We start from the raw sequence: 57,671 nt of genomic DNA, 5'->3' as shown, positions 1-57,671 counted from the left end.
TGTAAAGATTGATGTCATTCCATACTTTAAGGAAACGATCTTTAATATGATGAAGCTCCCAAACGTCAACGGCACGCGGTCCGAATGCTTCTTCGTGCTTTACACCCATCGTATCCATGGCACAGCCATCAGAGTCAACACAAACTAAAAAGTCCTTCGTCTTTTGGAAATCTTTAATATTATCTTTCATAAATGAAAACCCCACTATCATTGGTTTTGTTTTGCCATTTTGAAAATAAAGGTTGCTGATCCAATTAACTTGGACCAACAACCTTCATATCATCTATATATGGTTTAGATTAAACTCCAGAGTAAGAAGAGAATCCGCCATCGATTGGAATAACGACACCAGTTACGAAGCTTGCTGCTTCTTCACTAGCTAGGTATAACAATCCGCCAACTAACTCTTCAGGCTCACCGAAGCGTTCCATCGGAGTGCTGTTAAGAATTTTTCCTGCTCTAGCAGATGGAGTGCCATCTTCATTGAACAATAATTTTTCGTTTTGTTTTGTAACAAGGAATCCTGGTGCAATCGCATTAACACGAATGCCAGCTTTCGCAAAGTAAGTTGCACACCATTGTGTGAAGTTACTGATTGCTGCTTTCGCTCCGCTGTATGCAGGAATTTTTGTTAAAGGTGTGTAAGCATTCATTGAAGAAATGTTAATGATGTTTGCACCTTTTTTCCCGATCATATCTTGTGCGAAGACTTGAGAAGGAAGAAGAGTACCTAAGAAGTTAAGGTCGAATACGAAGCTAACTCCTTTAGGGTCTAAATCAAAGAATGTTTTCATGTCTGGATTGTTCTTTACAGCTTCTGCATTGTAGAACTCGTCATCTGTTGTGCCTTTTGGATTGTTTCCGCCAGCATTGTTGACAAGAATATCAACTGTACCAAGTTCTTTAATAACGATTTCTCTTGCAGCTTCAAGAGCTTCCTTATCTAATACGTTAGCAGCAACACCGATTGCTGTGCCGCCAGCCGCATTAATTTCAGCAGCAACCTTATCTGCTGCTTCTTGCATAAGGTCCATAACCGCTACTTTCGCTCCGCATTCTGCTAAAGCTTTTGCGAAATAAGAACCTAATACACCGCCGCCGCCAGTTACAGCTGCGACTTTACCTGTTAAATCCATTTTGAATGGAACTGCCATGTTCGTTAACCTCCTAAGAGTTTAATTATTTTCTGTTTTTTTGTTCTGCTTCCCACAGACCGTGTAAGTAAGTAGCACCTAGTGCGCGGTCGTATAAGCCATAGCCTGGTTTTCCAGTTTCGCCCCAGATCATTCTTCCGTGGTCAGGACGAATCGCACCAGTGTAGTTGAAGTCTGCCATTGCTTTGATTACTTCGTACATATCAACAGAACCGTACTCAGATGGGTGAGCACTTTCTTCGAATGACATGCCGCCTGTTAGCTTAACGTTACGAGCATGAACAAAGTTTACGCGGTCTTTTTTACCGAAGTAACGAAGCATTTCAGGGAAATCGTTCTCAGGGTGTGAACCAAGGGAACCGCTGCACATAGTCAAGCCGTTATAAGGGCTGTCATATAGGTTAACGAATCTTTCTAAGTTCTCTTTGTTTGTGATGATACGTGGTAATCCAAAGATATCGAATGGAGGATCATCCGGGTGGATGGCCATCTTCACGCCAGCTTCTTCAGCAACTGGGATGATTTCTTTGATGAAGTACTCAAGGTTTTCCCAAAGTTTTTCATGGTCCACGTTTTTGTAGTGATCGAATAATTCTTGAAGGTCTTCTTTCTTATAGCTAGAATCCCAGCCTGGTAAAGAAAGTTCACCTGTTAATGGATCCATTTTCTTCGCTACTTCTTCTTCGAAGATAAGCGCTGTAGAACCATCTGGAAGACGGTACTCTAAGTCAGTACGTGTCCAGTCAAAGATTGGCATGAAGTTGTAGCATACAACTGGAATGCCAGCTTTACCTAGGTTACGTAAAGTTGTTTTGTAGTTCTCGATGTATTTGTCACGAGTTGGAAGACCGATTTTGATGTCTTCGTGAACTGGTACACTCTCGATAACAGAGATGTGCATACCCGCATCTTCTACAGTCTTTTTCAATTCTTCGATTTTTTCCATCGGCCAAGCTTCCCCAACCGGGATATCATAAATAGCTGTTACAATTCCTTTCATGCCTGGAATTTGACGGATGTATTCCAAAGGAATTGAATCCGTTTTTCCATACCAGCGAAAACTCATTTCCATAATTAAATTGCCTCCCTATTATCAATCAACATCAACAGCGAAGTAATTTTTCGCGTTGTTGTAACAAATATTTTCAACTAATCTTTGCAGCAATGCAGGGTCATTTGGAATTTCACCAGCTTCCACCCATGTACCAATTAAGTTACATAAAATGCGGCGGAAATATTCATGTCTGCTATAAGAGATGAAGCTGCGTGAATCCGTAAGCATCCCAACAAAGTGACTTAAGATTCCTTGATCAGCTAAAGCTGTCAATTGGCGAATCATGCCTGGTTTTGTATCATTGAACCACCATCCAGAACCAAACTGGATTCGGCCAGCGATTCCTTCTTCATTAGTTTGGAAGTTTTGAATCGTTGTACCAATTAGCTCATTGGAAACTGGGTTCAAATTGTAAATAATTGTTCTAGGCAGGGAATCCCTGATTTCTAGAGCATCTAGCAATGCATTTAATGGCGCTGCTACTTCACCTTGATCGCTAATGGAATCAAAGCCTGCATCAGGACCGAGTCTTTTGAACATTTTTGTGTTGTTGTTGCGGATTGCGCCAAAGTGGATTTGCATTGCCCAGTCTCTTTCTGTGTAGGCCTTTGCAAGTGCAATCAAAATGGCTGTCTTGAATTTATTTTCATCCTCTAGGCTGACAGCTTGTCCTTTGCGTCCAGCTTGGTAAATTCCATCCAATTCATTTTCGTCGAATTCAGCAAATGGAACTTCAGATAGACCATGGTCAGAAATTCTGCAGCCTTTTTCGTGGAAATATTGAACTCTATCTAATAGAGCTGCAATATATTCCTCATACGTTGCTAATGATTTATTCGCTACCTTTTCAAGCGTCTCTACGAATGGAATGAATGTAGCTTTATTGATTTCCAATCCTTTATCAGGACGGAATGAAGGAAGAACTTTCACTGGGAAGTCCGGTAATTCAGCGATTTGCGCATGATACTGAAGATCATCTGTCGGCTCATCTGTTGTACCAATGACTTTTACATTTGAACGCTTGATGATTTCACGAACTGCATAATCATCTTGCTGCAACAATTCATTACAGCGATTCCAAATGTCTTCCCAAGTATCTTCGTTTAATAACTCTTCAATACCGAAGTAGTTTTTTAGCTCAATATGAGTCCAGTGATACAAAGCATTTCCTAGTGTATAAGGAACTGTTTTAGCCCACGCCTCAAATTTAGCCTTAGGATCTGCATCACCAGTGATATACTTCTCAGAAATACCATGAGCTCTCATCGCTCTCCATTTGTAATGGTCGCCTTCTAGCCATAGTTCAGTGATGTTATTGAATTTACGATTTTCTGCAATATCTTTCGGTGATAAATGGCAGTGATAATCATAAATCGGCATATTTTTTGCATATGAATGATACAACTGAACAGCTGTTTCATTGTTTAACATAAAGTTTTCGTGAATAAATGCAGTCATATAGCACCCTCCTTATCCTTTTAATATCAAAGGATTATTGCGTACTGTTTCTAAGACCAAAACCAAATACAGGCTTAATCTTTGGAGATTATTCTCCTTTTACAGAGGCTAATTTCTCAGCGAATTGGCGAGCTACCTCTTGTACAGAACTGTAATCACCATTTTTAACACCTTTAGTTAAGGCACTTCCAACACCAACAGCAAATGCGCCATTATTTACCCATTTATCTAGGTTATCAAGGCTAACACCACCAGAAGGCATTAACTCAACATGTGGAATAGGGCCTTTAACATCTTTAAGGAATCCTGGTCCCATTAAGCTTCCAGGGAATAGTTTAACAACATCAACCCCAGATTCTAATGCTTGCATGATTTCAGTTACTGAACCGCAGCCTGGTAAATAAGGGATCGCATAACGATTACATACAGTTGCGATTTCACTGTTGAAGTGAGGGCTTACAATATAACGAGCACCTTTCATGATCGCGATTCTTGCTGTTTCGGCATCAAGAACCGTTCCCGCACCTACGATCATATTTGGATCGCCTGTCTGTACTAGCTCAGCGATTGCTTCTTCAGCTCCAGGTGTAGAGAATGTAACCTCTAGTGAGCGAATTCCGCCTTTGAATGCTTGCTTTGAAATCTCTACTGCTTCCTCTTTATTTTTTCCACGAATTACAGCTACTAGATAACCGCTATGTATTTCGCTTAGAATTTCATGTTTTTGCAACATTACAATCACCTCTTCCGTTATTTTAGTGAAATAATCATCCTTCACCATAAGTGCATGGAATTGCAAACTGGTTGTATTCTTAAATACAGACTTAGTATTTGTTTTACCGATAAAAAAATGCTATTTGGCACTAAATATTTTCATGTGAAAGAGTATTCCAACTTGTATACTTGTATACTAGCATTCAGTTACTAGTATTTCAAGTGGCTTCATTGTATATTTTCTGTAAACATACTCAAACATAAAAAAGACAGATTCGAAAAGGAATCTGTCCTAAAGCCTCATTATCCAATATACAATGGTGTATCTTCAACATATTCAAAATAATTACTATAAGGGCTATCTTTTTTGTAAAGATCTTCCCATAATTTCGTAGCATCAATTATATGTAGTTTCGCGAAAGCTTCAACTTGATCACAATCTTTTGTTTCAAGAATATTAACAATATTTTGGTGCTGGTCAATCGCTTCATCAAAATTATGCCGGATTTCAGATAATAGGCGCATCCGGTTATAGTGAGTGCTTATTCTATTGATTGCTTCCCAAATATGTTCCTTCTGGTTAGCCTTGAATATAATATGGTGAAATTGTTTATCCAGCAAGTGGAAGTCACGTTCCTTCCCACTTTGCCCAACTAAATCCTCTTGCAGAGCCAGATTTTTCTTTAAATCGTATAAAGCACTTTTAGGAAATGACTCACAAGCCAATTTTAAGACCTCTTTTTCTAGGTGAAAGCGCATAAAGGAGGCTTCCTTTATAAGCTGAGGATTAATCTTAGAAATATATGTACCGACTTGTGGTATAACTTCAATCAAATGCTCTTCCCGCAATTTCGCTAATACCTCACGAACCGGAGTACGCGATAAGCTCAATGCTTCCGCAAGTTCAATCTCACTAATTGCCTGTCCAGGTTCTAATTCTAAAGACATTATCGAGTTCTTGATCACTTTATAGGCATAATCTTTATTATTTTCTCCAGGAAGCTTTGGCGATACTGTAATAATCATGTCATACTCCCTCTTCCAAGGACACTTTTCACCATCATATCATGGTATTCAGCCCATATTCAATATATATAAGCAAGAAGATAGCTAATGCCTATTAACTATCTTCTCTCTTATGCCTAGTGATTCTAATTATTGCTTTCTCTTTTCAGCAAGGTCTATTGCCAGCTGTGCCGTTCGTTTTTTGTTTAATGGATAAAGGAACACAATAACAAGGAACACCGCTCCAAGCAGGATTGCCGGCACTAAAGTGCCAAGCATATGGATACCGCTCAGTGTATCTGCTGTTTGTGCTTTTAGTTCTGCATTGTATCCTACAGCTGCAATTGCTGCTCCACCTATACCACCTGCAACGGCTTGACCGATTTTACGTGCCATGGAATAGATGGAGTAAACCGTCCCATCCTCACGCAAGCCTGTCAAGTACTCATGATAATCGATGACATCAGTCACAAAGGCCCAAATAACAAGGTTAAAGGCACCGAAACCAAGATTTGCGATAGCAATAATCACAATAAACATCATCATGCTTAGATTAGGAAGCAAGTATGAAACAAGGTAGGCGACAGCAGCCAATAACAACCCAGCCGAAGCCACTTCTTTTTTGCCGTATTTCTTAACCAGCTTAAGTATGAAAGGCGCAAGCAAGATTACAGCTCCAGATTGCACGAACCCAATGATACTCAAGCCTGCCGTATTTCGGAAATAATCCTTAAACAAGTATACATTCACAGAACTGATAAACATGACGGTAACCATGAATGTTAAGGAAGCCACAAGGAACCAAAGTAACGGCCTATTTTTGAATAGACCTCTCAATGTATCTTTTGTATTTACTTTAGATTCATCAGCTTTATCCGTCAAAGTAACACGCTCAATCGTAAGTTTATAACAAGCGATATAACAAGCAATTGCTAAAATGCCGAAGATGATTGCTACCAATAAAAAGCGGTTTGCCGAAGCTTCATTATCAACGAATAAAATAACCGGTCCTAAAACATTGATAATTAATCCCGCTAATTGAGACCCTACTGTTCTCCAAGAAGAAAGAGCCGTACGTTCTACAGGGTCAGCTGTCATTACGGATGCCATGGAACCATAGGGAATGTTTACAGTACTGTACAATGTTCCCCAAAGAATATAACTTACATAAGCATAAGCCAGATAAAAGCCGTGTGACATTCCTGGGATATGAACGAACATTAATACACCCGAAATGACTAAGGGAAATGACATTCTAAGAAGCCAAGGTCTGAATTTACCCTGTTTACCAGGCTTCCTTGTATCGATGAACCGCCCCCATGCAATATCAGCAAATGCATCCCATAAACGAGCAATGGCAAATAACCCACCGACCGCTAATGGATTCAAATGATAAATGTCCGTATAGTATACCATCAAATAACTGGCAACAAACAGGAAGAAGAAATCGTTTCCGAAATCACCGAACAAATACCCCCATTTGTCTTTAGCACCAAATTTACGCATGATGTTTTCACTCCTAAAGGTTTAGATATATTTTGATACGCTATGTTCCAAGTGCTTTTCTCCAACTTATTTCAAAGAGGTACAATTAGTATGACATCCATTAGGAAATATCATTCATCTATTCATTGTTAAACATTTCACATAGGTTGTATTTTTAATCTCGCTAACCTATTTACCAGAATAAAAAAAGCGGAGACAATACATCTCCGCACGACCTCTCCCGATAAAGATCATTACATCTATCACGACATGTTATTTTATTAAAATAATGTTTTCTACTTTCCTTGAATATAAGAAATAATATCAATATAAATTTTAGTCATCTCTGATGGGGTTTTATCTAAATCATTTTGAACCCATTGTTCAATTAGCCCTAAAAAGGCAGAAGTGATAAAGGATAAAAAATACTCTAACGGGACATTTAATTTGTCTCCAAATCCTTCAATCTTCTCTAAATTAACACGTACTTTTTCTGAAAAGGCGTCTCTGAATCGAATATGAAAGCCCGCTCTCCCATGATCACTTAAAAAGATTTTTAATATAGGCGAATGCATGCCAATAAAGGAGAATAATGTCGACGCTAACTGCTCTTGCTGCTTTTCAAATGTATGGTGCGGTGAATAGCTGGACTGTAATTTATCCAGATGGGCACCAAGATCTGAAATTAATTGCTGCTCCATTTGTTCAAGCAAATCGTATTTATCCTCAAAGTGCAAATAAAAGGTGCCGCGATTGATTTTAGCTGTCTTGGTAATCTCCCCAATTGTGATTGACTCAAATGGTTTCTTTTCTAAAATTTTTATAAACGATTGCTGTATAAGCTTTTTTGTTTTTCTGTTCTTTTCGGTGTAAATGCTCATATCTTATGACCTCTTATCACTAAAATTTAACATACCGGCCGTTTTTGTTTATTGCTTTTATTTCCCTAGAAATTATAAGATATCCTCATGCTACTAAACAACATGTTGAAACCCAGAAAGGAAGACATCAATTGAGATTATTTAAAGAAAAGACAGCTTGGCTAGCTCCTCTTGCCGTCATATTAATCATTTCATTATTCTCCGTAAACTTATTCGCTCAAGGAGATCCGAAGGTAAGGAATCTGCCGGTTGCCATAAGTGTAAACGACGAAGGTGCTCATGTAGACGCAGTCCTATCAGCGGTTGAACAAATGAGTAAAGGTACTGCTGATGAGGAGCCTATGCTAGCTTTTACAAAAGTAAAAGAAACAGATATAGATGATTTATTTCATGATAAGAAATATTATGCAGCGCTAGTTATTCCTGAAGGATATAATGATGCCCTGCAAAATGCCCTCGCAAACAACAAACCTGCAGCCTTAAAGGTTTATATTAATCAGGGCTTTAACGCGACAGGTGCAAACTATGCAAAAACTGCTTTAAGTGCTTTGATCACCCAATTGAGCAACCAATATTCTGCTAACTTTGCCAAGCAAATGGATGGCCAAAAAATCGATGCTGATAAAGCAGCTGTACTCGTCAATCCGATCGTTTCTAAAGAAAAAGTATTCAATCCCATTACCGCTTCTACAGCAAATGGCAATGCACCGACTTTGATGGCAGTGCCAGCCTGGGTAGGTGCGTTAATCGGAGGGTTCATTCTATTCCTAACAACGTCAAACATCTTGAAGAAGGAATTGCTCACACGCAAGCAAGCATTGCGCTTAATGGGCGGACAAGTTCTATTTGGAGTCCTTATTGCTCTATTCTCAGGCTTTACTGTTGCGACATTAGGTACAATTGCTGGTATAAACATGCCTAGCTATTTCTTAGTTGGCTCTTTTGTATCCTTTGCAGCATTCTGCTTCTTCCTATTAGTATCTGCTGTGACAGCATGGATCGGCAAACCAGCCATTACACTCTTTATGGTTGTTATGCTACTGGGTATGGGAGTTCTAATGATGCCAATGGAAATGCTTCCAGACTTCTTTGTAAACTTCATTCGCCCATGGGTTCCTATTCGCTTTGCTGCTGAAGGATTACGCGATATTTTCTATTTCGGCAGCGGCTTCTACACAGGAGCTTCCTTTAACACAATTGCCGGAATTGGGATTGCTGGTTTAGTGCTGTACGTGCTGGCTATTTTCAAACCATTACGTGTACAAAAACACCCAAATAAATAATCCCTGGGACAATTAGTATGCCGAAAGCGGCAAACTAATTGTGCCAATAGACCAAAAGAGCATTGAGGGCTGATTTTAGCTCCCAATGCTCTTTTATTTATACTATTTAAAGAGACTAACGATCAGGTGAAATAATCTCCGCCCTATTGATGCCATTTGATTCAATAACTTGCTTGTACCAATAGAAGCTGTCCTTTTTGATACGGCGCAGGTCATGTGTTCCTTCCTCGTGCTGATTGACATAGACAAACCCATAGCGCTTTTGGAATCCATTCAGCCAGCTTAGCAAATCCGTGAATGACCAAACACAGTAGCCAAGCATTTCGACACCATCTGAAATAGCCTCTTGAATGGCTTCAATATGGGCATGCAAGTACTCGATTCTGTACTCATCATGGATTTTGTCCTCATCCTCCACCTGATCGAATTCACCGAGCCCATTCTCGCTAATCAAAATCGGCAAATCATATCGATTGGTTATTCGGCGAAGCGCTACCCTTAGTCCTTGCGGGTCAATATTCCAATCCCAATTAGTTCGTTCCAGGTGGGGATTTGCCGCTGTTTTAAACAACCCTGGGATACCCGAATCCTCTGCTGTCCCTTTGATGCCGGTCGTATTCATTTCACCAGCACTCACCCCGTCTTCTAATGGGTTCATTTCAATTGTAGTCGTCTGGTAATAATTTAAGCCCATAAAGTCTGGCTTACCCTCTCTTAATAAGGCAAAGTCCCCTTCTTCTACTTCAGGAGCAAGGCCCTCTTCCTTTAAATAGTTCCATGCTGCCTTCGGATATTTCCCCCAAGTATATACATCCATCCACCAATGGTTGTTCAGCTCCTCTGCATTCTCAGCGGCCAATATATCCTCCGGCCTTGAGGAGGCTGGGTAGGCTGGTGAATAGGCAAAGCTTGGACCAATCTGACCATCTGGCACATATTGGCGAAACGCCTTGATTACGCTGGCATTGGCCAGGTTCGCATGATGATTCACCTGATAAAATAGTTTAGTATCTTTTACTCCTGGCGGGTGGGAGCCTTCATCATATCCATGGCTTGTGAAAATATTTTGCTCATTTAGGCTGACCCAATATTTCACACGGTCTCCAAAACGCTTAAAGCATTCCACACTATAATCCGTAAAGTCCCTAATGATCCTTCTCGATTCCCAGCCTCCATACTCATCCTGAAGCGCCTGAGGCAAATCCCAGTGATACAATGTCAAGATAGGTTCGATTCTATATTTAACTAACTCGTTGATTAGGTCATCATAAAAGGCGATACCTTTTTCGTTAATCTCGCCTCTTCCATTCGGGAAAATACGTGCCCATGATACAGAAAAACGGTATGCCTTCAATCCCATTTCTGCCATCAATCGGATATCTTCCTTATAGCGGTGATAATGGTCGACAGCTACATCTCCAGTCGTGCCTTTAAACGTCTTGCCCGGTATTCGTACAAATTGATCCCAATTTGTTTTCCCTTTCCCGTCTACATTCCATGCTCCTTCGACTTGATAGGCTGCAGAAGCAGCTCCCCATAAAAAATCGGCCGGAAACGGTTTTAATGCTTTATGTATCATCGTTTTGGGCTCCCTTCCCCTTCATACTTTCGCGTTTGCTCACAATTTCTCCAGTCAACCAGCAATTAAGTTCTTCTGCCGCTGCAAGTAATGATACAAAGCTCCGATCAAGTTAGAATCATTGCCAAACTGACATCTTTCAACTTTAACGGTTATGCCTTCTTGGTCGTATTTCATTCTTCCTAATAATTCATTAATCTGCTCAATGAAGCCCTCTCTGTGACTGATTGCACCGCCAATCAGAATTTTCTCCGGGTCAAAGATAAATTGCAGATTATAGATGCCTACAGCAAGTCGCATGAAAAATTTGTTAATCTCATCCTGTATTTCTGCATCTCCCTTTTCAGCAAGCTCAAAAATGACTTTTCCGCTAAGAACAGCCGGATTCACGCCTTTTCTTTTGGCCACCTGCTTGACCAAGCCGCCTACAGCTGCCAGCGAACTCCATGTTTCTCTTGCCTGCCCATCCAGATAGCCTTCCATCACCATATAGCCGAACTCTCCGGCAAAACCATTCTTGCCATGTCGAATCTTTTTGTCTAGAACTACTGCGCCCCCCACGCCTGTACCGAGGACGATACAAAGATAGTCATTCACATCCTTCGCGGCGCCAGTCCATCCTTCTGCAAGCCCAGCACAATTTGCGTCATTTTCCATTTCAACCGGCAGCCCTGTCCGTGCCTGAAGGATGTTTTTAATATTTGGTCCGTGAAGATATGGAAGTGCACTAATTCCCTCAATATTGCCGGCTTCCGTATTTACGGCACCTGGCATACTGAGAGCCAGCCCTTGAATTAGATGTGTTGTTCTATACTGCTGTACAACCAAGTCAATGGTATCTATTAATTCGCTCAGACTATTTTTAGGCGTCGGAAGGGAGGCTTTATCGATAAAACAACCCGTTTCATCCATAAGAGCATATTTAATGGCAGAGCCTCCAACATCAACTACCGTGTAGTAATTCACCACATAACCTCCACTCAACCCAGTTTTGTATAAAAGCTTCTTCTATCTAATGCATGATCTGTTTCTGATGAGCCATAAATAGCTTACCGGTAATGGATTTTCTTTTAATCTAGAAATCTGGCAAAGCGCTAACATGACTCTCTAATAATTAATTCGGAGTCAATAAAGACGGGTTGTAATTGTGAACGATCATTAATCAAATCATCAAGCATATACGCCGATAATTTTCCGAATTTCTCTTTGTCCTGTTTCACCGTCGTCAGTTTCGGAGAGCTGTAACGGCAGGCGGCGATATCATCACAGCCAATTAATCGGATATCCTGCGGGCAATTCAGGCCTGCTTCTTTGATTGCCTGTAAGGCACCCAGAGCCATCATATCCGATGTTGCAAATATAGCCTCAGGCAGCTCTTTTGATTGGAGGATTTTCTTCATCGCCATATAACCGCTTTCCTCATGAAAGTCACCATATTGAATCCAATCCTCGCAAACCTCCAAACCGAACTGGTTCATCGCTTCCAGGAAGCCTTGTTTGCGATAAGTCGAAACAGGGGAATCAAACTTGCCGGCAATGAAACCGACTTTTTTTATCGCATGAAGATAGAGATACTCCACCACTTTTTTAGACAGCCCGACATTATCAGTCATGATGTAGCTTGCCTTAGGCCCTTTTAACTCGATATCAATCCCGATGCAGGGCATTCCCTCCTTTGCCAGCTCATAGGTGGACTCCTCTACCTCTTCACCGGCAATGATTAAGCAGCCATCCACATTGAAATGGCGGCATCTTGCTAAATAGCTGCCATTATCAGTATTGAATTTCTCATTTGAAAACATTAGAATGTCATATCCAAGCAAACCCATATTCTTCTTAAAAGAAGAGATAATCTCATTAAAATAAGGGTGGGTCATATCTACATTAATTCTCCCTGCATAAATTAATCCAATTAGATTTGATTTCTTTGTAGCCAGGGACCTAGCAGAAAAACTAGGCTCAAAACCACATTGATGAATAATATCGAGCACTTTTTTCCTTGTTTTTTCACTTATTCCATCGTAATTATTGATGACCTTTGAAACGGTCCCTGGTGAAACATTTGCCATCTGCGCAATATCTTTAATGGTTAAATTCATGTTAATCCCTTCTATGACCGAGTGATAATCTTTATTTTACAGATCCTTCCGTAATACTTGAAATAAATAACTTATTGAAAAATAAGAATACCACCAAAAGCGGAACCGTTGCCCAAAATACACCTGACATGATCATCCCGAAATCTACATCTCTTGTATTGCTCAGTTGAGCTAACGCTACTTGGATTGTATAATTCTCCGGGTCTCTCAAAACAGTAAACTGCCATAGGAACTCTCCCCACACAGCAGTAAAAACGATGATGCCTAAAGTGGCGAACGCCGGTAAAATTATCGGCACGACAATACTGCGGTAAATCCTAAAATTCGAGCACCCATCTAATTTCGCTGCCTCCATAAGCTCATCAGGAACCGATTTACTGATGTATTGCCTCATGAGAAAAATGCCTAAAGGGTTCAAAAAGAACAGCACCATAACCCCTGGCAAGGTGTCCAGTAAACCTGCGTTTGAGATGAGAAAATATTGAGGAATTAACCCTAATTGCGGCGGAATAATCATCGTTAACAGAATAGCAATAAAGAGAACATTTTTTCCGCGGAAGGAGAATTTCGCAAAAGCATAGCCTGCCAAGGAACTAATGAATAACACCACAACTGTGACGATGATGCATATGACAAAGGAGTTCCACATCGAACCGAAGAAATCAATGGAGTTTAACACCTTATTAAAATTCTCAACCAGCATATTCCCCGGCGTTATGGTAGGCGGTATGGAGTTAAAGGCTGAGCTTGGCCTAGTCGCCATTACAAACATCCAATAGAAAGGAAACAATGAAAGGATGGATGCTATCGATAAAAAGATATATACGAGGAGTTTCCCAGCAGAAAATCTTCTTGTCCTTTTATTTTTTTTCACTGTTGCCCCCTCCTTTTTCTCCCCATACCAGATGTCAGGTATACGTTGATTGCCGCAAAAACAGTGATTAGTACCAATAAGATCATAGCCGTAGCAGATGCTGTACCAAAGGATTGTAATTTAAATGCATCACGATATAAGTACATCACGATTGTCATCGCCTCATCGCGTGTAAAGGCATCTGTACCTAAGAATACGGTTGGTTCGGAAAAAAGCTGCAGGGCCCCAACAGTTGAGGTAAAGACAGTCAATATAATAAATGGTTTTAACATTGGTACAGTAATATAGCGGAACTGTTGAAATTTACTGGCCCCGTCAATAGTTGAGGCTTCATAAAGATCATTTGGAATACTTTGAATTCCAGCAAGATAAATAATCGTGTTATAGCCTACCCATCGCCAGAAAACCATAATGGATATGGCAATCTTTGTTCCCCACTCTGAACTGCCCCAGCTAACCGGGTCAAGTCCCGCTAAGCTTAATACATAATTAGCCAAAGATGATTCATGATTGCTAAACAGCACGCTGAAAATCAAGGCAACCGCCACCATCGAGGTAATATATGGCATAAAGATTGTAACTCTAAAAAGGTTTCTGAATTTAAGAAAGGCCATATTCAGCAAGTAGGCAAATATAATTCCAAATACAATTTGCGGGGCAGTCCCCATGATTCCCATGACTATTGTGTTGTAAACTGACTTCCAAAAAAGAGGGTCCGCTAAGACAATTCTGAAATTATCCAATCCGGCAAAAACCATCGGACTGAGACCATTCCACTTCTGGAAGGCTAAATAAATACTGAAAACAGCTGGATACAACCCAATAATCGCGAAGATAATGAAGAAGGGAGCGATATATAGATAGGCAGAATACATATCTTTTTTCGCCTCAGACCTAAAAGGCTTCTTTTTCACTTTGGGCTTATTGGTAATAGCATTCGCTTTCACTGATTCCATTTTCACACCTCTTTTCCATCAAAGGCGGGAGCAGCATCTTATTGCCAAACTCCCCGCCTTATTCCGGTGAATAGTTGAGTTATCGGTCTAATAAGCCCTTGGAGCGTTTAACAGCCTCTTTCCATTCCTTTTCAGGATCCGTTCCTTTTGTTTGGACATTTTCTAAAGCATTCGTTACCTCAGAATAAATTGGGAAGTATTTTTCGCCTTTATATACAGCGCCATTAATATCTTGTGCAGCTTCTGCAAATACCGGCGCCGTTGATTGTCCGCCAAAGAATTCATCTTTGTTTGTCTTAAATTCTTCCATTTCATAGACAGAATGGGCAGAAGGGAAAAGTCCCTTATCTTGGAACGATTTCAGCTGGTTTTCTGGTGAAACGAGCCACTCTGTGAATTTATAGGCTTCCTCTGCATTTTCTGTTTCGCTTGGGATAGAAATGAATGAGCCTCCCCAGTTTGCCGCAAATTCAGTTGGCAGTGTCGCCACTCTCCATTTACCAGATGACTCCTGTGCATTGCCTTCCATCCAGCCCTTTAACCAGCCAGCCCCTAACTCAGCAGCAAATTCCCCTTTATTAACGGCATTTGCCCATTCAGCTGACCACATTTCATATTTACCGACAATGCCCATCTCATTCAATTTCACCGCATAATCATAGGCATCTTTAACAGCGTTTCCTTCCTCCTCTATCAACAATTCGCCCTCTGGGCTCAGGAATGTTGTTTCGGCACCGTCCAAGTAGGCTCTGAAAGCCATATCAATACTGTCAATAAAAGGCTTTCCTGTTTTTTCTTTCACTTTAAGGCCTGCTTCTTCAAAGGCGGCTGGCGAATCAATCAATGCCGCCACTTCTTCCGGATCAGTCGGTAAACCGGCCTCCTCAAATAAATCGACTCGGTAGTATAACGCTTTAGGACCAATATCCGTTGGCAGGCCAATCAAGAAGTCTCCGCTTTCGTTCTCACCTGTATTCCACTTCCAATCCAGGTATTGATCCTTAATGTCCTTTGCACCAAGATCATACAGGTTCTCAAAACGGTCCTGTGCAGCTTTGAAGCGGTCAAGCTGGTCAATTTCCAGCATCGTGATATCCGGCGCGCCATTTCCAGCAGACAAGGCGGTGAATAATGCATCATGGTGCTCAGCTGTTTCAGCAGATCTTACCTTGATCTTTACACCAGGATTTTCCTTTTCATATTCCTTCGCTAAATCCTCATAATTAGTTGCACCAAATGTCCAGAAATCAAGGGTAACATTCCCATCACTCTTACCTGAAGCCTCTTCATTATCCTTACATGCTGTTAATGACAAAGCGAGAACAGCCGATAGGCCGATTACAGCTAATTTTTTCAAGCTTTTCAATTGTGGTCCCCCCTATTATTGTTCGATTAAACGTGCATCAATTGGAATCTGCGTACAATAAGCATTTTGAACATTTCTTATACGTCCCTACCCCCTCGCCTTGCTAATCTTGAAAAATATAATAATGGCACCACTTTGACGAAACCGGTTTCCATTTATGCTTGAATATATGTATGTGTCTGCGACCGAAACCGCTTTCATATGTGATTATATATGGAATTATTTTAAATAACAACCATTTATTAGAATTTTTAGAAAATATTATAGAAACCGGTTTCTAAATCCAACTTTGATTCCCATTCTTGCATGACAAAAAATGCTTAATAGATAGAATGACTATAACGACAGGACAGCTAGAAAAGTACCGAGATAATCATAGTTGATAATTGTCCGTTCATAGCAGCCCTCTTCCCTGTAGCAAAAACACCATTTACAGCGTGCTACATATAGTGAATGAATGAAACAAACGCCTAGGGGGAATTTCAATGATACTATACGTAGTTCGTTCGGGTGATACACTTCGGCAAATAGCAAACCGATATGGTGTCAATATGAATTCGATTGTGCAAATAAACAGGCTGCCAAACCCTAATCAATTATTGGTTGGCCAGTCTCTCGTTATTCCTAAGCCTGGTTCTTATCATTCTGTTAAAAGCGGGGAAACTCTAGCATCTATCGCACAACAATACGGGGTTCCAGTTCAAACGATTATACAAACTAACCAGCTAACAAACCCAAATGCGCTTAATGTAGGTACTCAGCTATTCATTCCGCCAATCACACATATCGTCCAGCCTGGGGAAACCTTAAGACAAATTGCCAGCCGGTATGGAACTACAGTTCAAGCCATCATGAGAGAAAACAATATTGATAACCCGAACATCATTTATTCAGGGCTGAGATTAGCTATTCCCAGACCAAAGCCTGTCATTGAGGTAAATGCCTATACGTACCAACCCAGTGAGGATGCCGTCACTACCCTCAATCAAATTGGTGATTTATTAACGTATTTCAGCCCATTTGCTTACAAGATTAAGGAGGATGGAACATTACAGTCAATGAATGATCAAGCAATGATCAAGGCTGCACTTGCGAATAATATATTGCCGATGATGTCGCTTACCAACTTCACATCAACCCAAGCAGGATCCAACTTAGCGAATACAATCTTGGCTAATTCAGAATTGAGGGAAAAGGTCATTAGCAATGCCCTTCAAGTAATGGATGAAAAGGGTTATAGAGCACTGAATATCGATTTTGAAAATGTGCTGCCAGCTGACCGCGAAAACTATAATCGATTTCTTCAATCGGCCGTTGACCGTCTCCATCCAAAAGGATACTTGGTATCATCGGCTCTTGCACCAAAAGCGAGCGCAACCCAGGCTGGAGTATTGTATGAAGCACATGATTATGAGGCACATGGCCGAATTGCCGATTTCGTCGTGCTGATGACATACGAATGGGGTTATCGGCTTGGCCCGCCGCAGGCAATCTCCCCTATTAACCAAATGAGGCGGGTAGTAGAATACGCTCTATCAGTCATGCCATCGGAAAAAATATTCCTGGGTTTCCAAATCTACGCCAGGGATTGGCTTGTCCCTCATGTCAAGGGCCAGGAAGCTGAGACATTCAGTCCGCAAGAAGCAATCAGGCGTGCGGTCAAATATAAAGCTACTATTCAGTATGATACAACCGCACAATCACCATTTTTCCGTTATACAGATGAACAAGGACGGGAACATGAAGTATGGTTTGAGGATGCGCGAAGTGCTCTAGCTAAGTTCGATATGGTTAAACAATATAAGCTTCGCGGCGTCAGTTACTGGGCATTAGGTTTTCCTTATCCGCAAAACTGGGCATTATTAAATGATAATTTTAGAATTAAGAAATTGCTGTAGTAATCCGCAATCGATTTGATTAAACTAAAAAAAATGCCGGATAAAATACCGGCATCTTCTTTATGGGTAAGGCTCCCTTTCTAAATAAGGGTTTTTCTTTTTGAAGTTAACTCTAAGGTAAGATTACCAACATATTGGAACAGTCTCTTTTATAGAGTGACGGCCTGGAAGCAGCAATCTCAAACCCCTACCTACTTATGATACGGTTCCCCCCGATTAATCCGGAATGCACGGTATACCTGCTCCACCAGAATCAGTCTCATCAGCTGATGTGGGAATGTCATCCTTGAGAAGGATAGCGTATCATTAGCCCGCTTCATTACATCTTTGCTTAGGCCGAGTGATCCGCCGATGACAAAGGCGATTTTACTTTTTCCATATGTAGCGAGCTTGTCGAGCGTCTCAGCCAATTCTTCGGATGATTTCATTTTCCCCTCGATAGCGAGGGCGATTACATGAGCATCATCTGGTATTTTGGACAGAATCCGCTCCCCTTCTTTTCCCTTCACCTGAAGCATTTCTTGTTCGCTCAAGGTTTCAGGTGCTTTTTCATCGGGTATTTCAATAATATCGATTTTTGCATAGGCCGATAGTCTTTTTGAATATTCTTCTATTCCTTGTTTTAAGTATTTTTCCTTCAATTTACCTACTGTTACTATTGAGATATTCACAGTTCATCCTCACTTTACAAACAACTTATCCACAGTAGTTATCCACATATACACAGTTACTGTCCACATATTGTGTCCGAATGTTCGTTCGCCACAATATATACAGCTGGTTTTCCACAGTATTCACATGTAAAACCACTTGAATTGTTAGTAACTTCTTCATTTTCTTTATTAGAAAGGCTGTTAATAAAAGGTGGTACTTCTGTCTCATCTACAATATTATCGAGTCCTACCTCCACATGCTCCGCGCAGCAGTATATCTTCATCTTTTTCACTCCATTCTTGTTCATACGGAAAGCAGGGCACCGTTCACTGGTCCCTGCCATCCGTTGCCTTTATTGTAAGTCAGCTTCAGCCAACGTCATTTCTACTGTTTGTGCCTTACCGTTACGATAAAATTTCACTTTCATCGTATCACCAATTTTCTTCTCCGCATATAAATGCCTCCGTAATGTTGGCACATCCGGGATTGCCTTACCATCAAGTTCAACGATAACATCATATTCCCTCAGGCCGGCCTGTTCTGCTGGAGAACCAGGCTCTACTCCTGCGATTACGACTCCTTCTTTCACCTTTGCTGGAAGATTTAGTGTCTCGTCTTGCTGATAGCTAGTCACTTCATTCAATGACCGCAATGAGGTGCCCATATAAGCGCGTTTGACTTTGCCATGTGCTTCAAGGTCCTGAATGATGGGAATCGCATAGTTAATGGGGATTGACAAACCGATACCCTCAACAGATGACTCAGCAATCTTCATCGAGTTAATGCCAATGACTTGACCGCTGATATTTACAAGTGCTCCTCCGCTGTTGCCTGGATTGATAGCGGCATCTGTTTGGATAACCTCCGCATTCCAATCCTCGATTCCATCAGAATTAACGTCAATCGGGATTGTCCTGTTCAAACCAGAAATGATTCCTTGAGTCACCGATCCAGAGAAATTCAATCCAAGCGGATTCCCAATAGCTATGACTGGTTCACCAGATTTAAGTTTATCAGAATTCCCAAACTCCGCAACGGTATCGACTCCTTTATCATCAATCTGGATGACCGCCAAGTCCGTCCAGACATCGCTTCCCAAAAGCTTAGCCTTTGTCTTAGTTCCGTCTGTCAGGGTAACCTCTAATGTACTCGCTCCCTCGACGACATGGTTATTCGTCACAATAAAGGCCTTTCCCTTTTCTTTCTTATAAATGACACCAGAACCCGTTCCCGCTTCCGTTTCTTCGTTAAAGAAATTGGATCCTTGCATATTCGTGATGCCAATAACGGCATCAGCTGTTTTTTCGACCGCCTTTGTTACATCTGTTGTCACATCCAACGAGACATTCCGAGTTAAATTGGACGTCTCGTTATGCTGGTTCGTTATTGGATTCTGTCCATTTCCTCCAGTAAAGTTTCCAGTCAGCAAAAGTACAATCAAGGCGCCTATAATGGAGCCAATAAGACCGGATATGAAATAACCGCTCTTGCTCTGACTTTTACGCCGCCTGAACTGATTATCATCTTCATCATAATAGCCCATCCACATACATTCCTTTCAGCTCAAAACTTAATTTACCTTCTATTATTTGTTCTTTTTCATAATATAAACCGTAAATTCTTCTAGGAAATCTTTCGCTTATTCTTTTCCCTACTGAGTCAAAAAGTATGTTTAGGCAAAAAAATAACAGAGAAAAATCTCTGTTATACTTCTATTAATTCGGTTGGCTCATTTGGGTCGGTATCATACAAACTGAATTGCTCACCGACACGAATGCCCTTTGTCTCTAATGTTTGCGCAACGGACATTTGCGCCAGATCTTTCATATTATTGTCCTTGCTTAAATGCGCTAAATAAAAACGCTTCGTACGATCGCCAGCTACTTCACTCATGGCAATGGCTGCATCTTCATTGCAGACATGTCCCACATCGCTCAAAATACGGCGTTTGACGCTCCATGGATAGCGTCCCATTCGGAGCATACCTACATCATGATTGCTTTCGAATATATACATATCCGCATTTTGGATGATTCCTTTCATGCGGTCACTTACATAACCAGTATCCGTAATCGTCACGAGCTTCTTATCACCATGATGGAACACATAAAACATCGGCTCTGCCGCATCATGTGAAACGCCGAATGATTCTACATCCATAGCGCCGAATGTCTTTACTGTCTCCATCCCGAACTCAAACTTTTGCTCTGTCGGAATCTCCCCAATCAAGCCATCCATTGCCCTCCATGTATTAGCATTGGCATAGATGGGCAAGTTATATTTTCGCGCCAGGATGCCAAGTCCCTTAATGTGATCGCTATGCTCATGTGTTACGAATATACCTGAAAGATCCTCAGGTTTCTTTTTGATCTTCCCTAATAGCTCTACCATTTTCTTTCCGCTCAAGCCGGCATCGACGAGAAAGGAGTTTTCTCCGCATTCCACATAAAGAGAATTTCCCGTACTTCCGCTGGCGAGAACGCTGAATTGCATAGACATATTCCTCACTCCGTTAAATTCTCTTCTTCTGTATTTAGTACTTCACTGCCTGTTCCTTCAACGAAATAATCCTCCTGGCCATCTACCTTGAAATGCCAGGTGGGCACAAGTACCAGGATTTCAGACTCTGTCACTTCTACGAGAGTATAATACCCAAGCTCTGGATTAGTTACCTTACTGCCTACGGATAAATAACCGTTTGTCAACAAGCTTCCTAACGCCTCCACAGCTGGTTTGATTGCCTGATTTTCATTAAATTCTTCTATATTATCGAGCATTGTTTGCTCATACCCAACCACTTCATTCTTCTCGTTCAATTGAAATACAATTTGCGCATCTTGGTTATTAAAAAGCACACGCTCATTATAAACTTGGCTATAAATAATGGTTTGGTCTTCCTTGCTCCAGAACTTATAAGAGGTGCCTTCGGTAATCTCCTTCTTCATGAACGTTTCAAGGTCAAAATATTTACCTTCTCCCGTTCCAATTGGTATCGGTGTTTCAAGAGTAGAGACAATCGTATTTTCATTACCTAGAACCGCATTTTGATTCTTAAGTGTACTAATATCTTTTTCCGTGAACACCTTAGCCTTTGCGCTGATGGTTTTCTCCGTTACTGATCCGCCTGGCATGGAGGAGTATTCAATCCCGGCATCCTCGAGCTTTTCCTCAACAGTCGATTCTTTGTTAACTTCAAGCTTTGTCGCCTTAAAACCAATGAATTGATAAAGAAGGAAGATATCTAACACGAGGAAGACAACAATGAATAGACTTTTTGTTTTATTCCAATCCATCCATGATGCCTCCCTTATCCATTATCTTTATCCAGGAATTGTCATACAGAAAGTACCAATTTGGCTTTAAGGTAACAATGTCGGTTCCTGTTTTATCATCAACTAGCATCTCAAACCCAATCGTCATATCAGCCAGCTTGTCAGGATTATATTGTTTATTTAGGCTTTCCTGAAAAGCGATAAGAGCATCTTCCGCTCTTGGTAAGATGGCGTCACTTTTTGTCAGTGCCTTGTCCCCAAGATACATATATGGACGCTCGTACATTCTCACATTTTCGGTTCCCCACTCAACATCGAATTCGGAATTGCCTATGTCACTAAAGACTGGCAGGCCTGAAATATATAGACGGTAGATAATTTCCCTTTCTTCCTCATCCATATCCGCAAAGCGGTATCGCCTATCCCATCCCGAGTGGCTGTTTATATAATCAATATTCCTCTGCAGGATATGTTTGTCGGTGTTCTTTTCTTCCTTTGCGCCTACAGCCAGGTTCTTATATTCAATCATCCCTGTTTTAGAGTTCACCTTCATAAGGCTCACCCCATCTGTATATATATCTCCTTCCTGCTTTACAATTTCCGGGCTCGAGAATAAAGCCTTCATAAAGCTTGCTGAAGATACAAATTTGGTCAAATAGCTATATCCAGTCACTCTTTGTTCATTAGCCGGCACGATAACAGATCGATTATCCGTTATAGCCACTTTCTGATATTTCTCATATAGCTCTGTATTAGCAAAGGTTGTACCAAACTGCTCCAAATCTTCTTTTTCGAGCGCGGCCGCTAAGACTGCTTTCTTATCTTCAGAGATGAAATAAACTGAATGACCTACATCCTCACGTTCCTCCGTGAACACAACAATTCGGTCAAAGTAGACATCTGGTACAATACTATCTTCGATTTTCAAAAACTTTTTATAGAAGGATAATGGCACTGAATCATTGAATACAACCTCAATTGCTCCATCCCTCTCCACTAATTCCTTTATGTCATTTACATCCCCATAGCTTTCAGATCGATTTTGAAGGTTAAAGAGCGTAACATTCTTAACCATATCCATCATTTCAGATACCATTTCCTCTGAATAAGTGCCATAATAGGAACTTTCATCATAGTACAGCATCTTAATTGGCTGGACAACCTCATCAGGCTCCATATTGCCATTGCTCATAATTTTCGTCTGGACATGTTGGATATCAATTTCATAGCTTGGCTGATAAAACCAATATGACCATGTGAGCAGCCCGCTGATTACGATCAGGGAGAATAACAAGATATTTTTTAATCCTTCCCAGCTCATTCCCAATCATCCTCTTGTAAAGGTTCATATGGCAGTGTAAAGAACACGGTTGTCCCTTTGCCTTCCTCACTTGATGCCCATATTTGCCCTTTATGTGCTTCAATCATTTCTTTTGCAATAGCCAGTCCTAGGCCAGTCCCTCCCAACTTGCGGGAGCGCGCCTTATCGACTCGATAGAACCGCTCAAAAATCCTTGAGACATTTTCCTTTGGAATCCCCATTCCCTCATCGCGGATGCTTACTTCAATATTCGGTCCAATGACCTGCAATTTGAAAGTAACCTGTCCCCCCTCTGGGGAATATTTCAAAGCGTTGGAAATAATATTATCAAGCACCTGTGTTATTTTATCCTCATCAATTTCCACACCTATTGACTCCTCCGGAATGAGACGCTTAAAGGTCACATTTCTTGATTTAGTCATCTCAAAACGGTCAATTACACGGTGGAAATAGCGTCCGAAGTCTACCCAGGTTGTCGATAATTGATAATCTGTGCTATCAAGCTTAGATAGTTGAAGAAGAGCATTTACCAGCCGAATCATTCGCTCCGTTTCGGTCTGAGCCGTGTTTAAGAATCTCGGGGCAAGCTCCGCATCATCCATCGCTCCATCTGCCAACGCTTCGAGATAACTTCGCATCGTTGTTAAAGGTGTCCGCAGCTCATGAGATACATTGGCTACGAACTCTCTTCGTTCCTCATCGATTTTTTCTTGTTCTGTGATATCATGCAGAACGACAATCAATCCATTCACAAAGCCTGTTTCGCGCTGAATGATGGAGAAATTCGCCCTCAAATATAATAGTTTCTTATCGGAGCTATGGTCTAAAATCATTGAATCCTTTTCATTTAAAAGCTGACTAAAGGTATACGTATCATCTATTCCTAATACCTCCGTTATCGGCTTGGATAGTGATGTTTCACGTGAAACCTTCAGCATGGATACCGCTGTATCATTAATAAGAATGACACGTCCGCGTCTGTCAGTCGTCAACACACCATCAGTCATATTCGTTAAAACAGATGAGAGCTTGCGTTTTTCTGCCTCTGTTGTTGCTTGAGCATCCTGCAATTTCTTTGTCAAATTATTGAAGGACACAGCGAGCTGTCCAATCTCATCATCGCTGTATACTTTAACCTTACGCGTATAGTTTCCTCTCGACATAGCCATCGCCTGCCTTCTCATATCAGAGATAGGCCGCGTAATGGTTTGGGCAAGTAAAATCCCTAATACAGCTGTCACAAGCAGGGAAATAATTGTGGCCCGAGCCATAATCGTATTGATTTGCTCGAGTTCCTTATACACATTCTCGATTTTTGTAATCAAATACAGATTACCGATGACGACACCATCCTCCGTCATGAGCGGCTCTGACCATAGGAGAATTCGCTCCGCATTACTTGCATCAATGCGAATGTCCTTCTGGGCTGCACCTTGGTTAAAGGCTGTCCTGACCATTTGATCGGTAAATCTGGTTCCCACTATTTCCTGATTTTCCGCTGAAGACCCAATTACCTTATAGTCCTGGTCTATCACTCGTATCTCTGAGATATCCTCAGAATCATAATCCCCGATAGTCGTTTCAATATCCTCCATCAAGGTCGGATCACCTGCTTTGCGCGGTTCGATAATCTCCTTTTCAAGGCTATATTTTAAGATGTTGACCCTCTCCTGAATCGAGCTTTTAAAACTATCTAAAAGCTGCTCCTCTAAGCGCTGGGCAAAATATACACCGATAATCTGCATTGCCACGAAAATCAACAACAAATAAATTAATACGAATTTAAAATAAATCGAATTAAAAAAACCGACTTTTTTCATAAGAATTACTCCTGTTCAGGGTGACGGAGGTAATATCCAACTCCTCTTCTTGTAACAATCCAAGCCGGATGACTAGGATTATCCTCTATTTTCTCTCTTAGACGTCTAACCGTTACATCAACTGTCCGTACATCTCCATAGTAGTCATAGCCCCATACTGTTTGCAGGAGATGTTCCCTTGTCATGACTTGTCCTATATGCTTCGCTAAATAGAAAAGCAGCTCAAATTCACGATGAGTCAGTTCAATGGTCTCACCTCTTTTAGATACCATATATGAATCTGGGTGAATAACCAAATTCCCCACCGTGATTTCATTTGTTTCTTCCTGTTCATCCTGCTGGTTAGCAACTTGCTTTTGTCTGCGCAGGTTTGCTTTGACGCGCGCAATCAATTCACGTGTACTGAATGGCTTTGTCACATAATCATCTGCTCCAAGCTCAAGACCAAGAACTTTATCAATTTCAGAATCCTTTGCTGTCAGCATGATGATTGGCATATCATATTTCTTTCTGACCTCCCTGCACACTTCCATTCCATCCTGCTGCGGGAGCATTATATCAAGTAAAATCAAATCCGGCTTTATTTCCTCAACAAGCTTGATCGCTTCATTGCCGTCATAGGCGCAGAAAACGTCAAACCCTTCCTTTTTTAAATTAAACTGGAGTATGTCAGCAATTGGCTTCTCATCATCAACAACTAATATTTTCTTATCCATTACAGCGACTCCTTTATCTATCATTCATATCTATACAAAAGCAGGGCAAACTTGTCCCATTTTTTATAAACTCTTTCAAACTTACTTTATCATTTCTCTTTGTCTAGGTCATCTTTTTAAGAAAAAATCCAGTTATCTACAACAAAAAGCGATAAATCCCAATTAATATTTTCACATTAATCGCATCGAAAGAAAGAAGGCATTCAGAATATAGTTATTCTGAATGCCTTCTTTCATAAGTCAGCTATTAAATTCCGTAAGGATTTCTCAATACATTTGTTTGATTTCGATCTGGTCCAACTGAGAAGATGGACAGTGGAATACCAGTCAGCTGGGAAACACGCTCAAGGTATGCTCTCGCATTCTTCGGAAGGTCTGATAGTGTCTTTGCACCGGTAATGTCCTCAGTCCAGCCTGGAAGCTCCTCATAGACTGGTTCACATTCAGCCAGCACCTTCAGGCTCGCCGGAAACTCCTCCATAATTTCTCCTTTGTAGCGATAAGCTACACAGATCTTCAATGTCTCAATGCCTGTTAAGACATCAATAGAGTTAAGAGATAGGTCAGTCATACCGCTTACACGGCGTGCATGCCTTACGACAACGCTATCGAACCAGCCTACACGGCGCGGGCGGCCTGTTGTCGTACCATATTCTCTTCCCACTTCCCTGATTTGATCGCCAATTTCATTATGGAGCTCAGTCGGGAATGGGCCGTCTCCCACACGAGTTGTGTATGCCTTGCACACACCCACCACATGATTGATCTTAGATGGGCCGACTCCAGCCCCAATGGTCACTCCCCCTGCTACAGGATTTGAGGATGTCACAAATGGGTAAGTCCCTTGGTCAATATCTAGCATAACACCCTGAGCTCCTTCAAAAAGAACACGGCGTCCTTCATCAAGAGCGTCATTTAAGACAACAGATGTATCACATACATACTTTTTGATTTGCTGTCCATATTCATAATATTCTTCAAAGAAATCATCTAAGGTGAAGCCCTCTGTCTCGTAAAACTTCTCGAGCATCCGGTTCTTCTCCTCTAGATTTCTTGTTAACTTTTCTTCAAAAACTTCACGATCCAAAAGGTCGGCAATTCTAATGCCTATACGGGCAGCTTTATCCATATAAGCTGGTCCGATGCCTTTTTTCGTTGTACCAATCTTATTGGCTCCCTTGCGCTCTTCCTCTACCTCATCAAGCTTCAAATGATAAGGAAGGATGACATGCGCCCGATTCGAGATACGAAGATTATCAGTTGAAACGCCGCGTTCATGCAAATAAGCAAGCTCTGCGATCAGGGCCTTTGGATCAACGACCATCCCATTCCCGATTACAGATATCTTATCTTTATAGAAAATCCCAGATGGAATTAAATGGAGCTTGTAAGTTTCACCATTAAATTTAATTGTATGTCCTGCGTTATTTCCGCCTTGATATCGCGCTATTACTTCTGCATTTTCAGAAAGAAAATCGGTGATTTTCCCTTTACCTTCGTCTCCCCACTGCGTACCAACTACAACTACTGAAGACATTCTGACACCTCCAAAATTTTGAGCAATCAGCATATATGCTTTTTTGCCTAACAAACATTCTTAGTGTATCAATTCCAATTACGTTTTTCAATAAAAATACGAACATTTTTATGCAATCATCAAAGTACGTTCGTTATTAAGGGATAATAAAAAATCCGTCTATGATGACGGATTTTTATTATGCACCTGTCGGGAAGGCATCATTCTCAAACCTTCGTTCCAGGTTAACGAATTTATTATATTCTTTTACGAAGGCTAGCTGTACAGTACCGACAGGGCCATTCCTTTGTTTCGCAATAATGATTTCTATCACGTTTTGGTTCTCTGTCTCCTTATCATAGTAGTCTTCCCTGTACAGGAAGGCTACTATATCCGCATCCTGCTCGATACTCCCGGATTCACGGATATCAGACATCATTGGACGTTTGTCTTGACGTTGCTCTACTCCACGAGAGAGCTGAGAAAGAGCAATAACTGGAACCTCAAGCTCACGGGCAAGAGCCTTTAAAGACCTGGAGATTTCTGAAACCTCCTGCTGTCTGTTCTCTCCCGAACGACCATTACCCTGAATGAGCTGCAAATAGTCAATCAAGATCATTCCAAGGCCATGCTCCTGCTTTAGACGGCGGCATTTTGAGCGAATCTCACTAATGCGTACTCCTGGGGTATCATCAATGAAGATTCCTGAATTCGACAAACTTCCCATCGCAAGGGTAAGCTTGCGCCAGTCCTCATCAGTCAAGGAACCTGTTCGCAGGTTCTGTGCGTTAATATTTCCCTCAGCGCATAGCATACGCATGACGAGTTGTTCAGCGCCCATCTCTAGGGAGAAAATAGCAACATTTTCATCGGTTTTAGTCGCGACGTTTTGGGCAATATTTAAGGCAAAGGCTGTCTTACCAACAGAAGGACGAGCAGCAACGATAATCAAGTCATTGCGCTGGAACCCTGCTGTCATCTTATCCAAATCATTAAATCCAGTTGGGATACCAGTAATATCTCCAACACGGTTATGCAAAAGCTCAATATTGTCATATGTCCGCACTAGGACATCTTTAATATTATGGAAGGCGCCAGCATTCTTGCGGGAGGCCACTTCCATGATGCTCTTTTCCGCTTCGCCAAGCAGGCTTTCTACCTCATCCTCGCGTGAATATCCATCTTGAACAATGCCTGTTGCCGTATTAATCAATCGGCGCAGTACCGATTTTTCTTCTACGATACGAGCGTAATATTCAATATTTGCCGCAGTAGGCACTGAAGAGGCCAGTTCTGTTAAATAGGACACGCCGCCTACTTCTTCCAGCTGCTTTGTTGCGCTAAGCTCTTCTGTTACCGTCACTAAGTCAACCGCTTTACCAGTATCATTCAATTTAAGCATGACAAGGAATATTTTCTGGTGCGCGCTTCGATAAAAGTCCTCCGGAAGAAGAATCTCCGAAGCTAGAATAAGTGAGGAAGGCACAAGAAAGATTGCTCCTAATACAGCCTGTTCGGCTTCCACGTTTTGTGGTGGTACCAAATCAGTAAAGAGCTCATTCATTCGGCAAACCCCCTTTATATAATAAGGCCCATTTGGCAAGGACACTTGCCTGGGCTGTTCTCTTTATCATTCATACTGTTTGTTCTTCTATTGTATATGGAATTGCAGAGAATAGGTATAGGTAATTATTTATTAATTTATCCACTAAAATCTATCATACTAAAAAAAGCGATAATATCAGCTATCAAGCCTATCATCACTTTTTTCTAAAATTATTTCCCGGAAAATGTCGTTTATTGTTCCTTGACGTGAACATTTAAAGTAGCCGTTACTTCATGATGAAGCTTAACTGGGACTTTTGTGTAGCCTAGTGATTTAATTGGATTTTCAAGATCGATTTTTCGCTTATCCAGCTTCACCTTATGCTGCTTTTGCATGGCATCGGCGATTTGCTTGCTTGTGATGGATCCGAAAATACGGCCGCCATCTCCAGACTTTGCTTGGAGCTCAACTGTCAGCTTTTCCAAGCTTTCTTTTAGCTTTTTAGCATTTTCTAGCTCTTCCTGTGCAAGCTGAGCCTCTTTATTCTTTTGGTTCTCTAATGCTTTCATATTGCCGCCTGTCGCTTCCACGGCAAGGCCCTGCTTTAATAGAAAGTTATGCGCATATCCGTCAGCTACATTTTTAATTTCACCTTTTTTCCCTTTACCCTTTACATCTTTCAAGAAAATAACTCTCATGAAATGGTACCTCCTTCTAATTGCTCATCTAACGCTTTTTTCAGCATTTGTTCTGCCTTCTGCATAGATATGTTCTCTAGCTGGGTTGCTGCATTTGTCAAATGCCCTCCGCCTCCAAGCTGTTCCATAATTACTTGAACATTAATCTCGCCAAGCGATCTTGCACTAATGCCAATCTCGTTTTCAGCCTTCTTCGCTAGCACGAAGGCAGCAGAGACCCCCTCCATTGACAGTAGTGTATCAGCCGCCTGGGCAATCATTACTTGATCGGCATACCCGGATATTTCCCCATTCGCTATCGCCACACCATCACAGTAAAAATACACATTGCTAAGCAGCTTGGCCCGCTGCAAATATGAATCCACATTCTCCTTTAATAGCCTTTGGACCATTACTGTATCCGCTCCATGGCCTCTTAGGAACGATGCCGCATCAAAGGTCCGTGAGCCGGTCCGGAACGTAAAATATTTCGTATCAACTATAATTCCTGCTAAGAGAGCTGTTGATTCCAGCATATCGAGCTTCACCCGGCTCGGCTGGTACTCAATCAGCTCTGTCACAAGCTCAGCTGTTGAAGATGCATACGGCTCCATATAAACGAGAAGAGAATTATCGATGAATTCCTCCCCGCGCCGATGATGGTCAATGACGACAATCTTCTCTGTACGGGATATAATTCTGTCATCAATAACAAGGCTTGGCTTATGCGTATCCACTACGACAAGGAGCGTCTTTTCAGTTATGAGCTCAACGCCATTTTCAGGGGAAATGAACATTCCGTCAAGCTCTGGCTTCTGTTTAATCTCACAGAGCAATCTCTTGACGCTTGAATCAAGCTCATCACGATCCAGAATAATGTAACCATCCCGGTCATTCATCTGAGCAATCTTCAATACGCCAAGGGATGAACCAATCGCATCCATATCTGGGAACTTATGTCCCATAATAATGACTTTATCACTGTCAATAATCAAATCACGCAGCGCATGCGAGATAACCCTCGCCCTTACTCGTGTCCGCTTCTCCATTGGATTCGTCTTGCCACCATAGAACTTAACCTTCCCATTTGGAAGCTTGATGGCCGCCTGGTCACCGCCCCTACCTAACGCAAGATCAAGACTTGACTGGGCAACGGCTCCAAGGTCAGGCAAGGCTGGAACTCCGCTGCCTATACCAATACTAAGTGTAAGCGGAACATTTTGTTTGGCCGTTGTTTCCCTTACATCATCGAGAATGGAGAACTTTGTGTTTTCCAGCTCAGTAAGAATGTTTTCGTTCATTACCGCAATGAATCGATCTGAAGATATTCGCTTCAAAAACACTCCGTATTCCTTTGCCCAGTTGTTCAGCAAAGATGTGACAAAACTGTTTAAGCCACTTTTACGCTGGTCATCCATCCCTTGTGTCACATCATCATAATTATCTAAGAAAATAATGCCAATGACAGTCTGTTCATCTTCATAAAGCTTCTCTATCTCAGTCTGTTCTGTCACATCAAAGAAATAAAGAAGTCTTTCATCCGGTTTATGAACAACACGATATTTACTGTCATGAATTGTCAGTGTCATTTCTCCTTCTTGCTTCCGAAGAAAAGGAAGCAAAGATTCTGCTACCTCTTCTATATTTTTGCCAACCAAGCTATCCTCTTGAAGACATTTAGTCATGAAGGGATTTGACCACTCAATAACAAAGTCATCATTAAACAATAGAATACCGATTGGCATTTCTAAAAGAGCTTCCTCTCCGACTCTCTTCAACCGGTAAGAAAGAGTAGAGATGTAGACCTCTGTTTCCTTCCGAACTGCATTCACAATCAACAAGCCCAGAAAGACAAAGGCAATAAAGAACAAAGAAGCCAATAATGCATAAATCCAATTATAATAAGCAAGTACGCCAATTATGAGCACGCCTACGCTTAATAAAGCGTATACAGGATAACGGAATGCTTGCTTTCTTAAATAAGGCGGCATAGTTTCAGCTCCTAATTAAAGTGGGGTCATTTATGTAATACATCTATTATACTTGATAGTGCAGCACCATGACCAACATGGTAATAATTCTCATGTTGATAATCAACCACTACTTATCATTTTAGTATAAATAGAACGAAATAACAGTAATAAGGTACCTATTATGAAATATAGGATTCCTGTTTATTCTCTCCTGATTTCCCTTTTATAAAGCCGGAATTTCTTTTTTCATCGCTTACTTTGAGTCTTATGATTATTTTATATCCATATTCCCAGGAAGATGCCTACCTGCTTTTCTTTTCGCCATAACCTCTATAACTCAGCTTCATCATAAGAAGCCTCCTAAAAGTAAATTGCGGTATCATCGTTGGAATATGCAAACATTTCCTCCACTAAGAAATACACAATTCGAATAGTGTTTTAGATATAAGGCTCATCCTATTCAAAGATAAATAAAAAACACAGCAGGCTATAACCCGCTGTGTTTTTATCGTTCTTACTTATCTTCTGCAACGAATGGAAGAAGAGCCATAGTACGAGCACGTTTAATTGCGATAGTCAATTTACGTTGGTACTTAGCGCTAGTTCCAGTTACACGACGTGGAAGAATTTTTCCGCGTTCAGAGATAAACTTTTTAAGAAGATCTACGTCTTTATAATCGATGTGCGTAATGCCGTTTGATGTGAAGTAACAAACTTTACGGCGTTTAGCACGTCCGCCTCTGCGTCCGCCTGCCATTTGATTCACTCCTTTGAGTTATATTATATATTCACACTGCGTTTAAGTTCATTTTAGAATGGAAGGTCATCATCGGAAATATCAATGGTTTGTCCATCATTGCTGAATGGATCATCATCGATTTTCGTATAGCTATCCTTCCGTTGATTCTGGTTTTGGCTGCGATTGCCCTGACCGCCAAATGGATTATCATTGCCTCCATATTGGTTTCCGCCCATTCTCTCACCTGATGAGGAGCCTTTTGGCTCAAGGAACTGCACGCTTTCTGCCAGTACTTCGGTTACGTATACACGTTTTCCATCTTGGCCTTCATAGTTACGCGTTTGTATGCGTCCATCGACCCCAGCAAGATTACCCTTCTTCAGATAATTAGCTGCATTTTCTGCTTGGCGGCGCCAAACAACACAGTTAATGAAATCCGTTTCCCGTTCACCTTGTTGATTGGAAAATGTGCGATTGACCGCTAGCGTGAAAGTAGCAACCGGCACACCATTTGGAGTATAGCGGAGATCAGGATCCTTCGTTAAACGACCTACCAAAATGACACGGTTTATCATCAGAATCAACTCCCGTTATTAGAAAACTGTTCCCTCAAGGAACACGTTAAATCCAATAAAATTATGCTTCTTCTTTAACTACGATATGACGGATGATATCTTCGCTGATTTTAGCAAGACGGTCAAATTCTTGAACTGCGTCAGCATTTTCAGCTTGGATTTTGTTGATCATGTAGTATCCATCACGGTAATCATTGATTTCGTAAGCTAGACGGCGTTTGCCCCATTCTTTTGTTTCAAGAACTTCAGCACCTTTGTCAGCTAAGATGTTGTTAAAACGCTCAACTAGCGCTTTTTTGCTATCTTCCTCAATGTTTGGACGGATGATATACATAACTTCGTATTTTGTCATCACTGTCACCTCCTTTTGGTCTAAACGGCCCAATGGGCAAGGAGCAATTAACGATAATTACTCACAAGAATAAATTATACTACAGCGGAGATTTAATTGCAATATTGGAGAGAGAACATTGAAATTTAGTGGTTTTTCTTTTATGAGTGGAGAATGTTGCTTCATTCCTAGTTGTGGAATCAATAAAAAACTGAGCAGGATTTTTTAAGCTATTTTCGGAAGAATGGACTCCCTTTCCGCAGGGTAAGCGCTAAGGCCCCCTCGCCTTCGGCAGAGTGGTCTTAGCCTGCTTTCTAATCCTGCAGGAGTCTCGCCCATTCTTCCGAAAATAGGGGAACTGCTCTTTATACGGTTTAAAACTTATCTATACACTAACTTGATTTTTCTTTAAACAATCTAATTCCATCTCGTTTCATCTAAGTAATTTCATCCGTTCTATTTGTGGAAGTTTATAAAACCTTAGTACATTTATGAAATTATTTTCAGCCAAACGAGCTCCCTTTCCATGGGGTAAGCGCTGAGCCTGTTCGTCTTCGGCTAAGCTGTCTCAGCTTGCTCACTTATCCTATAGGAGTCTCGCCTGTTCGACTGAAAATAGGGGACTGCTTATTGTATGGTGCATCTTTATTCGCTAGTGAATTATAATGTTTATGTTTCAACTCTGCTCTAACATTGTGAATATAAATCTCGTCCCTATTCTCAATTATTTATAAATGAATTTCCAACTAGCGCCATCACCCTTCATATGACACACGGTGAATGAAGGGATAACCCAAGCGATTTTTCAGTGGAAAGGACTATCTTTCCATTTGCAACACTCAGCCTCTCCCTCCGGCTGAGATACCCCTGCTTGCTTATTCCATAGGAGGATTGCCCATAGTTGGGCTTGCATAAAAAAGAGCCAATCGATGAGGATTGGCTCTTTTCGCTTTGTTTTTATACATTGAAACGGAAGTGGATGATGTCTCCGTCTTTTACTTCGTATTCTTTTCCTTCAAGTCTTACTTTTCCTGCTTCCTTCGCAGCAGTCATGGAGCCAGCTGCCATGAGATCATCGTATGATACGATTTCAGCGCGGATAAAGCCGCGTTCGAAGTCAGAGTGGATGATGCCGGCACATTGCGGAGCTTTCATTCCTTTTCTGAATGTCCAAGCACGAACTTCCTGTACACCAGCTGTGAAGTATGTGGCAAGTCCAAGAAGATTGTAGGATGCACGAATCAATTGGTCTAAGCCGGACTCTTCGATGCCTAGCTCTTCAAGGAACATTTGTTTTTCTTCTCCTTCAAGCTCTGCGATCTCAGATTCGATTTTGGCGCAAATGACAATAACTTCTGCTTTTTCGCCAGCTGCAAATTCACGTACTTGCTTCACATACTCGTTGTTAGATGCGTCTGCTACCTCGTCTTCATCCACATTGGCTACATATAGAACAGGTTTGATAGTCAACAGGTGAAGTCCTTTGACAATTTTCTGCTGCTCATCGGTGAATTCAACCGCTCTAGCTGGTTTTTCTGCTTCAAATGCTTCCTTTAATAAGGATAGGACTTCGAATTCAGCTACAGCCTCTTTATCTTTTTGTTTCGCTAGCTTGCCAACACGTTCAATTCTCTTTTCAACCGTTTCCATATCTGCCAAGATAAGTTCAAGATTGATGGTTTCAATATCATCAATCGGATTTACACGGCCAGATACATGGGTGATGTTCTCATCTGCAAAACAGCGTACAACATGACAGATAGCGTCAACTTGACGAATATGAGAAAGGAACTTATTCCCTAGCCCTTCTCCTTTGCTGGCACCTTTTACGATTCCGGCGATATCTGTAAATTCAAATGCGGTAGGAACAGTCTTTTTAGGGATAACAAGCTCTGTTAATTTTTGTAATCTGTGGTCAGGTACCTCAACAATCCCAACGTTCGGGTCGATTGTACAGAACGGATAGTTGGCAGATTCTGCACCTGCCTGGGTAATTGCATTAAAAAGTGTGGATTTACCAACGTTCGGCAATCCAACGATTCCAGCTGTTAATGCCAATTTATTCACTCCTTATGTGTAAAACATGTATACATGTCAATATTCTCTTAAACCTTTACCAATTATAGAGACTACGATGGTAAATGACAAGCGCTCACGTCTCTTTCTCGCTTGCCTACTGGGGATTTTTAGCTTGCCTCATGCCTTTCGATAACCTTCTTCATCTTCTTCATGAATTCCTTGCGCTGCAGCATCACACTGTGGCCACAGCCTTCACATTTAATTCGGATATCCATTCCGATTCTAATGATCTTCCAGCGGTTCGCTCCGCATGGATGCTGTTTCTTCATTTCAACAATATCATTCAAGGCAAATTCCTTCTCATCCAAACTAAATCACCCTTTACCTGTTATTATTTCTATTTGCATAATCATGTTGTCCTTCTGCGTAAAGTGGAGCATCAAATCTCCGGTTAAATAGTTCAATAAATGGATACATTCCATCTTATCATATCCTGTGATCAGTCATGGAATCAAAAACTCAGATGAATGACGTTTTTAAAACTATTTTACTATGTTATTACTTTTGATTGCTAGATTACAGTCCCCAGAATGTTTTTAGCGTATAAGGGAGTGGGTATAATGTCTATAGCTTAAAGTCTGCGATTAACGAATCATTTATCCAACCATCGAACATCTTCCATATTTATACTATTTAGCATTTTATTTCAAATCAAATGTATATATATTTTCTCTTTTCCGTATACTGATAGTATCTTTCTTGAGGAGTGGTACAAATGAACATGAGGCCTTCTTTTTTTGAACAACGACACTCAGCCAACCGAATATCTTATGAAGAAGAGAATGCCCATCATGCTCTCTCCAAGGAAATCATTTCTCTTTTACCTAAGGAAAAGAACCGTCCAATTGTCATTGTCTGCATTGGGACTGACCGATCGACAGGCGATGCTTTAGGACCATTGATTGGCACTTTATTAAGTGAAAAGCCGCTAGCAAACTTTTATGTATACGGGACACTTGATGACCCTATCCATGCGGTCAATTTAAAGGATAGATTAACGAATATTCATCAGTTGCATGATAATCCGTTCATTATAGGTATTGATGCATGCCTTGGACGAGTTAAAAGCGTCGGCATTATCCAAATTGGAAAAGGACCTGTCAAACCAGGAGCAGGAGTCAATAAAGAGCTGCCTAATGTCGGAGAAGCCCATATCACGGGTATCGTGAACGTCAGCGGATTTATGGAATTCTTCGTGCTGCAGAACACGCGCTTAAACTTAGTTCTGAAGATGGCCAAGACCATCTCAAGGGGCATCTATATGGCAGGGCTCTCCTATAATCATATTAACTCTGTTTCACCAACTTTTAATTGGAGTTATGAAGATGAGCACATGCAGGAAAATTGATAAAATAAAAAAACCATTAAAAAATGGTTTTTTTATTTGTCCAATATCTCCAGAATCCTTTCTAAATCATCCTCAGAGAAGAATTCAATCTCAATTTTCCCGCGTTTCTTTGATTTTTTGATTGTAACAGATGTGCCAAATCGTTCCCGAAGATGACTTTCACGTTCTTGTAAAAAGATATCTTTAGGTAGCTCTTTCTTTGTTTCACGTGAAACATTCTCATTTTGGTTATGAATAATCTCCTCTAGCTGTCTCACATTTAAGTTAGACTTAATGGCCTTATCTGCAATCGGCTTGATTAAACTCTTATTCTTTAAACCTAGTAACGCTCTCCCATGTCCCATTGATAACTTTCCGTTGGATATATAATCCTGTATATCATTTGGAAGTGATAGTAGGCGAATATGGTTAGCAATATGAGGACGGCTTTTCCCCATCCTTTTTGCCAATTCTTCTTGTGTGATATCCAGTTTTCGCAAAAGGGATTGATAGGCAGCCCCTTCTTCTACAGGATTTAAATCCTCACGCTGCAGGTTCTCAAGCAAGGCTAATTCCATCATCTGTCTGTCATCGAAATTGCGCACAACGACTGGAACTGTCTTAAGCTTTGCTTCCTTCGCGGCACGAAATCTTCTTTCCCCTGCCACAATTTCATACCCTTTTATGCTGCTCTTACGAACAATCAATGGTTGCAGGATTCCATGCTGCAAAATCGAATTCTTCAATTCTTCTATGGCATCCTCCTGGAATGACTTCCTAGGCTGATAAGGATTCGGGCGTAATTCTGAAAGCTTGATCTCTTCAATGGCTTCCTCTTTGCTTACTTCCATATTCGTTATTAAAGCATTAAGGCCCTTTCCAAGTCCTTTTCCCAATCCTTTACCCATGTGCAATCACTTCCTTTGCCAAGTCTATATATACATCTGCGCCACGTGATTTCGGGTCATAAATAATAATGGGCTCCCCGTGGCTTGGCGCCTCGCTTAATCGGACTGTGCGCGGAATGATTGTTTTATAAACTTTATCCTGGAAGTACTTCTTCACCTCATCGATGACTTGAATGCCTAGGTTTGTTCGAGCATCCAGCATCGTGAGCAGAACCCCTTCTATCTTTAATTCTTGATTTAAATGCTTTTGAACTAGACGTACTGTGTTGAGTAACTGACTGAGGCCTTCTAGGGCGTAGTATTCACATTGCACAGGTATAAGTACAGCGTCAGATGCTGTAAGGGAGTTAAGAGTTAATAATCCTAAAGAAGGCGGGCAATCAATGATAATGTAATCGTATTGGTCAGACACTTCTTCAAGGGCTCTTTTTAAGCGAACCTCTCGAGATATGGTCGGAACTAATTCTATTTCTGCACCGGCCAGCTGTATTGTTGCCGGAATTACATCAAGATTCTCTACTTTGGTCGCTTTGATTACACTCGCTACCTCAACGTCATCAATGAGAACATCATAAATACATTGCTCCACGTCAGCTTTCTCTATCCCTACTCCACTGGTCGCATTTCCTTGAGGGTCAATGTCGACTAGCAATACTTTTTTCCCGATGTACGCCAAGCAGGCCCCCAAATTAACGGAAGTCGTTGTCTTACCAACTCCTCCTTTTTGGTTTGCTATGGATATTACTTTTCCCATGTTGTCACCTGCCCCATTTCTCATTCATCTTGTAACGTATTCTATTTTATCATGTTTCCAATTTTCGAGGTCCATATATTTATAATATTGTAAAGAAAATAACGGAATATGTATAAACGTAGCATAAATGAAAAAAACCCGGCAATCTTCTTGATCACCTGGGTCATAAATAAACAATTATTGCTTCTTTTTTGGAATACGAATGGTGATTTGGTAAAAATCATCAAATTCCGTTTCCTCTGAATCTAGGTTAATTCCATTATCTTTTACCATAGTCATAGATTGCCTGATTGTATTGACCGCAATTCTCATATCCTTGCTGAATGCTTTACGGATAGAACGCGGCTTTTTTTCGTCATCCTTCGAGAGAAGCTTATTGACTCGTTCTTCTGTTTGTTTCACATTCAGGCTTTTTTCGATGATTTCACTCACAAGCTGATTTTGCAATTCGGCATTTTTCAATGGAATGAGTGAACGGGCATGTCTTTCTGTAATTTGCTTATTCATAACTGCGGTTTGGACTGACTCAGGGAGCTTCAAGAGACGGATCTTGTTCGCAACCGTTGATTGTCCAATACCCAGCTGGTTTGCAAGCCCTTCTTGTGTCAATTGATGGAGTTCAATCAGCTTACTATACGCAATTGCTTCTTCAATCGGGGACAATTCTTCACGTTGGAGGTTTTCAATCAAGGCCACTGAGGCTGTTTCAGTATCTGATAAGTTATTGATAATGGCCGGAATCGTTTCCCATCCTAATTTACTGACTGCCCGAAAACGCCTTTCTCCGGCGATAATTTCATAGCGTCCTTCCTGAAGTTCACGTACGACGATTGGCTGGATGATTCCATGAGTTTCAATCGTTTGGGCAAGCTCATTGATTTTTTCATCTGCAAAAATGCTCCGCGGCTGAAAACGATTCGGGGATATGGAATTTACTGGAATTTCATGTATTTCATTACGCACTTCTTCCATCTGTTGATTATCTAAATGATCTATAGTCTCTTCCTTTTCTCCAAGCCCAAAAAAACGTGAAAAAGGATGTTTACTCATCCCTACACCACCTTTAAAAAACTTCCAACTAGCATAATCCTAGTTGATAACCTTAGCAATAAAACGGGAACGCTTCATTTTCTAGTAATCGCTATCTTTCATTATACAGATTTTTCGCACTCCCGTCTGCTAAAGTTTCTTTATTCTAGAGGCTGCTTATTCGGCGTTCCTGGTTTTCGAGGATATTTTTTCGGTGTTGGCTTCACTTTATCGATGATGACGATATGCCGGTCACTATCCTCTTTTGGAAGCTGGAAGTAATGATCTTCTTTTAGCTTCCCGCCTAGAATGGTCACAGCCTTCTTTCCTATACTTACTTCATCCTCTGCCCCTGCCCCCTTCAGGGCAATGAATTGTCCGCCGACCTTGACGAGCGGCAAACAAAGCTCACTGAGAACAGACAGTCTTGCCACCGCACGGGCTGTGACGATATCATATTGCTCTCGCTGCTCTGAAAGCTTCCCAAACGTTTCAGCTCGGTCATGATAAAGGTTCACATTTTCTAGGCCAAGTGTTTCTGTCAGGTTTTTCAAGAAGGTGATGCGCTTATTAAGTGAATCAACAATCGATACCTTCAAGGAAGGAAAGCATATCTTCAGCGGAATGCTTGGAAATCCTGCTCCCGCTCCTACATCACATATGGACTTCTCCCCAGAAAGATTGACGAAGAAGGATGGAGAAATTGAATCATAAAAATGCTTCAAATAAACTTCTTCCTTCTCTGTGATGGCGGTCAAATTCACCTTTTCATTCCATTCAACCAGCATCTTGAAATAGGTTTCAAACTGGTCAAGTTGTTTAGGAGAAAGGTCAATCCCCTTCTCCTTTAACGCTTGTTCAAATTCATGGATATTCATGTGCTTACCTCATTATTAGTTTTGGGCTATTTTAGCGATTTTCCCTTGTTCGATATAGACGAGCAGGATGGAAATATCAGCTGGATTTACACCAGATATTCGCGAAGCTTGCGCAACAGATAAAGGACGTACCTGCTTCAATTTTTGCCTTGCCTCTGAGGCAAGTCCAGTAATGGCATCATAATCAATCAAATCAGGTATTTTTTTGTTCTCCATTTTCTTAAGCTTCTCAACCTGCTGGATAGACTTTTCGATATAGCCTTCATATTTCACTTGGATTTCCACTTGTTCTGCAACATCATCTGTGATTTCCTGCTCACTTGGAATCAGTTCACTTACAAGAGCGTAAGTCATCTCGGTTCTTCGTAACAGATCATGGCCGCGTATACCGTCCTTCAGCTCACTGCTGCCCCACTCTTTCAATTTAGCTTGAACTTCCGCGTTCGGCTTAATAATCGTATTTCGGAGCCTTTCGATTTCAGCTTCAATGATTGCCTTCTTCGTTTGAAATCGTTCATAGCGGGCATCACTAATCAAGCCGATCCTATGCCCGATTTCGGTTAAGCGCAAATCAGCATTATCATGACGAAGCAGCAGACGGTACTCAGCTCTCGATGTTAATAAGCGGTATGGCTCATTCGTACCTTTCGTAACCAAATCATCAATCAGAACCCCAATATAAGCCTCCGAACGGCTGAGAATGAGCTCCTCTTCATTAAGCGCTCTGCGGCCAGCGTTAATTCCAGCCATCAAGCCTTGACCAGCAGCTTCCTCATAACCGGAGGTTCCATTAATTTGGCCCGCTGTGTATAGATTCTTAATGCGTTTTGTCTCAAGGGTCGGCCAAAGCTGAGTCGGAACAACCGCATCATACTCAATCGCATAGCCAGCACGCATCATTTGGACATTCTCAAGACCAGGGATGGTTGAAAGGATCTCCTTTTGAACATCCTCCGGAAGGCTTGTGGAAAGTCCTTGAACGTAGACCTCATGTGTATTGCGACCCTCAGGCTCCAGGAATATTTGATGGCGCGGCTTATCATTAAAGCGGACAACCTTATCTTCAATGGATGGACAATAACGTGGTCCTGTCCCCTTAATCATGCCAGAATACATCGGGGAACGATGGAGATTTCGGTCAATAATCGCATGCGTCCCTTCATTCGTATAGGTAAGCCAGCACGGCAGCTGATCGGTAATATAAGCCGTTGTTTCATAGGAGAATGCCCTTGGCACATCGTCACCAGGCTGGATTTCAGTTTTGCCATAATCAATGGTTTCTCCGTTCACACGCGGAGGAGTACCTGTTTTAAAGCGAACCAAATCAAAGCCCAGCTCTTCTAGGTGCTCAGACAGCTTAATGGAAGGCTGCTGATTATTCGGACCGCTTGAGTATTTCAGTTCACCGAGGATGATTTCCCCGCGCAGGAATGTTCCTGTCGTGATGACAACGGCCTTGGAGTGGTACATCGCTCCCGTTTGTGTAATGACACCTTTGCACTCGCCATCCTCAATAATCAACCGGTCGACCATTCCCTGCATCAGCGTAAGATTTTTCTCATCCTCTAATGTTTTCTTCATTTCATTTTGGTAGGCAAATTTATCGGCTTGTGCCCGTAACGCGCGGACAGCTGGCCCCTTGCCTGTGTTAAGCATCCGCATTTGGATATGCGTCTTATCAATATTTCGCCCCATCTCTCCACCGAGAGCATCTATTTCTCTCACGACGATCCCTTTTGCTGGACCACCTACAGATGGATTACATGGCATGAAAGCCACCATATCAAGATTAATTGTCAAGACAAGCGTTTTCGCTCCCTGTCTCGCTGCAGCCAAACCAGCCTCACAGCCGGCATGTCCCGCTCCTACTACTATTACATCGTATTCACCAGCATGATATGCCATTGTTTAACCTCCTTATTTCCCAAGACAGAACTGCGAGAACAACTGATCGATTAAGCTTTCATGTACACTATCCCCAATAATTTCGCCGAGCATTTCCCATGACTTTGTCAAGTCAATTTGGACAAGATCAATTGGTACACCAGCTTCAATTCCTTCAAGTGCATCTTCAATCGCCTTCTTCGCTTGGTTCAAAAGAGCGATATGACGAGAATTTGATACATAGGTTGCATCCCCCATCTGCAAATTCCCTTCAAAGAACAAGCTAGAAATTGCCTCTTCAAGCTGATCGACACCGACCTCTTCTTTCAAGGAGGTCATAATAATCGGATAGTTCCCCGCTCTATCTTTCACTTTGTCTATATCCAATTTACGCGGCAGGTCTGTCTTGTTGATCAAGACAATCACATCCATGCCCTTCACCGCGTCAAATAATCGTACATCTTCTTCTGTAAAATCATCGGCATTATTTAAAACAAGCAAAATTAAGTCTGCCTTCTTCAAAACTTCCCGTGAACGTTCAACACCAATGCGCTCAACAATGTCTTCAGTTTCCCTGATCCCAGCTGTATCAACGAGTCTTAAGGGAACCCCTCTTACATTGACATATTCCTCGATGACATCCCGCGTCGTACCAGGAATGTCAGTTACGATGGCCTTATTCTCCTGCACGAGACTATTTAACAAGGACGATTTACCAACATTCGGACGTCCGATGATAACTGTTGAAATGCCTTCTCTAAGGATCTTTCCTTGATGGCTCGTTTGCAAGAGCCTCTCAATCTCTGCCTTCACATGCTCACAACGCTCCTTAAATAAGCGGTGTGTCATTTCTTCTACATCATCATATTCTGGGTAATCAATGTTTACTTCTACTTGGGCAAGTGTTTCGAGGATTTCCTGGCGGAGGGCCCGAATCAATTTAGATAACTTCCCTTCAACCTGGCCTAATGCCATGTTCATAGCTTTATCCGTCTTCGCCCGGATGAGATCCATGACTGCTTCTGCCTGAGACAAATCAATGCGGCCGTTTAAGAAGGCACGTTTCGTGAATTCACCCGGCTCTGCTAGCTTTGCTCCTTGATTCAAGACTAGTTGCAGTACTTTGTTGACGGAGACAAGTCCACCATGACAATTGATTTCAACCGTATCCTCACGCGTGAAGGTATTCGGCCCCTTCATCACAGACACCATCACTTCATCAACCATTTGGTTTGTCGCAGGGTCAACCATATGTCCATAATGAATCGTGTGGCTCTTCACATCAGCCAAGGATTTCCCTTTAGGGCTTCGATAAACAGAATCGGCTATCTTGATTGCTTCATCTCCGCTCAAACGGACAATACCAATCGCCCCTTCGCCCATCGCAGTTGATATCGCAGCAATTGTTTCAAAATCCATGGTTTTTACTCCTTTCCTGTTGTGTTTTTTCGTTTTATATTAAAATCGGCTTCTCCGACTTACTGTAAGAATCGCTTTTATCCACATCCTGCGGAAATGCAATACGTTTAATTTTAACTTATCCACATGTGAATAACAAGAATCTAAGCACAATCTTCTTTTGATTATCGCTGTTAATATATCAGACTCTCCTTGTTTTTTCTTTCAACATAAAAAAGGACCAAGATTCCTATCCTCGCCCCTTTTTATTCTTTCTATATAAATGTCTGCCGGATATTATTTAGTATCGCCAATATCCCCCTTATTTAGTCTCTTCCAGCTGCATGGCAGGTCCGAAAAATTCATGATGGATTTGATCCTCACCAATCCCTGCTTCTCGCAAGGAGCTCACAGCAAAGCTCATGAATCCTGCTGGTCCGCAAACGTAGTAAATCCCCTTTGGATCCAGCCCTTGCAGGTCTTCAGAGGTCATTCTTCTCTTGTCATCACTCAAATAAAACATCGCTTCGAAATGAGGCATCTTCTGAACCAGCTGCTTCAGTTCTTTGTTAAATGGCCGGATTTGTTCATTTCTAACGGAGTGCTTCAGAACAACTTCCCTTGAAGGATTCTTCTCCGACAAGGTATGGAGCATACTCATAAACGGAGTAATGCCTACCCCTCCGGCAATAAAATACACTGGTTTTGATTCCATGACATCAAGGGTGAAATCTCCAGCCGGCGCTGTGGCCTCAAGACGGTCGCCTACATTCAGATAGGTATGGAGATAATTCGAAACCTTCCCATCCGGACTGCTCCCAGGCAGCTCTTTTTTCACGGAGATTCGGAAGTACTCCTTATTGGGAGAACAAGTCAAACTGTACTGCCGGTTCATCAAATATTGCTCACCTGGAATCGAGATTCGGATGGTCATGTACTGGCCAGGTTTAAACGCCGGTAAAGCTTGACCATCTGCAGGCTTCAAAAGAATCGAGGTGATATTCTCACTTTCTCTCACTTTATCCATTACGATGAACTCCTTATAATCAGCCCAGCCGCCTGCTGCTTCTTGTACTTCTTCATACATTTCCTTCTCAACAGCAATGAAGACATCGGCAATCACTGCGTATGCCTCGGCCCAAGCTCCAATGATTTCATCCGTAGCTGCTTCACCGAGCACCTCCTTGATCGCCTCTAGCAAATTCTCTCCAACAATCGGATAATGCTCAGGCTTGATGGCCAAGCTTCTATGCTTATGGGCAATTTGCTTTACCACCGGCAATAACACCTCAAGCCGATCAATATAATGTGCAGCTGCCGTTACCGTATTAGCGAGAGCCGTTTGCTGGCGCCCCTTTTGCTGGTTCGCATGGTTAAAAATATTTAATAATTCAGGGTGTTTCACAAAAAGATTTCGGTAGAACGTAGTCGTAATTTCTTTCCCTCTCGTTTCTAAAATAGGGGCTGTTGATTTCACAATTTCAATTGTTTTAGCTGATAACATCCCAATCACTCCCTCTGTTACTAAAAGATGTATTTTAAATACTTCTTTATTATCCACCCAATTTAAAACAAATGCAATTTTTAAAATAATCTTTTAAATATGATAGTATTAATATATATCGCAGGCAGAAAGAGAGGAATTCATCATGCGATTAACGAGCTACACCGATTATTCCATTCGCGTCTTAATGTATTTAAGCGCAGATACTCATAAATTGGCTAATATAAAGGATATTGCGGCAGCCTATGGCATATCAAAGAATCATCTTATGAAGGTTATTTATAATTTAGGGAAATTAGGGTATATAGAAACGGTCCGGGGAAGAAATGGCGGAATTCGCCTTGCTATGGAACCGCATGATATAAATATTGGCGCTCTTGTCAGAAAGACAGAAGAGGATTTCGCTATCGTTGAATGCTTCACCTCAGATAATCACTGCCCCATTTCACCGGTTTGCGCACTAAGAAATATCCTGAATCAGGCCCTCTTGGCCTTCATCGAGGTACTTGATGCCTATTCTCTTGAAGATATCTCGAAAAATAAAGGCATGCTTCTAAAGATGCTCCAGCAATCAGCCTCTGCTGAGCTTGATAACATAGATCCGGATGAGGATCAATAAAAAAATGCCGGCCATGTTTTGGCCGGCATTTCTTATTTATGCGGGGCGATCACGATATATCGATTCGGTTCGGTTCCCGCAGAATAGGTCTTAATATTCTTCTTGTTCATCAATGCTGAATGAATGACTTTCCGCTCGTAAGACGGCATTGGCTCAAGCGGCACTTCCTTTTTCGTATAAAGCGCCTTGCTTGCCATTTTCTCCGCAAGCTGTTTAAGCGTCTGCGTCCTTCTGCTTCGGTAATCCTCCGCATCAAGCATAACAGTCAAGTATTGCTCGGAATGCTTGTTAGCCACTAACTGGGTCAAGTATTGTAACGAATTGAGGGTTTGTCCCCGTTTGCCAATTAGCATAGCAATTTTCTCGCCAGATAGCTCAAAAATGACTAATTTGCCTTCCCTTTTCAGTGTCACTTGCACCGGCGCACCCATTTGCTCTGCGACGTCTTCTATGAAGCGCTTGGCTTCTGCCAAAGGATCCTGCTTCAAAATGACTTTAACAATGGCCGGCCTTGTGCCAAATAAGCCCAAAAAGCCTTTTTTGCCTTCATCCACGACTTGGACTTCAATCATATCCTCGGATGCATTTAATTGTTTAATTGCAGATTCAACGGCTTCATCCACCGTTTGGGCAGTTGCGGTTACTTGTTTCACTTTTTCTTACCTCCAGCTCTAGCAATTGCCTTGTCAGACTTTGCTTGCTTAATATCTGGACCTTTAATGAAGTAAGTTTGAGCAATAGAGAATAGGTTACCAATAACCCAGTATAGTGATAATGCCGCTGGGAAATTAATCGCAAATACGATAATCATAATCGGCATAATGTACAGCATCATTTGCATTGTCGGGTTATTATCTTGTCCAACCATGGAGATTTTTTGTTGGATATAGGTTGTTAAGCCCGCGACAAGCGGCAAGATAAAGAATGGGTCTTTATCGCCTAAATCAAACCATAGGAAACTATGGTTTGCTATCTCTGTTGTCCTCATAATCGCATGGTAGAATGCAATTAAGATAGGCATTTGGATAAAGATCGGCAGACATCCAGCTAATGGATTAACACCATGCTGCTGGAATAAAGCCATCGTTTCCTGCTGCAGTTTTTGCTGTGTCTCAGCATCCTTGGAGCTGTACTTCTCTTTAAGGCGGTTCATTTCAGGCTGAATTGCCTGCATAGCCTTTGTGCTTTTTATTTGCTTGATCATTAATGGCAAAATAAGAAGTCGCACAAGAATTGTGACAACAATAATAGAAATTCCATATCGGTTTCCGAATATGTCTGCCATTTTAATAATCAACCAGGAAAGCGGATAAACAAAATAAGTATTCCAGATTCCCTCACTCTCTGAAGTGATTGGTTCATTAATTTCACTGCACCCTGATAGAATGGCAATAAGAAATATGACTGAACCAAAGAGAAGCAAATGTTTCTTCTTCAAGCCTTCTTTCCTCCTAACTGCTTAAGAGATTTCACAAAACCTCTTGTCCAATGAATGTATTTTACCATTTTTTCTATCGCAATGCCTATCCCGTTGGATGACAAATTGCGAAACTTAGTATTTCTTCAAGGCTGACGCCCGTTTTAAAACATGGTTCAGACTTTTTTTCGTTTCATGGAAATCCATCGCTTGAGTAGGTTTCCTCGCAACAACTATGTAGTCATTCCCTGTCTTGATTCGATCCTCCATCTCAAGGAAGGATTGTCTTACATATCGTTTGACACGATTGCGCGTAACGGCATTGCCAATTTTTTTTGAGACAGACAAACCGAGCCTGAAGTAATCTTGCTCTTTCCTTTCAAGAATATACACGACAAACTGGCGGTTTGCTATTGATTGCCCCTTCTTGAAGACTTCCTGAAATTCCTGGTTCTTCTTAATTCTTCTTTCCTTATTCATGTATCCACCTACACCTAGTACTCTACGTTATCCGTATGAATTGGTTTCAAAAAAACCGGAACATTTCCCATTCCACTTTAAGCATTGACCATTTACCAGTTTATTAAAAGTCTCTTTCTTATTAAACCATATTAATATTCATTTATATACTGACAGTCAAAATGGCCCTTTACTTAATCACTGCCCTGCTTACCAAATCTGTCTAGCCAAGGGTGGTGATCCAAAGAATAAAGGACCATTATTTTACTGACTATTATAGCTGCCTGAAAAAAAGACCACTGAAATGGTCAGTGGTCTTAGGCAGATAATACTTTTCTTCCTTTACGACGACGTGCAGCAAGTACGCGACGTCCGTTTTTAGTGCTCATACGGGCGCGGAACCCATGAACTTTGCTGTGTTTACGTTTATTTGGTTGGTACGTTCTTTTCATTATAGTACACCTCCCTGAGGATTACAGTTAAAGACAGTCCTTACAAGTATATAGAGGTAGATGGTCAATTGTCAACTTATACTTTCATTAATGCTCTCTTTATCTTCTCCGATGCATGATTTTTTATTCTTTCACAGGAAAAAGAGAAATTATACTTGTTGTCTTGGGATATGTTGTGGATAATTAAATTAACCGATTTCCACAATCCACATCCTTTTTCGACAGGTTTTTCACAATCCACTCCCTTGTGGAAAACTTTTATCCCCACGCATAGGTTGTTGTGGATAAATAATAAAAAACGTTGCAACTACTGTGGTTTTTTGATATCATATTTTATGTTTTCATTCTTGATAACTTATCCACAAGATAAAATTATCCACAGAGTGTTAATAAGATGTGGATAGATTTCCACACAGTATGGAATAACCTTGTCCACAGGTGGTGGATATTGTCGAAAATACAAATCCCCTTAAATTCCCTTATACATGGTTACTTATTTTTATACATTTCCTGTCCTTTTCATAAATTTTTTTAGCGGATTATGGTGAATTGGCTGTTAGAAGGAGGATCGACTAGTGAAAAACATAGAAGAATTATGGAAGCATTCCTTATCTATATTAGAGAAGAAAATAAGCAAACCCAGCTTTGAGACATGGCTGAAATCGACAAAAGTCCATTCCTTAAAAAAGGATACACTGACAGTCGTGGCACCAAATGAGTTTGCGCGTGATTGGCTTGAGGAACGCTACTCAGAAGTAATTGGCGATGTCCTGTATGAAATTACAGGCGAACATTTGGAAGTGAAATTTATCATTCCTCATAACCAAACAGAAGAAGAGTATGATCTTCCTGCTCCAGCCAAGAGAGTAAAAAGAAATCAAGATGAGCAGCATGATATTCCACAGACCCTTTTAATCCCTAAATATACGTTCGACACGTTTGTTATTGGCTCCGGGAACAGGTTCGCTCACGCTGCCTCGCTCGCTGTAGCTGAGGCGCCGGCTAAAGCCTATAATCCCCTTTTCATTTATGGGGGCGTCGGTCTTGGAAAAACGCACTTAATGCATGCGATTGGCCATTATGTGCTTGAGCATAATCCTCAAGCAAAGGTTGTCTATTTATCATCAGAAAAATTCACGAACGAATTTATTAACTCGATTCGTGACAATCGCGCAGAAGACTTCCGAAACAAATATCGAAATGTTGATGTGCTATTAATAGATGATATTCAATTTCTGGCTGGTAAAGAATCAACCCAGGAGGAATTTTTCCATACTTTCAATGCTCTCCATGAGGAAAGCAAGCAAATTGTTATCTCAAGTGATCGCCCTCCGAAAGAGATTCCGACACTTGAGGACCGCCTTCGTTCACGGTTCGAATGGGGCCTAATCACGGATATCACCCCTCCGGATCTTGAAACAAGGATTGCGATTCTTCGTAAGAAGGCAAAGGCTGAACGACTTGATATTTCCAATGAGGTTATGATCTATATCGCTAACCAGATTGATTCGAATATACGTGAGCTTGAGGGAGCTCTCATTCGAGTAGTGGCTTATTCTTCCCTTATAAATAAAGATATAAACGCTGATTTAGCAGCTGAAGCCTTAAAGGATATCATTCCGAATTCAAAACCGAAAATTATCTCGATAGCGGATATTCAAAGGGCAGTTGGAGAACATTTTAATGTGAAGCTCGATGACTTCAAAGCAAAGAAACGGACAAAATCCGTCGCTTATCCAAGACAGATTGCCATGTATCTTTCTCGTGAGCTCACCGACTCTTCCTTACCGAAGATTGGTGAAGAGTTCGGAGGCAGGGACCATACAACGGTTATTCATGCTCACGAAAAAATTTCTAAACTCATGCAAACTGACGCACAGCTTCAAGAGCATATAAAAGAAATTAATAGCAAACTAAACGTTCACTAATCAACAGCCGATAATTCGATTGTTGATAGGAAACGTTTGACACCCAAGATTAGTCACAGTCTGTCCACATGTGGATAGACTGTTTTTCCGTCATTTTCTTTAGTTATCCACATACTCACAGGCCCTACTATTACTTCTTCTATTTTTTTATTAAAATAAATAATAAATATGTATCTAAGATTAGTCACAATTTGGAGGATTACTTATGAAAATTATTATTCAGCGCGACCGCTTAGTTCAAAGTGTCAATGATGTTCTCAAAGCAGTATCCACGCGAACTACTATTCCAATCTTGACTGGGATAAAATTAAAAGCCAATGAAGAAGGCGTTAGTTTAACCGGAAGTGACTCTGATATTTCCATCGAATCCTATATTCCTTCTGAAGAAGAAGGCAATGAGCTAGTAGAAATTAAAGAAACTGGTTCCATTGTACTCCCGGCTCGTTTCTTTGCTGAAATCGTCAAAAAACTGCCTGAAAACTCCGTAGAAATCGAAGTTCATGCTCATTTGCAAACCATCATTCGTTCTGGCAAAGCGGAATATAAGCTAAACGGATTAAATGCGGATGATTATCCACAGCTTCCGCAAATAGAAGAAGAAAATATGTATGCAATGCCAATCGATTTACTAAAAACCATCATCCGCCAGACAATCTTTGCAGTGTCCACCTCAGAAACACGACCTGTCTTGACAGGTGTAAACTGGCGCATCGAGGATGGCCAATTAATCTGTATTGCAACAGATAGCCATAGGCTCGCCATGAGAAAAACGGCCATCAGCGGTAATGGAAATAGCCATAGTGTCGTTGTTCCAGGAAAAAGCTTGAGTGAACTCAGCAAAATCCTTGATGATACGGATGAAGAGATTCAAATGATCTTTACAGAAAATCAAGTTCTGTTTAAATCCAAAAACTTATTGTTCTTCTCACGTTTATTAGAAGGCAATTATCCTGATACATCCCGCCTTATTCCAAATGAGAGTAAAACGGATGTTCGAATTAATACAAAAGAGTTATTGCATGCCATTGACAGGGCTTCTTTGCTTGCAAGAGAAAGCAGAAATAATGTCGTCAAACTATCTACGCTAGAAGGATCTTATATTGAAATTTCTTCCCATACACCAGAGGTTGGAACTGTTACTGAGGAAATCCTGACTCATTCTATTGAGGGAGAAGAATTAAAAATCTCCTTTAGCGCAAAATATATGATGGATGCATTGAAGGCGCTGGATGTGACGGAAGTGACAATCAATTTCACCGGAGCCATGAGACCTTTTGTATTAAAAGGTGTTGAGGATGAAAGCATGCTCCAACTGATTTTGCCAGTGAGAACGTATTAATTTACACAAATTGTAGAAACCTGTTCGTCGGATTGTACCAAGAACAGGTTTTTTTGTGTAAAATCATTTTATTTAGTAAAATAAACTTTTAGATACTTTTACAGGTGGGATTTTTTAAATGGAATCTATACAAATTCAAACTGAATTTATTACCCTGGGACAATTTTTGAAGCTGGCCAGCATAATCGATTCTGGCGGGGCAGCAAAATGGTTTCTTTCAGAATATGAAGTATATATCAATGGTGAGTTAGACGTCCGACGAGGAAGGAAGCTTCGTGTTGGCGATCGTATTGAAGTACCGGAAATCGGTTCTTATTTAATCACGGAATAAAGCAAAGGACCTAACTATGTATCTTGAAAAGATTGCTCTTCAACATTATCGGAATTATGAGAGTCTGACGGCGGAATTTGAGAATAAGGTCAATGTCATTCTTGGCGAGAATGCACAGGGGAAGACGAATGTTATGGAAGCGATGTATGTGCTCGCAATGGCGAAATCACATCGAACTTCAAATGATAAAGATCTCATTCGTTGGGACCAAGATTATGCTAGAATAGAGGGTAGAGTGAAAAAAAATAACGGATCTATCCCTCTTGAGCTGACGATCTCGAAGAAAGGCAAAAAGGCCAAGTGTAATCACCTCGAACAAAAGCGCCTTAGTCAATATATTGGGAACATGAATGTCGTTATGTTTGCACCAGAGGACCTGAATTTAGTCAAAGGGAGCCCGCAAATCAGACGACGTTTTATTGACATGGAGATTGGACAGGTCTCCTCGGTTTATTTGCACGAATATAGTCAGTACCAAAAAATTCTTCATCAGCGCAATGCTTTCCTAAAGCAGATTCAGATGAGGAAAATCACTGACGATACGATGCTAGCCGTGCTGACTGAGCAGTTCGTTCATTATGCTGCAAGAATTCTTGTGAAGCGATTCGAGTTCCTTGAACTACTGCAAAATTGGGCAAAACCGATACATCAGGGAATCTCAAGGGGCCTGGAAACTCTCGAAATTCGATATAAACCATCCGTAGAGGTATCAGAATCTATGGATATGTCGAAAATAGTAGAAAGATTTCAGGAAAAATTTGATAAAATAGAAATGAGAGAAAAAGAACGCGGTACCACACTGATTGGCCCGCATCGGGATGACTTGGAGTTTTATGTCAATGGGCGCGATGTGCAAACCTTTGGCTCACAAGGCCAGCAACGCACGACGGCCTTATCCTTGAAGCTGGCTGAGATTGAATTGATTCATTCAGAAATCAATGAATATCCGATACTCATGCTTGATGATGTTCTCTCAGAACTTGATGACTATCGTCAATCTCATTTATTGAACACCATTCAAGGAAAGGTGCAAACATTCGTAACAACCACAAGCGTAGAGGGAATTGATCATCAAACATTACGGGAGGCGGCAACCTTCCAAGTGAAAAGCGGCACAATGACCAGAATGAAATGAGGTGACGGAGTGTACCTTCATATCGGGAATGATACGGTAGTGAAGACAAGTGAGATTGTGGCTATTTTGGATGCAAAGCTTCTTGATAGCTCACTGCTGTTAAAAGAGTTTATTTCAGAAAACGACGTCATCCATTTAGCTGATCATCCACCAGCTAAATCGATCGTTATCACAAATAACCACATATATCTCTCCTCATTAGGGTCAGCGGCATTAAAGCGCAAATCATCAATTGTTCGTGTTTAAGAAAGAAATAAAGTTTTGAAATAAATGCATGAAAAGTGTAGGTGAATGGTTTTGACTACGGAACAAACAAATATCCAAAATGGGTCCTATGATGAAAATCAGATACAAATACTCGAAGGCCTTGAAGCAGTACGAAAACGGCCAGGGATGTATATTGGATCAACAAGCAGCAGAGGATTGCACCATCTAGTATGGGAAATTGTCGACAACAGTATTGATGAGGCACTTGCCGGTTTTTGTGATGAAATCAATGTCGTTATCAATTCTGACAATAGCATCACGGTCAAAGACAACGGGCGTGGTATTCCAGTAGGTATTCATGAAAAGGTAGGCCGGCCGGCCGTTGAGGTCATCATGACAACCCTCCATGCCGGAGGAAAATTTGGCGGCGGAGGCTACAAAGTATCAGGCGGATTGCACGGAGTTGGCGCGTCTGTAGTTAATGCTCTTTCCACTGAACTGACAGTGCAAGTTGAACGTGAAGGCAAGATTCATGTTCAAAAGTTCGAAAGAGGAGTTCCGAAAGGTGAGCTTCAAATCCTAGGAGATTCTGACCGAACTGGTACAACCATCACGTTTAAGCCGGATGGAGAAATCTTCACGGAGACACTTGTGTACGATTATGACATTCTCGCAGTCCGTTTAAGAGAGCTTGCCTTCCTTAATCGCGGCATAAAAATTACGATTCGAGACGACCGAGAAGATGGCAAATCAAACGAATACCACTACGAGGGCGGAATTAAGTCCTATGTCGAGCATTTAAACCGTACGCGTGAGGTTCTTCATGAGGAGCCAATTTATGTCGAGGGTGAGAAGGACGGCATCTCGATTGAAGTGGCTCTCCAATACAATGATGGCTTTGCAAGCAATATTTATTCATTTGCCAATAATATTCACACATATGAAGGCGGTACTCATGAATCCGGCTTCAAGACGGCTTTAACAAGAGTCATTAACGATTATGCGCGCAGAAACGGTATTTTCAAGGATAATGACCAAAACCTTACTGGTGAAGATGTACGTGAAGGATTAACAGCAATCATTTCCGTCAAACATCCTGATCCGCAATTCGAAGGGCAAACGAAGACGAAATTAGGGAATTCTGAGGCTAGAACGATCACAGATAATATCTTCTCAGACAAGATGGAAAAATTCATGTTGGAGAATCCATCAGTTGCCAGAAAAATCGTTGAAAAAGGCTTAATGGCAGCTAGAGCAAGAGCAGCGGCCAAAAAGGCAAGGGAGCTAACTAGAAGGAAAAGTGCCCTTGAAATTTCCAGCTTGCCTGGTAAGTTAGCGGACTGTTCCTCTAAGGATCCGTCCATCAGTGAGATTTATATCGTAGAGGGTGATTCTGCGGGCGGTTCTGCAAAAACTGGGCGAGACAGGCATTTCCAAGCTATCTTGCCGTTAAGGGGTAAAATTCTGAACGTTGAGAAGGCACGTCTGGACAAAATCCTTGGAAACCAAGAAATCCGAAATATCATTACGGCCCTTGGAACAGGCATTGGAGAGGACTTTGACATTTCGAAAGCCCGTTACCATAAGGTTGTAATCATGACGGATGCCGATGTCGACGGTGCCCATATCAGAACATTATTGTTAACGTTCTTCTATCGTTATATGCGGCCGATTATCGAGAATGGCTACATCTACATCGCCCAGCCGCCGCTTTATAAAGTACAGCAGGGCAAGCGTGTGGAATACGCCTATAATGATCGAGATCTTGAAAAAATTATGGCCGAGCTCCCTGCACAGCCTAAACCGGGATTGCAGCGTTACAAGGGTCTTGGTGAAATGAATGCTACGCAATTATGGGATACAACAATGGATCCGGAAACAAGAACCCTTCTCCAAGTCAGTCTTGAAGCTGCAATTGATGCGGATGAAACTTTCGAGATGCTGATGGGTGACAAGGTTGAACCGCGCCGTAACTTCATCGAAGACAATGCGGTATATGTGAAGAACCTTGATATATGATGAGTGTTGGCAGGTACCTGATAAGTATTCCAGGTTCCTATAGGTAATCATGCAGGATAGGTCCTATCTATCCTGTCTTTTTACTTGTAAAACAGGAGTTTGTGGATAAGAGGAGGTAGTTCCATGGCGGAAATGGAAAACCCAAGAGTAAAAGAGATAAATATTACTCAGGAAATGAGAACATCATTCCTGGATTATGCGATGAGCGTTATCGTATCGAGGGCATTGCCAGACGTGCGTGATGGTCTGAAGCCAGTGCACAGGCGGATTCTTTATGCGATGAATGATCTAGGCATGACATCTGATAAAGCGTTCAAGAAGTCAGCCCGTATCGTTGGTGAAGTAATCGGTAAGTATCATCCGCATGGTGATTCGGCTGTTTATGAAACAATGGTTCGTATGGCGCAAGACTTCAACTATCGTTATATGCTAGTAGAAGGACACGGAAACTTCGGTTCTGTTGATGGAGACTCGGCAGCGGCAATGCGTTATACAGAAGCTCGTATGTCCAAAATCTCAATGGAACTAGTAAGAGATTTGAATAAGGACACGATCGATTACCGAGACAACTATGATGGTTCTGAAAGGGAACCAGTTGTTCTTCCGTCTCGTTTTCCTAACCTTTTAGTCAATGGATCGGCGGGTATTGCGGTCGGAATGGCAACGAATATCCCGCCTCACCAGTTAGGAGAGGTTATTGATGGGGTGCTTGCGTTAAGTAAGGATCCTGAGATTACCATTCAGGAGCTTATGGAGATTATACCTGGTCCTGACTTCCCGACTGCTGGGAAAATCCTAGGAAGAAGCGGGATTCGTAAGGCCTATGAAACAGGAAGAGGCTCCATCACGCTACGCGCCAACTCCTTTATCGAGGAAAGAGCAAACGGGAAACAAGCCATCATTATCACTGAAATACCTTACCAGGTGAATAAGGCTAAATTGGTTGAGCGAATTGCTGAGCTTGTCCGTGACAAACGCATTGAGGGCATTACGGATTTGCGTGACGAGTCAGACCGTAATGGCATGCGCATCGTAATTGAGCTGAGACGTGACGTGAATGCGAATGTTCTATTGAACAACTTATACAAACACACTGCATTGCAGACGACTTTCGGAATCAATATGCTCTCTCTTGTTGATGACCAGCCAAAGGTACTCAACCTTAAGCAAATGCTTTATTACTACTTAGAGCATCAGAAAGTGATCGTCCGCCGCCGGACTCAATACGAGCTTCGGAAGGCAGAAGCGAGAGCGCATATTCTCGAAGGCCTGCGAATCGCTCTAGACCATATTGATGAAATCATCGCATTAATTCGCGGTTCCCAAACAACGGATATCGCGCGTGAAGGGTTGATGACGAAGTTTGAACTGAGTGAGAAACAAGCTCAAGCAATTCTTGATATGCGCCTGCAAAGATTAACAGGACTCGAGCGGGATAAAATTGAGCAAGAATATAGCGAATTAATGACTTTGATTGGCAACTTAAGAGCAATCCTAGCTGATGAAGAAAAGCTATTAAACCTAATTCGCGAAGAATTGCTTGAAATCAAGGAGCGCTTTAACGACGAGAGACGTACCGAAATCGTACTTGCCGGCTTGGAAAGCATTGAAGATGAAGATCTCATCCCTCAGGAAAACATCGTCATTTCATTGACGAATAAGGGGTATATTAAGCGGCTCCCAGTTTCCACATACCGAAGCCAGCGAAGAGGCGGACGAGGAATTCAAGGTATGGGTACGAATGAGGATGACTTCGTTGAGCATCTGCTCACAACCTCTACCCATGACACGATTCTCTTCTTCACTAATAAAGGGAAGGTTTATCGTTCGAAAGGCTATGAGATTCCGGAGTTCAGCCGTACAGCTAAAGGGCTCCCAATCATTAACCTTCTTGAAGTTGACCAGGGTGAATGGGTGAATGCTATAATCCCTGTTCAGGAATTCGTCGATGATTGGTTCCTCTTCTTCACGACGAAGCAGGGGATATCCAAGCGCACTCCGCTATCTTCATTTGCCCATATCCGCAATAATGGCTTAATTGCCCTTGGATTGCGCGAAAATGATGAATTGATATCTGTCAAATTAACAGATGGAGAACGTGACATCATTATTGGGACAAAGAATGGACTTCTTATCAGATTCCCTGAAACAGATGTCCGCTCAATGGGGCGTACAGCGACGGGAGTAAAAGGTATCACGCTAAGTGCCGGAGATGAGGTCGTTGGTATGGATATCCTTGAAGAGAAGGACGATATCCTTATCGTGACGAAAAAAGGCTACGGAAAACGTACAGGCGCTGAAGAGTATCGTATCCAAAGCCGTGGCGGAAAAGGAATAAAAACATGTAATATAACCGACAAAAATGGTGATCTTGTATCCGTTCAAACCGTCTCTGGCGAGGAAGATATTATGGTCATCACGGCAGCAGGTGTCGTAATCCGGATGGATGTGGCTCAAATCTCTCGCCTTGGAAGAAATACAATGGGCGTCAAGCTAATCAGGCTAGGAGATGAGGATGAGCAATACGTCTCCACTGTAGCAAAAGTGGAGAAAGAAGCTGAATCCGAAGATGATTCCATGGAAGATGACGAAACTATGGCAGAACAACCGTTAGATGGTGAATCGCAAGCATCTGAGGAAAGCGAAGAATAGAAATGAAAAGCCAGGGAGCCATTAATGACTTCCTGGCTTTTATGTTGTTTTTACAGGAAATGAATAAAATATGAAAAAGATGTTGCAAACATAGCGATATGTTGGTATACTGATTTAGCTGACCGAGATAAGCGGTCCGCCAAGAAAAAGAATTAAAAAAAGTTGTTGACAAAACAAAGTGAACTTGGTATGATAATCAAGTCGCTGAAAAACGACAACGAACGAATTGTTCTTTGAAAACTAAACAAAACGAAACGCTAAGCAAGTCTTAAACAAGAGAGTTTAACTCTCGTCAATGTTTTAAATTATAGCTAGATCAAACATCTTTTGGAGAGTTTGATCCTGGCTCAGGACGAACGCTGGCGGCGTGCCTAATACATGCAAGTCGAGCGAATCAGATGGGAGC

53 protein-coding genes and 1 rRNA gene (1 of these 54 running past the window's edge) are annotated in these 57,671 nt (G+C 41.5%); 12 read left to right on the top strand and 42 right to left on the bottom strand.

The features are described from left to right. The 8 genes from CYL18_RS05170 to CYL18_RS05135 all read right to left on the bottom strand — a co-directional run. Positions 1–190, bottom strand: the 5' end (the start) of a protein-coding gene (locus CYL18_RS05170; protein ID WP_104848424.1) for an HAD family hydrolase. Its footprint begins 653 nt before the window's first position; the window shows 190 of its 843 coding nt (coding positions 1–190); its start codon is at positions 188–190; the stop codon falls past the left edge of the window. A 109-nt stretch (positions 191–299) separates the two neighbouring features. Beyond that, on the bottom strand, positions 300–1,154 hold the full coding sequence (locus CYL18_RS05165; RefSeq protein ID WP_104848423.1) for an SDR family oxidoreductase: 855 nt from the start codon (positions 1,152–1,154) through the stop codon (positions 300–302). A 25-nt stretch (positions 1,155–1,179) separates the two neighbouring features. Continuing rightward, positions 1,180–2,226, bottom strand: a complete 1,047-nt coding sequence (gene uxuA, locus CYL18_RS05160) for a mannonate dehydratase (protein ID WP_104848422.1) — start codon at positions 2,224–2,226, stop codon at positions 1,180–1,182. A gap of 21 nt (positions 2,227–2,247) precedes the next feature. Continuing rightward, positions 2,248–3,666 carry a glucuronate isomerase gene (gene uxaC / locus CYL18_RS05155; protein ID WP_104848421.1) on the bottom strand — a complete coding sequence of 473 codons (1,419 nt, stop codon included), beginning with the start codon at positions 3,664–3,666 and terminating at the stop codon, positions 2,248–2,250. 88 nt (positions 3,667–3,754) lie between these two features. Further along, positions 3,755–4,396: a bifunctional 2-keto-4-hydroxyglutarate aldolase/2-keto-3-deoxy-6-phosphogluconate aldolase gene (locus CYL18_RS05150; protein WP_201741247.1), complete on the bottom strand. Its 642-nt coding sequence runs from the start codon at positions 4,394–4,396 to the stop codon at positions 3,755–3,757. Positions 4,397–4,683: 287 nt separating this feature from the next. Beyond that, complete coding sequence (locus CYL18_RS05145) at positions 4,684–5,406, bottom strand: GntR family transcriptional regulator (protein ID WP_104848419.1); 723 nt, start codon at positions 5,404–5,406, stop codon at positions 4,684–4,686. Positions 5,407–5,535: 129 nt separating this feature from the next. Beyond that, complete coding sequence (locus CYL18_RS05140; protein ID WP_104848418.1) at positions 5,536–6,891, bottom strand: MFS transporter; 1,356 nt, start codon at positions 6,889–6,891, stop codon at positions 5,536–5,538. A gap of 275 nt (positions 6,892–7,166) precedes the next feature. Beyond that, positions 7,167–7,751, bottom strand: coding sequence for a TetR/AcrR family transcriptional regulator (locus tag CYL18_RS05135; RefSeq protein ID WP_104848417.1), 585 nt, complete (start codon positions 7,749–7,751; stop codon positions 7,167–7,169). A 131-nt stretch (positions 7,752–7,882) separates the two neighbouring features. Here CYL18_RS05135 and CYL18_RS05130 point away from each other — a divergent pair, with 131 nt between their 5' ends. After that, complete coding sequence (locus CYL18_RS05130; RefSeq protein ID WP_104848416.1) at positions 7,883–9,034, top strand: YhgE/Pip domain-containing protein; 1,152 nt, start codon at positions 7,883–7,885, stop codon at positions 9,032–9,034. 115 nt (positions 9,035–9,149) lie between these two features. Here the strand turns inward: CYL18_RS05130 and CYL18_RS05125 are convergent, their stop codons facing one another. From CYL18_RS05125 to CYL18_RS05100, 6 genes are all read right to left on the bottom strand, one after another. Then, positions 9,150–10,613 (bottom strand): glycoside hydrolase family 1 protein, encoded by a 1,464-nt coding sequence (locus tag CYL18_RS05125; protein WP_104848415.1) that lies wholly within the window; start codon positions 10,611–10,613, stop codon positions 9,150–9,152. Positions 10,614–10,667: 54 nt separating this feature from the next. Beyond that, entirely contained in the window at positions 10,668–11,579 is a 912-nt protein-coding gene (locus CYL18_RS05120; protein ID WP_104848414.1) for an ROK family protein, read from the bottom strand. A 128-nt stretch (positions 11,580–11,707) separates the two neighbouring features. After that, on the bottom strand, positions 11,708–12,712 hold the full coding sequence (locus CYL18_RS05115) for a LacI family DNA-binding transcriptional regulator (protein WP_104848413.1): 1,005 nt from the start codon (positions 12,710–12,712) through the stop codon (positions 11,708–11,710). A gap of 31 nt (positions 12,713–12,743) precedes the next feature. After that, complete coding sequence (locus CYL18_RS05110; RefSeq protein ID WP_407984520.1) at positions 12,744–13,475, bottom strand: carbohydrate ABC transporter permease; 732 nt, start codon at positions 13,473–13,475, stop codon at positions 12,744–12,746. 107 nt (positions 13,476–13,582) lie between these two features. Then, positions 13,583–14,542: a carbohydrate ABC transporter permease gene (locus tag CYL18_RS05105; RefSeq protein ID WP_104848411.1), complete on the bottom strand. Its 960-nt coding sequence runs from the start codon at positions 14,540–14,542 to the stop codon at positions 13,583–13,585. A 79-nt stretch (positions 14,543–14,621) separates the two neighbouring features. Then, entirely contained in the window at positions 14,622–15,908 is a 1,287-nt protein-coding gene (locus tag CYL18_RS05100; RefSeq protein ID WP_104848410.1) for an ABC transporter substrate-binding protein, read from the bottom strand. A gap of 485 nt (positions 15,909–16,393) precedes the next feature. On the opposite strand from CYL18_RS05100, the gene CYL18_RS05095 reads away from it, so the two are divergent. Then, positions 16,394–17,806: a LysM peptidoglycan-binding domain-containing protein gene (locus CYL18_RS05095; protein WP_104848409.1), complete on the top strand. Its 1,413-nt coding sequence runs from the start codon at positions 16,394–16,396 to the stop codon at positions 17,804–17,806. A 191-nt stretch (positions 17,807–17,997) separates the two neighbouring features. On the opposite strand, the gene rlmH is transcribed toward CYL18_RS05095, so the two are convergent. The 17 genes from rlmH to CYL18_RS05010 all read right to left on the bottom strand — a co-directional run bounded on the left by rlmH (position 17,998) and on the right by CYL18_RS05010 (position 35,333). Continuing rightward, positions 17,998–18,477 (bottom strand): 23S rRNA (pseudouridine(1915)-N(3))-methyltransferase RlmH, encoded by a 480-nt coding sequence (rlmH, locus tag CYL18_RS05090; RefSeq protein ID WP_104848408.1) that lies wholly within the window; start codon positions 18,475–18,477, stop codon positions 17,998–18,000. Between the two features lie 56 nt (positions 18,478–18,533). Then, complete coding sequence (locus tag CYL18_RS05085; RefSeq protein ID WP_104848407.1) at positions 18,534–18,743, bottom strand: CxxH/CxxC protein; 210 nt, start codon at positions 18,741–18,743, stop codon at positions 18,534–18,536. 69 nt (positions 18,744–18,812) lie between these two features. Beyond that, entirely contained in the window at positions 18,813–20,003 is a 1,191-nt protein-coding gene (locus CYL18_RS05080) for a S1C family serine protease (RefSeq protein ID WP_104848406.1), read from the bottom strand. Positions 20,004–20,164: 161 nt separating this feature from the next. Continuing rightward, complete coding sequence (locus CYL18_RS05075; RefSeq protein ID WP_104848405.1) at positions 20,165–20,959, bottom strand: MBL fold metallo-hydrolase; 795 nt, start codon at positions 20,957–20,959, stop codon at positions 20,165–20,167. Between the two features lie 5 nt (positions 20,960–20,964). Continuing rightward, positions 20,965–21,753, bottom strand: coding sequence for a two-component system regulatory protein YycI (locus tag CYL18_RS05070; protein WP_104848404.1), 789 nt, complete (start codon positions 21,751–21,753; stop codon positions 20,965–20,967). Beyond that, positions 21,740–23,053, bottom strand: a complete 1,314-nt coding sequence (locus CYL18_RS05065; RefSeq protein WP_104848403.1) for a YycH family regulatory protein — start codon at positions 23,051–23,053, stop codon at positions 21,740–21,742. The genes CYL18_RS05070 and CYL18_RS05065 overlap by 14 nt, the downstream gene beginning before the upstream one ends. Next, positions 23,050–24,873: a cell wall metabolism sensor histidine kinase WalK gene (gene walK, locus CYL18_RS05060; RefSeq protein ID WP_104848402.1), complete on the bottom strand. Its 1,824-nt coding sequence runs from the start codon at positions 24,871–24,873 to the stop codon at positions 23,050–23,052. The genes CYL18_RS05065 and walK overlap by 4 nt, the downstream gene beginning before the upstream one ends. Before the next feature lie 5 nt (positions 24,874–24,878). After that, on the bottom strand, positions 24,879–25,589 hold the full coding sequence (yycF, locus tag CYL18_RS05055; protein ID WP_104848401.1) for a response regulator YycF: 711 nt from the start codon (positions 25,587–25,589) through the stop codon (positions 24,879–24,881). 247 nt (positions 25,590–25,836) lie between these two features. Next, a complete protein-coding gene (locus CYL18_RS05050; protein ID WP_104848400.1) occupies positions 25,837–27,126 on the bottom strand; it encodes an adenylosuccinate synthase in 1,290 nt (429 codons plus the stop codon). Between the two features lie 178 nt (positions 27,127–27,304). Beyond that, complete coding sequence (dnaB, locus tag CYL18_RS05045; RefSeq protein ID WP_049672666.1) at positions 27,305–28,669, bottom strand: replicative DNA helicase; 1,365 nt, start codon at positions 28,667–28,669, stop codon at positions 27,305–27,307. 233 nt (positions 28,670–28,902) lie between these two features. After that, the gene (gene rplI, locus CYL18_RS05040; protein WP_104848399.1) at positions 28,903–29,349 is read right to left on the bottom strand and encodes a 50S ribosomal protein L9; all 447 of its coding nucleotides are present in this window, start codon (positions 29,347–29,349) and stop codon (positions 28,903–28,905) included. Then, complete coding sequence (locus CYL18_RS05035; RefSeq protein WP_104848398.1) at positions 29,346–31,319, bottom strand: DHH family phosphoesterase; 1,974 nt, start codon at positions 31,317–31,319, stop codon at positions 29,346–29,348. The genes rplI and CYL18_RS05035 overlap by 4 nt, the downstream gene beginning before the upstream one ends. A 496-nt stretch (positions 31,320–31,815) precedes the next feature. Then, a complete protein-coding gene (gene rpsR, locus CYL18_RS05030; protein WP_104848397.1) occupies positions 31,816–32,058 on the bottom strand; it encodes a 30S ribosomal protein S18 in 243 nt (80 codons plus the stop codon). Positions 32,059–32,111: 53 nt separating this feature from the next. After that, a complete protein-coding gene (ssb, locus tag CYL18_RS05025) occupies positions 32,112–32,615 on the bottom strand; it encodes a single-stranded DNA-binding protein (RefSeq protein ID WP_104848396.1) in 504 nt (167 codons plus the stop codon). A gap of 61 nt (positions 32,616–32,676) precedes the next feature. Continuing rightward, positions 32,677–32,967, bottom strand: a complete 291-nt coding sequence (gene rpsF / locus CYL18_RS05020) for a 30S ribosomal protein S6 (RefSeq protein WP_104848395.1) — start codon at positions 32,965–32,967, stop codon at positions 32,677–32,679. Between the two features lie 936 nt (positions 32,968–33,903). Continuing rightward, positions 33,904–35,004: a redox-regulated ATPase YchF gene (gene ychF / locus CYL18_RS05015; RefSeq protein WP_104848394.1), complete on the bottom strand. Its 1,101-nt coding sequence runs from the start codon at positions 35,002–35,004 to the stop codon at positions 33,904–33,906. A gap of 128 nt (positions 35,005–35,132) precedes the next feature. After that, entirely contained in the window at positions 35,133–35,333 is a 201-nt protein-coding gene (locus CYL18_RS05010) for a DUF951 domain-containing protein (RefSeq protein ID WP_104848393.1), read from the bottom strand. A 407-nt stretch (positions 35,334–35,740) separates the two neighbouring features. Here CYL18_RS05010 and yyaC point away from each other — a divergent pair, with 407 nt between their 5' ends. Then, positions 35,741–36,373 carry a spore protease YyaC gene (yyaC, locus tag CYL18_RS05005; protein WP_104848392.1) on the top strand — a complete coding sequence of 211 codons (633 nt, stop codon included), beginning with the start codon at positions 35,741–35,743 and terminating at the stop codon, positions 36,371–36,373. 32 nt (positions 36,374–36,405) lie between these two features. On the opposite strand, the gene CYL18_RS05000 is transcribed toward yyaC, so the two are convergent. The 7 genes from CYL18_RS05000 to hmpA form a co-directional block, all read right to left on the bottom strand. Continuing rightward, positions 36,406–37,248, bottom strand: coding sequence for a ParB/RepB/Spo0J family partition protein (locus tag CYL18_RS05000; protein ID WP_104848724.1), 843 nt, complete (start codon positions 37,246–37,248; stop codon positions 36,406–36,408). A 4-nt stretch (positions 37,249–37,252) separates the two neighbouring features. Next, complete coding sequence (locus tag CYL18_RS04995) at positions 37,253–38,014, bottom strand: ParA family protein (protein WP_104848391.1); 762 nt, start codon at positions 38,012–38,014, stop codon at positions 37,253–37,255. 177 nt (positions 38,015–38,191) lie between these two features. Continuing rightward, entirely contained in the window at positions 38,192–39,064 is an 873-nt protein-coding gene (noc, locus tag CYL18_RS04990; RefSeq protein ID WP_104848390.1) for a nucleoid occlusion protein, read from the bottom strand. A 140-nt stretch (positions 39,065–39,204) separates the two neighbouring features. After that, the gene (gene rsmG / locus CYL18_RS04985; protein ID WP_104848389.1) at positions 39,205–39,921 is read right to left on the bottom strand and encodes a 16S rRNA (guanine(527)-N(7))-methyltransferase RsmG; all 717 of its coding nucleotides are present in this window, start codon (positions 39,919–39,921) and stop codon (positions 39,205–39,207) included. Between the two features lie 15 nt (positions 39,922–39,936). Then, complete coding sequence (gene mnmG, locus CYL18_RS04980; RefSeq protein WP_104848388.1) at positions 39,937–41,826, bottom strand: tRNA uridine-5-carboxymethylaminomethyl(34) synthesis enzyme MnmG; 1,890 nt, start codon at positions 41,824–41,826, stop codon at positions 39,937–39,939. Between the two features lie 12 nt (positions 41,827–41,838). Then, complete coding sequence (gene mnmE / locus CYL18_RS04975; protein ID WP_104848387.1) at positions 41,839–43,224, bottom strand: tRNA uridine-5-carboxymethylaminomethyl(34) synthesis GTPase MnmE; 1,386 nt, start codon at positions 43,222–43,224, stop codon at positions 41,839–41,841. Between the two features lie 301 nt (positions 43,225–43,525). Continuing rightward, on the bottom strand, positions 43,526–44,707 hold the full coding sequence (gene hmpA / locus CYL18_RS04970; RefSeq protein WP_104848386.1) for an NO-inducible flavohemoprotein: 1,182 nt from the start codon (positions 44,705–44,707) through the stop codon (positions 43,526–43,528). Positions 44,708–44,852: 145 nt separating this feature from the next. On the opposite strand from hmpA, the gene CYL18_RS04965 reads away from it, so the two are divergent. Beyond that, the gene (locus CYL18_RS04965; protein WP_104848385.1) at positions 44,853–45,326 is read left to right on the top strand and encodes an RrF2 family transcriptional regulator; all 474 of its coding nucleotides are present in this window, start codon (positions 44,853–44,855) and stop codon (positions 45,324–45,326) included. A gap of 32 nt (positions 45,327–45,358) precedes the next feature. On the opposite strand, the gene jag is transcribed toward CYL18_RS04965, so the two are convergent. The 4 genes from jag to rpmH form a co-directional block, all read right to left on the bottom strand. Continuing rightward, the gene (jag, locus tag CYL18_RS04960) at positions 45,359–45,979 is read right to left on the bottom strand and encodes an RNA-binding cell elongation regulator Jag/EloR (RefSeq protein WP_104848384.1); all 621 of its coding nucleotides are present in this window, start codon (positions 45,977–45,979) and stop codon (positions 45,359–45,361) included. Next, entirely contained in the window at positions 45,976–46,764 is a 789-nt protein-coding gene (gene spoIIIJ, locus CYL18_RS04955) for a YidC family membrane integrase SpoIIIJ (protein ID WP_104848383.1), read from the bottom strand. The genes jag and spoIIIJ overlap by 4 nt, the downstream gene beginning before the upstream one ends. A gap of 114 nt (positions 46,765–46,878) precedes the next feature. Then, entirely contained in the window at positions 46,879–47,223 is a 345-nt protein-coding gene (gene rnpA / locus CYL18_RS04950) for a ribonuclease P protein component (RefSeq protein WP_104848382.1), read from the bottom strand. A gap of 296 nt (positions 47,224–47,519) precedes the next feature. Next, on the bottom strand, positions 47,520–47,654 hold the full coding sequence (gene rpmH, locus CYL18_RS04945; RefSeq protein WP_066109727.1) for a 50S ribosomal protein L34: 135 nt from the start codon (positions 47,652–47,654) through the stop codon (positions 47,520–47,522). A 575-nt stretch (positions 47,655–48,229) separates the two neighbouring features. On the opposite strand from rpmH, the gene dnaA reads away from it, so the two are divergent. From dnaA to CYL18_RS04905, 8 genes are all read left to right on the top strand, one after another. Next, a complete protein-coding gene (dnaA, locus tag CYL18_RS04940) occupies positions 48,230–49,582 on the top strand; it encodes a chromosomal replication initiator protein DnaA (RefSeq protein WP_104848381.1) in 1,353 nt (450 codons plus the stop codon). 205 nt (positions 49,583–49,787) lie between these two features. Beyond that, a complete protein-coding gene (dnaN, locus tag CYL18_RS04935; RefSeq protein WP_104848380.1) occupies positions 49,788–50,921 on the top strand; it encodes a DNA polymerase III subunit beta in 1,134 nt (377 codons plus the stop codon). Between the two features lie 118 nt (positions 50,922–51,039). Next, the gene (gene yaaA, locus CYL18_RS04930; RefSeq protein ID WP_104848379.1) at positions 51,040–51,252 is read left to right on the top strand and encodes a S4 domain-containing protein YaaA; all 213 of its coding nucleotides are present in this window, start codon (positions 51,040–51,042) and stop codon (positions 51,250–51,252) included. Between the two features lie 16 nt (positions 51,253–51,268). After that, positions 51,269–52,387 (top strand): DNA replication/repair protein RecF, encoded by a 1,119-nt coding sequence (gene recF, locus CYL18_RS04925; RefSeq protein ID WP_104848378.1) that lies wholly within the window; start codon positions 51,269–51,271, stop codon positions 52,385–52,387. Between the two features lie 9 nt (positions 52,388–52,396). Beyond that, the gene (gene remB / locus CYL18_RS04920) at positions 52,397–52,633 is read left to right on the top strand and encodes an extracellular matrix regulator RemB (protein ID WP_104848377.1); all 237 of its coding nucleotides are present in this window, start codon (positions 52,397–52,399) and stop codon (positions 52,631–52,633) included. Between the two features lie 72 nt (positions 52,634–52,705). After that, a complete protein-coding gene (gyrB, locus tag CYL18_RS04915) occupies positions 52,706–54,613 on the top strand; it encodes a DNA topoisomerase (ATP-hydrolyzing) subunit B (protein WP_236636282.1) in 1,908 nt (635 codons plus the stop codon). Between the two features lie 123 nt (positions 54,614–54,736). Beyond that, entirely contained in the window at positions 54,737–57,265 is a 2,529-nt protein-coding gene (gyrA, locus tag CYL18_RS04910; protein ID WP_104848375.1) for a DNA gyrase subunit A, read from the top strand. A 324-nt stretch (positions 57,266–57,589) separates the two neighbouring features. Further along, positions 57,590–57,671, top strand: a 16S ribosomal RNA gene (locus CYL18_RS04905); the annotation flags it as partial.

The sequence above is a fragment of the Pradoshia eiseniae genome, assembly GCF_002946355.1.
GTDB lineage: Bacteria > Bacillota > Bacilli > Bacillales > Pradoshiaceae > Pradoshia > Pradoshia eiseniae.
The sequence above is the reverse complement of the archived record's forward strand: the minus strand, read 5'-3'. Positions and strand labels throughout refer to the sequence as shown.

What these genes read in the sequence shown, in the direction of transcription:
- CYL18_RS05140 (WP_104848418.1), bottom strand. Translation starts at nt 6,891, where the DNA reads ATGCGTAAATTTGGTGCTAAAGACAAATGGGGGTATTTGTTCGGTGAT.
- CYL18_RS05125 (WP_104848415.1), bottom strand. Translation starts at nt 10,613, where the DNA reads ATGATACATAAAGCATTAAAACCGTTTCCGGCCGATTTTTTATGGGGA.
- CYL18_RS05075 (WP_104848405.1), bottom strand. Translation starts at nt 20,959, where the DNA reads ATGTCTATGCAATTCAGCGTTCTCGCCAGCGGAAGTACGGGAAATTCT.
- CYL18_RS05095 (WP_104848409.1), top strand. Translation starts at nt 16,394, where the DNA reads ATGATACTATACGTAGTTCGTTCGGGTGATACACTTCGGCAAATAGCA.
- uxuA (WP_104848422.1), bottom strand. Translation starts at nt 2,226, where the DNA reads ATGGAAATGAGTTTTCGCTGGTATGGAAAAACGGATTCAATTCCTTTG.
- CYL18_RS05085 (WP_104848407.1), bottom strand. Translation starts at nt 18,743, where the DNA reads ATGAAGATATACTGCTGCGCGGAGCATGTGGAGGTAGGACTCGATAAT.
- rpsR (WP_104848397.1), bottom strand. Translation starts at nt 32,058, where the DNA reads ATGGCAGGCGGACGCAGAGGCGGACGTGCTAAACGCCGTAAAGTTTGT.
- yaaA (WP_104848379.1), top strand. Translation starts at nt 51,040, where the DNA reads ATGGAATCTATACAAATTCAAACTGAATTTATTACCCTGGGACAATTT.
- CYL18_RS05135 (WP_104848417.1), bottom strand. Translation starts at nt 7,751, where the DNA reads ATGAGCATTTACACCGAAAAGAACAGAAAAACAAAAAAGCTTATACAG.
- rpsF (WP_104848395.1), bottom strand. Translation starts at nt 32,967, where the DNA reads ATGACAAAATACGAAGTTATGTATATCATCCGTCCAAACATTGAGGAA.
- walK (WP_104848402.1), bottom strand. Translation starts at nt 24,873, where the DNA reads ATGAAAAAAGTCGGTTTTTTTAATTCGATTTATTTTAAATTCGTATTA.
- rplI (WP_104848399.1), bottom strand. Translation starts at nt 29,349, where the DNA reads ATGAGAGTTATTTTCTTGAAAGATGTAAAGGGTAAAGGGAAAAAAGGT.
- CYL18_RS05110 (WP_407984520.1), bottom strand. Translation starts at nt 13,475, where the DNA reads ATGGCGACTAGGCCAAGCTCAGCCTTTAACTCCATACCGCCTACCATA.
- recF (WP_104848378.1), top strand. Translation starts at nt 51,269, where the DNA reads ATGTATCTTGAAAAGATTGCTCTTCAACATTATCGGAATTATGAGAGT.
- CYL18_RS05065 (WP_104848403.1), bottom strand. Translation starts at nt 23,053, where the DNA reads ATGAGCTGGGAAGGATTAAAAAATATCTTGTTATTCTCCCTGATCGTA.
- rpmH (WP_066109727.1), bottom strand. Translation starts at nt 47,654, where the DNA reads ATGAAAAGAACGTACCAACCAAATAAACGTAAACACAGCAAAGTTCAT.
- CYL18_RS04965 (WP_104848385.1), top strand. Translation starts at nt 44,853, where the DNA reads ATGCGATTAACGAGCTACACCGATTATTCCATTCGCGTCTTAATGTAT.
- rsmG (WP_104848389.1), bottom strand. Translation starts at nt 39,921, where the DNA reads ATGAATATCCATGAATTTGAACAAGCGTTAAAGGAGAAGGGGATTGAC.
- CYL18_RS05115 (WP_104848413.1), bottom strand. Translation starts at nt 12,712, where the DNA reads ATGAATTTAACCATTAAAGATATTGCGCAGATGGCAAATGTTTCACCA.
- CYL18_RS05165 (WP_104848423.1), bottom strand. Translation starts at nt 1,154, where the DNA reads ATGGCAGTTCCATTCAAAATGGATTTAACAGGTAAAGTCGCAGCTGTA.
- yycF (WP_104848401.1), bottom strand. Translation starts at nt 25,589, where the DNA reads ATGGATAAGAAAATATTAGTTGTTGATGATGAGAAGCCAATTGCTGAC.
- hmpA (WP_104848386.1), bottom strand. Translation starts at nt 44,707, where the DNA reads ATGTTATCAGCTAAAACAATTGAAATTGTGAAATCAACAGCCCCTATT.
- dnaB (WP_049672666.1), bottom strand. Translation starts at nt 28,669, where the DNA reads ATGAATGAGCTCTTTACTGATTTGGTACCACCACAAAACGTGGAAGCC.
- mnmE (WP_104848387.1), bottom strand. Translation starts at nt 43,224, where the DNA reads ATGGATTTTGAAACAATTGCTGCGATATCAACTGCGATGGGCGAAGGG.
- dnaN (WP_104848380.1), top strand. Translation starts at nt 49,788, where the DNA reads ATGAAAATTATTATTCAGCGCGACCGCTTAGTTCAAAGTGTCAATGAT.
- uxaC (WP_104848421.1), bottom strand. Translation starts at nt 3,666, where the DNA reads ATGACTGCATTTATTCACGAAAACTTTATGTTAAACAATGAAACAGCT.
- rnpA (WP_104848382.1), bottom strand. Translation starts at nt 47,223, where the DNA reads ATGAATAAGGAAAGAAGAATTAAGAAGAACCAGGAATTTCAGGAAGTC.
- mnmG (WP_104848388.1), bottom strand. Translation starts at nt 41,826, where the DNA reads ATGGCATATCATGCTGGTGAATACGATGTAATAGTAGTAGGAGCGGGA.
- CYL18_RS05080 (WP_104848406.1), bottom strand. Translation starts at nt 20,003, where the DNA reads ATGGGCTATTATGATGAAGATGATAATCAGTTCAGGCGGCGTAAAAGT.
- CYL18_RS05105 (WP_104848411.1), bottom strand. Translation starts at nt 14,542, where the DNA reads ATGGAATCAGTGAAAGCGAATGCTATTACCAATAAGCCCAAAGTGAAA.
- noc (WP_104848390.1), bottom strand. Translation starts at nt 39,064, where the DNA reads ATGAGTAAACATCCTTTTTCACGTTTTTTTGGGCTTGGAGAAAAGGAA.
- CYL18_RS05035 (WP_104848398.1), bottom strand. Translation starts at nt 31,319, where the DNA reads ATGCCGCCTTATTTAAGAAAGCAAGCATTCCGTTATCCTGTATACGCT.
- CYL18_RS04995 (WP_104848391.1), bottom strand. Translation starts at nt 38,014, where the DNA reads ATGGGAAAAGTAATATCCATAGCAAACCAAAAAGGAGGAGTTGGTAAG.
- gyrA (WP_104848375.1), top strand. Translation starts at nt 54,737, where the DNA reads ATGGCGGAAATGGAAAACCCAAGAGTAAAAGAGATAAATATTACTCAG.
- CYL18_RS05145 (WP_104848419.1), bottom strand. Translation starts at nt 5,406, where the DNA reads ATGATTATTACAGTATCGCCAAAGCTTCCTGGAGAAAATAATAAAGAT.
- CYL18_RS05050 (WP_104848400.1), bottom strand. Translation starts at nt 27,126, where the DNA reads ATGTCTTCAGTAGTTGTAGTTGGTACGCAGTGGGGAGACGAAGGTAAA.
- CYL18_RS05070 (WP_104848404.1), bottom strand. Translation starts at nt 21,753, where the DNA reads ATGGATTGGAATAAAACAAAAAGTCTATTCATTGTTGTCTTCCTCGTG.
- yyaC (WP_104848392.1), top strand. Translation starts at nt 35,741, where the DNA reads ATGAACATGAGGCCTTCTTTTTTTGAACAACGACACTCAGCCAACCGA.
- ssb (WP_104848396.1), bottom strand. Translation starts at nt 32,615, where the DNA reads ATGATAAACCGTGTCATTTTGGTAGGTCGTTTAACGAAGGATCCTGAT.